The organism is Streptomyces agglomeratus, from assembly GCF_001746415.1.
In the GTDB taxonomy this organism is placed as follows: domain Bacteria; phylum Actinomycetota; class Actinomycetes; order Streptomycetales; family Streptomycetaceae; genus Streptomyces; species Streptomyces agglomeratus.
The window spans coordinates 6,779,133-6,834,158 of record NZ_MEHJ01000001.1 but is presented as its reverse complement, the minus strand read 5'-3'; the positions used below and the strand labels follow the sequence as shown (position 1 = coordinate 6,834,158).

The 55,026-nt window shown below is 71.3% G+C and carries 58 protein-coding genes and 2 pseudogenes (2 of these 60 running past the window's edge); 36 read left to right on the top strand and 24 right to left on the bottom strand.

Annotation, left to right across the window (positions count from 1 at the left end):
- A protein-coding gene (locus AS594_RS29855) for an 8-amino-7-oxononanoate synthase (RefSeq protein WP_069929916.1) crosses the window boundary here: on the bottom strand, positions 1-177 show its start. It extends 981 nt beyond the left edge of the window; 177 of the gene's 1,158 nt are visible here — the first part of the coding sequence; the start codon lies at positions 175-177; its stop codon lies beyond the left edge, outside the window.
- Positions 178-320: 143 nt separating this feature from the next.
- On the opposite strand from AS594_RS29855, the gene bioB reads away from it, so the two are divergent.
- From bioB to AS594_RS29830, 5 genes are all read left to right on the top strand, one after another.
- Positions 321-1,499, top strand: coding sequence for a biotin synthase BioB (gene bioB, locus AS594_RS29850; protein ID WP_069929915.1), 1,179 nt, complete (start codon positions 321-323; stop codon positions 1,497-1,499).
- Complete coding sequence (locus tag AS594_RS29845; RefSeq protein WP_069932103.1) at positions 1,492-2,787, top strand: adenosylmethionine--8-amino-7-oxononanoate transaminase; 1,296 nt, start codon at positions 1,492-1,494, stop codon at positions 2,785-2,787. Before bioB ends, AS594_RS29845 begins: the two co-directional genes overlap by 8 nt.
- A gap of 141 nt (positions 2,788-2,928) precedes the next feature.
- A complete protein-coding gene (bioD, locus tag AS594_RS29840; RefSeq protein WP_069935504.1) occupies positions 2,929-3,624 on the top strand; it encodes a dethiobiotin synthase in 696 nt (231 codons plus the stop codon).
- Positions 3,625-3,694: 70 nt separating this feature from the next.
- The gene (locus tag AS594_RS29835) at positions 3,695-4,057 is read left to right on the top strand and encodes a VOC family protein (protein ID WP_069929912.1); all 363 of its coding nucleotides are present in this window, start codon (positions 3,695-3,697) and stop codon (positions 4,055-4,057) included.
- 40 nt (positions 4,058-4,097) lie between these two features.
- The gene (locus AS594_RS29830) at positions 4,098-4,796 is read left to right on the top strand and encodes a class I SAM-dependent methyltransferase (RefSeq protein ID WP_069929911.1); all 699 of its coding nucleotides are present in this window, start codon (positions 4,098-4,100) and stop codon (positions 4,794-4,796) included.
- A 10-nt stretch (positions 4,797-4,806) separates the two neighbouring features.
- On the opposite strand, the gene AS594_RS29825 is transcribed toward AS594_RS29830, so the two are convergent.
- Both AS594_RS29825 and AS594_RS29820 read right to left on the bottom strand, forming a co-directional pair.
- Positions 4,807-5,178, bottom strand: a complete 372-nt coding sequence (locus AS594_RS29825; RefSeq protein ID WP_069929910.1) for a fic family toxin-antitoxin system, toxin component — start codon at positions 5,176-5,178, stop codon at positions 4,807-4,809.
- A complete protein-coding gene (locus AS594_RS29820; RefSeq protein ID WP_069929909.1) occupies positions 5,175-5,402 on the bottom strand; it encodes an antitoxin in 228 nt (75 codons plus the stop codon). Before AS594_RS29820 ends, AS594_RS29825 begins: the two co-directional genes overlap by 4 nt.
- A gap of 68 nt (positions 5,403-5,470) precedes the next feature.
- Between AS594_RS29820 and AS594_RS46365 the strand changes: the two are divergent.
- From AS594_RS46365 to AS594_RS29805, 4 genes and pseudogenes are all read left to right on the top strand, one after another.
- A pseudogene (locus tag AS594_RS46365) lies at positions 5,471-5,715 on the top strand (GNAT family N-acetyltransferase); the annotation flags it as partial.
- 288 nt (positions 5,716-6,003) lie between these two features.
- A complete protein-coding gene (locus tag AS594_RS29815; RefSeq protein ID WP_069929908.1) occupies positions 6,004-7,383 on the top strand; it encodes a hemolysin family protein in 1,380 nt (459 codons plus the stop codon).
- Positions 7,380-8,402 carry a hemolysin family protein gene (locus AS594_RS29810; RefSeq protein ID WP_069929907.1) on the top strand — a complete coding sequence of 341 codons (1,023 nt, stop codon included), beginning with the start codon at positions 7,380-7,382 and terminating at the stop codon, positions 8,400-8,402. The genes AS594_RS29815 and AS594_RS29810 overlap by 4 nt, the downstream gene beginning before the upstream one ends.
- 39 nt (positions 8,403-8,441) lie before the next feature.
- A complete protein-coding gene (locus AS594_RS29805) occupies positions 8,442-9,221 on the top strand; it encodes an SGNH/GDSL hydrolase family protein (protein WP_069929906.1) in 780 nt (259 codons plus the stop codon).
- Positions 9,222-9,567: 346 nt separating this feature from the next.
- Here AS594_RS29805 and AS594_RS29800 read toward each other — a convergent pair whose 3' ends face one another.
- On the bottom strand, positions 9,568-9,801 hold the full coding sequence (locus AS594_RS29800) for a helix-turn-helix domain-containing protein (protein WP_069930872.1): 234 nt from the start codon (positions 9,799-9,801) through the stop codon (positions 9,568-9,570).
- Positions 9,802-10,137: 336 nt separating this feature from the next.
- Here AS594_RS29800 and AS594_RS29795 point away from each other — a divergent pair, with 336 nt between their 5' ends.
- The 3 genes from AS594_RS29795 to AS594_RS29785 all read left to right on the top strand — a co-directional run bounded on the left by AS594_RS29795 (position 10,138) and on the right by AS594_RS29785 (position 12,187).
- Positions 10,138-10,356 (top strand): helix-turn-helix domain-containing protein, encoded by a 219-nt coding sequence (locus AS594_RS29795; protein ID WP_069929905.1) that lies wholly within the window; start codon positions 10,138-10,140, stop codon positions 10,354-10,356.
- Positions 10,356-10,865, top strand: a complete 510-nt coding sequence (locus AS594_RS29790) for a hypothetical protein (protein WP_069929904.1) — start codon at positions 10,356-10,358, stop codon at positions 10,863-10,865. Before AS594_RS29795 ends, AS594_RS29790 begins: the two co-directional genes overlap by 1 nt.
- Before the next feature lie 89 nt (positions 10,866-10,954).
- Positions 10,955-12,187: a helix-turn-helix domain-containing protein gene (locus AS594_RS29785; protein WP_069929903.1), complete on the top strand. Its 1,233-nt coding sequence runs from the start codon at positions 10,955-10,957 to the stop codon at positions 12,185-12,187.
- Here the strand turns inward: AS594_RS29785 and AS594_RS29780 are convergent.
- The gene (locus tag AS594_RS29780) at positions 12,184-13,269 is read right to left on the bottom strand and encodes an IS630 family transposase (protein WP_069774131.1); all 1,086 of its coding nucleotides are present in this window, start codon (positions 13,267-13,269) and stop codon (positions 12,184-12,186) included. The two genes, AS594_RS29785 and AS594_RS29780, sit on opposite strands and share 4 nt — an antisense overlap.
- Before the next feature lie 644 nt (positions 13,270-13,913).
- On the opposite strand from AS594_RS29780, the gene AS594_RS29775 reads away from it, so the two are divergent.
- Complete coding sequence (locus tag AS594_RS29775) at positions 13,914-14,387, top strand: hypothetical protein (protein ID WP_069929902.1); 474 nt, start codon at positions 13,914-13,916, stop codon at positions 14,385-14,387.
- Between the two features lie 205 nt (positions 14,388-14,592).
- On the opposite strand, the gene AS594_RS29770 is transcribed toward AS594_RS29775, so the two are convergent.
- The gene (locus AS594_RS29770; protein WP_069929901.1) at positions 14,593-14,967 is read right to left on the bottom strand and encodes a hypothetical protein; all 375 of its coding nucleotides are present in this window, start codon (positions 14,965-14,967) and stop codon (positions 14,593-14,595) included.
- A gap of 205 nt (positions 14,968-15,172) precedes the next feature.
- Between AS594_RS29770 and AS594_RS29765 the strand changes: the two genes are divergently transcribed.
- The 3 genes from AS594_RS29765 (at position 15,173) to mug (ending at position 17,589) form a co-directional block, all read left to right on the top strand.
- A complete protein-coding gene (locus tag AS594_RS29765) occupies positions 15,173-15,376 on the top strand; it encodes a hypothetical protein (RefSeq protein WP_069929900.1) in 204 nt (67 codons plus the stop codon).
- 196 nt (positions 15,377-15,572) lie between these two features.
- The gene (gene purB / locus AS594_RS29760; RefSeq protein WP_069935503.1) at positions 15,573-17,015 is read left to right on the top strand and encodes an adenylosuccinate lyase; all 1,443 of its coding nucleotides are present in this window, start codon (positions 15,573-15,575) and stop codon (positions 17,013-17,015) included.
- A gap of 10 nt (positions 17,016-17,025) precedes the next feature.
- Positions 17,026-17,589: a G/U mismatch-specific DNA glycosylase gene (gene mug, locus AS594_RS29755; RefSeq protein WP_069929898.1), complete on the top strand. Its 564-nt coding sequence runs from the start codon at positions 17,026-17,028 to the stop codon at positions 17,587-17,589.
- Positions 17,590-17,791: 202 nt separating this feature from the next.
- Here mug and AS594_RS29750 read toward each other — a convergent pair whose 3' ends face one another.
- Genes AS594_RS29750 through AS594_RS29740 form a run of 3 tightly spaced genes read right to left on the bottom strand, consistent with a single transcriptional unit; the run spans position 17,792 to position 19,973 of the window.
- Positions 17,792-18,238 carry a hypothetical protein gene (locus AS594_RS29750; RefSeq protein WP_069929897.1) on the bottom strand — a complete coding sequence of 149 codons (447 nt, stop codon included), beginning with the start codon at positions 18,236-18,238 and terminating at the stop codon, positions 17,792-17,794.
- 40 nt (positions 18,239-18,278) lie between these two features.
- Positions 18,279-19,016: an ABC transporter permease gene (locus tag AS594_RS29745; RefSeq protein WP_069935502.1), complete on the bottom strand. Its 738-nt coding sequence runs from the start codon at positions 19,014-19,016 to the stop codon at positions 18,279-18,281.
- Positions 19,017-19,019: 3 nt separating this feature from the next.
- Entirely contained in the window at positions 19,020-19,973 is a 954-nt protein-coding gene (locus AS594_RS29740; protein ID WP_069929895.1) for an ATP-binding cassette domain-containing protein, read from the bottom strand.
- Positions 19,974-20,081: 108 nt separating this feature from the next.
- On the opposite strand from AS594_RS29740, the gene AS594_RS29735 reads away from it, so the two are divergent.
- The 3 genes from AS594_RS29735 to AS594_RS29725 all read left to right on the top strand — a co-directional run bounded on the left by AS594_RS29735 (position 20,082) and on the right by AS594_RS29725 (position 23,167).
- Positions 20,082-21,254 (top strand): sensor histidine kinase, encoded by a 1,173-nt coding sequence (locus AS594_RS29735; protein ID WP_069929894.1) that lies wholly within the window; start codon positions 20,082-20,084, stop codon positions 21,252-21,254.
- 4 nt (positions 21,255-21,258) lie between these two features.
- Positions 21,259-21,909, top strand: a complete 651-nt coding sequence (locus AS594_RS29730; protein ID WP_069929893.1) for a response regulator — start codon at positions 21,259-21,261, stop codon at positions 21,907-21,909.
- Positions 21,910-22,009: 100 nt separating this feature from the next.
- Entirely contained in the window at positions 22,010-23,167 is a 1,158-nt protein-coding gene (locus AS594_RS29725; protein WP_069929892.1) for an ROK family transcriptional regulator, read from the top strand.
- Positions 23,168-23,201: 34 nt separating this feature from the next.
- On the opposite strand, the gene AS594_RS29720 is transcribed toward AS594_RS29725, so the two are convergent.
- Both AS594_RS29720 and AS594_RS29715 read right to left on the bottom strand, forming a co-directional pair.
- Positions 23,202-23,966 carry a GntR family transcriptional regulator gene (locus tag AS594_RS29720; RefSeq protein ID WP_069929891.1) on the bottom strand — a complete coding sequence of 255 codons (765 nt, stop codon included), beginning with the start codon at positions 23,964-23,966 and terminating at the stop codon, positions 23,202-23,204.
- A gap of 138 nt (positions 23,967-24,104) precedes the next feature.
- Positions 24,105-24,986, bottom strand: coding sequence for an RNA polymerase sigma-70 factor (locus tag AS594_RS29715; RefSeq protein ID WP_107364853.1), 882 nt, complete (start codon positions 24,984-24,986; stop codon positions 24,105-24,107).
- A 170-nt stretch (positions 24,987-25,156) separates the two neighbouring features.
- Between AS594_RS29715 and AS594_RS29710 the strand changes: the two genes are divergently transcribed.
- The 5 genes and pseudogenes from AS594_RS29710 to AS594_RS29695 all read left to right on the top strand — a co-directional run.
- A complete protein-coding gene (locus tag AS594_RS29710) occupies positions 25,157-25,987 on the top strand; it encodes an alpha/beta fold hydrolase (protein WP_069929890.1) in 831 nt (276 codons plus the stop codon).
- A gap of 78 nt (positions 25,988-26,065) precedes the next feature.
- Complete coding sequence (locus AS594_RS48405; protein ID WP_439794817.1) at positions 26,066-26,194, top strand: hypothetical protein; 129 nt, start codon at positions 26,066-26,068, stop codon at positions 26,192-26,194.
- A 39-nt stretch (positions 26,195-26,233) separates the two neighbouring features.
- The gene (locus AS594_RS48400) at positions 26,234-26,461 is read left to right on the top strand and encodes a hypothetical protein (protein ID WP_478078921.1); all 228 of its coding nucleotides are present in this window, start codon (positions 26,234-26,236) and stop codon (positions 26,459-26,461) included.
- A 245-nt stretch (positions 26,462-26,706) separates the two neighbouring features.
- Entirely contained in the window at positions 26,707-28,368 is a 1,662-nt protein-coding gene (locus AS594_RS29700) for an alkaline phosphatase D family protein (protein ID WP_079144334.1), read from the top strand.
- A gap of 97 nt (positions 28,369-28,465) precedes the next feature.
- Positions 28,466-29,920 (top strand): annotated as a pseudogene (locus AS594_RS29695) (GNAT family N-acetyltransferase); the annotation flags it as partial.
- On the opposite strand, the gene AS594_RS46360 reads toward AS594_RS29695, so the two are convergent.
- A complete protein-coding gene (locus AS594_RS46360; RefSeq protein WP_079144335.1) occupies positions 29,865-31,151 on the bottom strand; it encodes a PLP-dependent transferase in 1,287 nt (428 codons plus the stop codon). The pseudogene AS594_RS29695 and the gene AS594_RS46360 sit on opposite strands and share 56 nt — an antisense overlap.
- Positions 31,152-31,210: 59 nt before the next feature.
- Here AS594_RS46360 and AS594_RS29685 point away from each other — a divergent pair, with 59 nt between their 5' ends.
- From AS594_RS29685 to AS594_RS29670, 4 genes are all read left to right on the top strand, one after another.
- Positions 31,211-31,705 (top strand): Lrp/AsnC family transcriptional regulator, encoded by a 495-nt coding sequence (locus AS594_RS29685; RefSeq protein WP_069929888.1) that lies wholly within the window; start codon positions 31,211-31,213, stop codon positions 31,703-31,705.
- Positions 31,706-31,781: 76 nt separating this feature from the next.
- Positions 31,782-33,473: a DUF885 domain-containing protein gene (locus AS594_RS29680; protein ID WP_069935501.1), complete on the top strand. Its 1,692-nt coding sequence runs from the start codon at positions 31,782-31,784 to the stop codon at positions 33,471-33,473.
- A 220-nt stretch (positions 33,474-33,693) separates the two neighbouring features.
- On the top strand, positions 33,694-34,569 hold the full coding sequence (locus AS594_RS29675) for an ATP-grasp domain-containing protein (RefSeq protein WP_069935500.1): 876 nt from the start codon (positions 33,694-33,696) through the stop codon (positions 34,567-34,569).
- Positions 34,570-34,651: 82 nt separating this feature from the next.
- Positions 34,652-35,446 carry an ATP-grasp domain-containing protein gene (locus AS594_RS29670; protein WP_069935499.1) on the top strand — a complete coding sequence of 265 codons (795 nt, stop codon included), beginning with the start codon at positions 34,652-34,654 and terminating at the stop codon, positions 35,444-35,446.
- A 19-nt stretch (positions 35,447-35,465) separates the two neighbouring features.
- Here AS594_RS29670 and AS594_RS29665 read toward each other — a convergent pair whose 3' ends face one another.
- Entirely contained in the window at positions 35,466-35,972 is a 507-nt protein-coding gene (locus AS594_RS29665; protein WP_069935498.1) for a rhodanese-like domain-containing protein, read from the bottom strand.
- Between the two features lie 94 nt (positions 35,973-36,066).
- Here AS594_RS29665 and AS594_RS29660 point away from each other — a divergent pair, with 94 nt between their 5' ends.
- Positions 36,067-36,513 carry an Lrp/AsnC family transcriptional regulator gene (locus tag AS594_RS29660; protein ID WP_069929885.1) on the top strand — a complete coding sequence of 149 codons (447 nt, stop codon included), beginning with the start codon at positions 36,067-36,069 and terminating at the stop codon, positions 36,511-36,513.
- Here the strand turns inward: AS594_RS29660 and AS594_RS29655 are convergent.
- The 4 genes from AS594_RS29655 to AS594_RS29640 all read right to left on the bottom strand — a co-directional run bounded on the left by AS594_RS29655 (position 36,503) and on the right by AS594_RS29640 (position 42,416).
- Positions 36,503-39,904: an AAA family ATPase gene (locus AS594_RS29655; protein WP_069929884.1), complete on the bottom strand. Its 3,402-nt coding sequence runs from the start codon at positions 39,902-39,904 to the stop codon at positions 36,503-36,505. The genes AS594_RS29660 and AS594_RS29655 overlap by 11 nt on opposite strands.
- The gene (locus tag AS594_RS29650) at positions 39,901-41,067 is read right to left on the bottom strand and encodes an exonuclease SbcCD subunit D (RefSeq protein ID WP_069929883.1); all 1,167 of its coding nucleotides are present in this window, start codon (positions 41,065-41,067) and stop codon (positions 39,901-39,903) included. The genes AS594_RS29655 and AS594_RS29650 overlap by 4 nt, the downstream gene beginning before the upstream one ends.
- A 136-nt stretch (positions 41,068-41,203) precedes the next feature.
- Entirely contained in the window at positions 41,204-41,830 is a 627-nt protein-coding gene (locus AS594_RS29645; protein WP_069935497.1) for a YigZ family protein, read from the bottom strand.
- Between the two features lie 31 nt (positions 41,831-41,861).
- Positions 41,862-42,416, bottom strand: coding sequence for a DoxX family membrane protein (locus AS594_RS29640; RefSeq protein ID WP_079144336.1), 555 nt, complete (start codon positions 42,414-42,416; stop codon positions 41,862-41,864).
- 272 nt (positions 42,417-42,688) lie between these two features.
- Between AS594_RS29640 and AS594_RS29635 the strand changes: the two genes are divergently transcribed.
- Positions 42,689-43,096 carry a CoA-binding protein gene (locus AS594_RS29635; protein ID WP_069929881.1) on the top strand — a complete coding sequence of 136 codons (408 nt, stop codon included), beginning with the start codon at positions 42,689-42,691 and terminating at the stop codon, positions 43,094-43,096.
- Between the two features lie 56 nt (positions 43,097-43,152).
- On the opposite strand, the gene AS594_RS29630 is transcribed toward AS594_RS29635, so the two are convergent.
- Positions 43,153-43,725, bottom strand: coding sequence for a helix-turn-helix domain-containing protein (locus AS594_RS29630; protein ID WP_069935496.1), 573 nt, complete (start codon positions 43,723-43,725; stop codon positions 43,153-43,155).
- A 95-nt stretch (positions 43,726-43,820) separates the two neighbouring features.
- Here AS594_RS29630 and AS594_RS29625 point away from each other — a divergent pair, with 95 nt between their 5' ends.
- On the top strand, positions 43,821-44,687 hold the full coding sequence (locus AS594_RS29625; protein WP_069935996.1) for a DMT family transporter: 867 nt from the start codon (positions 43,821-43,823) through the stop codon (positions 44,685-44,687).
- Positions 44,688-44,694: 7 nt separating this feature from the next.
- On the opposite strand, the gene AS594_RS29620 is transcribed toward AS594_RS29625, so the two are convergent.
- Entirely contained in the window at positions 44,695-45,450 is a 756-nt protein-coding gene (locus AS594_RS29620) for an acyltransferase (RefSeq protein WP_069930868.1), read from the bottom strand.
- Between the two features lie 152 nt (positions 45,451-45,602).
- On the opposite strand from AS594_RS29620, the gene AS594_RS29615 reads away from it, so the two are divergent.
- A complete protein-coding gene (locus tag AS594_RS29615) occupies positions 45,603-46,133 on the top strand; it encodes a gamma carbonic anhydrase family protein (RefSeq protein ID WP_069930867.1) in 531 nt (176 codons plus the stop codon).
- Positions 46,134-46,149: 16 nt separating this feature from the next.
- Here AS594_RS29615 and AS594_RS29610 read toward each other — a convergent pair whose 3' ends face one another.
- Both AS594_RS29610 and AS594_RS29605 read right to left on the bottom strand, forming a co-directional pair.
- On the bottom strand, positions 46,150-46,911 hold the full coding sequence (locus tag AS594_RS29610; protein WP_079144338.1) for a DedA family protein: 762 nt from the start codon (positions 46,909-46,911) through the stop codon (positions 46,150-46,152).
- 129 nt (positions 46,912-47,040) lie between these two features.
- Entirely contained in the window at positions 47,041-47,478 is a 438-nt protein-coding gene (locus AS594_RS29605; protein ID WP_069929878.1) for a DUF4442 domain-containing protein, read from the bottom strand.
- A gap of 109 nt (positions 47,479-47,587) precedes the next feature.
- Here AS594_RS29605 and AS594_RS29600 point away from each other — a divergent pair, with 109 nt between their 5' ends.
- Positions 47,588-48,652 (top strand): DUF8017 domain-containing protein, encoded by a 1,065-nt coding sequence (locus AS594_RS29600; protein ID WP_069935495.1) that lies wholly within the window; start codon positions 47,588-47,590, stop codon positions 48,650-48,652.
- A 199-nt stretch (positions 48,653-48,851) separates the two neighbouring features.
- Positions 48,852-50,162 (top strand): MFS transporter, encoded by a 1,311-nt coding sequence (locus AS594_RS29595; protein ID WP_069935494.1) that lies wholly within the window; start codon positions 48,852-48,854, stop codon positions 50,160-50,162.
- Here the strand turns inward: AS594_RS29595 and AS594_RS29590 are convergent.
- Positions 50,124-50,969, bottom strand: coding sequence for a spermidine synthase (locus tag AS594_RS29590; RefSeq protein ID WP_069930866.1), 846 nt, complete (start codon positions 50,967-50,969; stop codon positions 50,124-50,126). The genes AS594_RS29595 and AS594_RS29590 overlap by 39 nt on opposite strands.
- 199 nt (positions 50,970-51,168) lie before the next feature.
- Positions 51,169-52,341 carry an elongation factor Tu gene (gene tuf / locus AS594_RS29585; protein ID WP_069932124.1) on the bottom strand — a complete coding sequence of 391 codons (1,173 nt, stop codon included), beginning with the start codon at positions 52,339-52,341 and terminating at the stop codon, positions 51,169-51,171.
- A 492-nt stretch (positions 52,342-52,833) separates the two neighbouring features.
- Here tuf and AS594_RS29580 point away from each other — a divergent pair, with 492 nt between their 5' ends.
- Complete coding sequence (locus tag AS594_RS29580) at positions 52,834-53,547, top strand: TVP38/TMEM64 family protein (protein WP_069929874.1); 714 nt, start codon at positions 52,834-52,836, stop codon at positions 53,545-53,547.
- Between the two features lie 193 nt (positions 53,548-53,740).
- Positions 53,741-54,616, top strand: a complete 876-nt coding sequence (locus AS594_RS29575; RefSeq protein WP_069929873.1) for an undecaprenyl-diphosphate phosphatase — start codon at positions 53,741-53,743, stop codon at positions 54,614-54,616.
- 15 nt (positions 54,617-54,631) lie between these two features.
- Here AS594_RS29575 and AS594_RS29570 read toward each other — a convergent pair whose 3' ends face one another.
- Positions 54,632-55,026, bottom strand: partial view of a pentapeptide repeat-containing protein gene (locus AS594_RS29570; protein WP_069929872.1) — the 3' end only. The gene runs 469 nt beyond the window's last position; only the last 395 of its 864 coding nucleotides appear in the window; its start codon lies off the right edge, out of view — the gene reads right to left on this strand; its stop codon occupies positions 54,632-54,634.

Genomic DNA, 55,026 nt, shown 5'->3' with positions numbered 1-55,026 from the left:
GGCGGCGGCGGACGTGACCTCCGGGTGGTGGGTGAGGCCGAGGTAGTCGTTGCTCGCGAGGTCGAGCAGGGCGGACTCGGCGGAGCGCGGGCGCAGGGTCCTGACGAGCCCGGCCTTCGCGCGTACCGCCGCCTGCTCGTCGATCCAGTCGAACGGGTCGAACGGTCCCTGGGGCATGGAAGAGTCCCTTTTGTAGGCAGCCCACAGACACTAGCCGGGCGCGCGCGAGGTCAGGGTGTGGCAATACCCACACCTCGTGAGGCCGCTCTTGTGCGGTTCCTCCTTGGCCACAGGCGGTGCCGTAGGTCAGGATCGGCACCATGGACCTGCTGAACACCCTGGTGGAGAAGGGGCTGCGGCGCGAGCTGCCGACCCGCGAAGAAGCGCTCGCCGTGCTGGCGACCTCGGACGACGAGCTGCTCGATGTGGTGGCCGCGGCCGGAAAGGTACGCCGCCAGTGGTTCGGACGGCGGGTGAAACTCAATTACCTGGTGAACCTCAAGTCGGGCCTGTGCCCCGAGGACTGTTCGTACTGCTCGCAGCGGCTCGGCTCGAAGGCCGGGATCCTCAAGTACACCTGGCTGAAGCCCGACGAGGCTTCCAAGGCTGCGGCCGCCGGGGTCGCGGGCGGCGCGAAGCGGGTGTGCCTGGTGGCGAGCGGGCGCGGTCCGACGGACAAGGACGTCGACCGCGTCTCGAAGACGATCGAGGCGATCAAGGACCAGAACGAGGACGTCGAGGTGTGCGCCTGCCTCGGGCTGCTGTCCGACGGGCAGGCGGAGCGCCTGCGGGCGGCGGGAGCCGACGCGTACAACCACAACCTGAACACCTCGGAGTCGACGTACGGGGCCATCACCACGACCCACACCTACGCCGACCGTGTGGAGACCGTCCAGCAGGCGCAGGCAGCGGGCATGTCCGCGTGCTCCGGTCTGATCGCGGGCATGGGCGAGACGGACGCCGACCTGGTGGACGTGGTCTTCGCGCTGCGCGAGCTCGACCCCGACTCCGTGCCCGTGAACTTCCTGATCCCCTTCGAGGGAACCCCGCTCGCCAAGGAGTGGAACCTGACGCCGCAGCGGGCGCTGCGGATTCTCGCGATGGTGCGGTTCGTCTGCCCGGACGTGGAGGTACGGCTCGCGGGCGGCCGCGAGGTGCACCTGCGCACCATGCAGCCGCTGGCGCTGCACCTGGTCAACTCGATCTTCCTCGGCGACTACCTGACCAGTGAGGGCCAGGCCGGCCAGGCGGACCTGGAGATGATCGCCGACGCCGGTTTCGAGGTGGAGGGGACCGACAGGACGACGCTGCCGGAGCACCGGAGCGGCGGCGGCTGCGCGTCGGCGTGCGGGGAGCCGGCGGCCGAGGCGGCAGCGGGCGCCGTGGAGGCCGGGGAGACCTCGGACGCCGCGGAGGCGCCGGGTATTCCGGGCGCCCGTACGGACCTCGTGTCGGTACGCCGGCGCGGCGCCGGTACGGACCTCGCGCCCAATGCCTGAGCCGCTCGCCCCCGCCGAGCTGCTCCGGCTGGACCAGGATCACGTATGGCATCCGTACGGTCCCATGCCGGGCCGTGCGGAGCCGCTGCTGGTGGAGTCCGCGTCCGGCGTACGGCTTCGGCTCGCTCAGCCCGCCCACGGCCAGGACGAGTTGATCGACGGCATGTCATCCTGGTGGTCGGCCGTCCACGGCTACAACCACCCCGTGCTCAACGAGGCGGTGCGCGGGCAGCTCGACCGGATGAGCCATGTCATGTTCGGCGGGCTCACTCACGAGCCCGCCGTGCGCCTGGCGGCGAAACTGGTGGAGATCACTCCCGAGCCCCTGCGGCACGTCTTCCTGACCGACTCCGGATCGGTGTCGGTCGAGGTCGCGGTCAAGATGTGCCTCCAGTACTGGCGCTCGGTGGGCCGGCCCGGCAAGCAGCGGCTGCTGACCTGGCGCGGCGGCTACCACGGGGACACCTGGCAGCCGATGTCGGTGTGCGATCCCGAGGGCGGGATGCACGAACTGTGGCAGGGCGCGCTGCCGCGCCAGGTCTTCGCGGACGCGCCGCCCGCCGAGTACGACGCGGCGTACGCCGACCGGCTGCGCGCGCTGATCGCCGGGCACGCGGACGAACTGGCCGCGGTGATCGTGGAGCCGGTGGTGCAGGGCGCGGGCGGCATGCGTTTCCACGCGCCCGAGTACCTGCGGGTGCTGCGGGAGGCGTGCGACGAGCACGGCGTCCTGCTGGTCTTCGACGAGATCGCGACCGGTTTCGGCCGTACGGGAACGCTCTTCGCCTCGGAGCACGCCTCGGTCTCGCCCGATGTGCTGTGCGTCGGCAAGGCCCTGACCGGCGGTTACCTGAGCATGGCGGCGACGCTGTGCACGTCGGAGGTGGCGGACGGCATCTCGCGGGGCGAGGTCCCGGTGCTGGCCCACGGCCCGACGTTCATGGGCAACCCCCTGGCATCGGCGGTCGCGTGCGCCTCGATCGACCTGCTGCTCGGCCAGGACTGGCAGGGCGAGGTCAAGCGCATCGAGGCGGGGCTGAAGGAAGGTCTGGCCGAGGTCGCCGGGCTGCCGGGGGTACGGGACGTACGGGTGCTGGGTGCGATCGGCGTCGTACAACTGGACCGCGAGGTCGACATGGCGGCGGCCACGGCGGCGACGGTCCGGGAGGGCGTGTGGCTGCGCCCGTTCCGCGACCTGATCTACACCATGCCGCCGTACGTCACGAACGACGCTGACCTGGCCAGGATCTGCGGGGCGGTACGAGCGGCGGCCACGGCAGGCACGTGACCGGACGAACGACGTCCCCCGGGCGCCGGACGGCCGGACGGGCTTGACGCCGGCCGTTCCGGCCGTTCCGGGCTGGGGAAGCGGGCCGCCCACGGACATGAACCACCGCCCAGACACACATCACCGCGAGGAGCGCACCGCATGGCCGTCATCGTCGTCAGCGGCACCGGAACCGAGATCGGCAAGACCGTCGTCACGGCCGCGCTTGCAGCCGTCGCCTGCGCCCAGGGCCGTACCGTCGCCGTGCTCAAACCCGCTCAGACCGGCGTCGACGCGGGAGAGCCGGGCGACGCCGACGAGGTCGTGCGGCTGGCGGGTGAGGGAGTCGCGGCGGTCGAACTCGCACGGTTCCCCGAGCCGCTGGCGCCCGCGACCGCCGCCCGGCGCGCCGGTATGCCCCCCGTACGGCCGGACGACATCGCCGCGGCGGCGTCGAAGCTCGACGCCGAGTACGACCTGGTACTCGTGGAGGGCGCCGGCGGCCTCCTCGTCCGCCTCGACGACGACGGCGCCACCCTCGCCGACGTCGCCCGGCTCCTGGACGCGCCCGTCCTCGTCGTCACTCCGGCCGCCCTCGGCACCCTGAACTGGACGGCGCTGACCGCCGAGGCGCTGCGCGCCCGCGACATCGAGATGCTCGGAGTCGTCGTCGGCAGCTGGCCCGCCGCCCCCGGCCTCGCCGAACGCTGCAATCTCACCGACCTGCCGGTGGCGGCCGCGGGAGCCCCGCTGCTGGGCGCCGTTCCGGAGGGCGCGGGAGCCCTGCCGCCCACCGAGTTCCGGACCCGCGCCGCGACGTGGCTCGCGCCGCTGCTGGGCGGGAGCTGGCGCCCGTAGGGCCGGTCTCGCATGCGCCGTGTACGTACCGCATGCGTGTAAGCGCCTTGGCGCCCGTAAGGTCGTCGCCATGCGAGCACGTATCGACGAGATCGTTTTCGACTGCGCGGAGCCTGCCGTACTGGTCCGCTTCTGGGCCGCCCTGCTCGGCGGCGATCCGGTCGACCGGAGCCCGGACTGGTCGTACGTCGACCCGCCGGACTGGACCCGGGTCGCCTTCCAGCGCGTACCCGAGGGGAAGGCGGTCAAGAACCGGCTGCATCTGGACCTGGACGCGGGCGACATCGAGGCAGCGAGCGCCGAGGCGGAGCGTCTGGGCGCGACCAGAACCGGCGGCATCGTCACCGACGTGGCCGGCTCCTTCCAGGTGCTGCTGGACCCGGAAGGCAACGAGTTCTGCTTCGTGCGCGGAGTGAGCCGCCCGGCGGGGTAAGTATCCCGGTGTCCGACCGCCCCACGGAGGAGGTACCGCGATGCCCGAGCGCCGCAGCAAGGTTCCCCGGGACGCCGTGCACCACCCGCTCTTCGCGCGCTTCTACGCCCGGCTCAGCGTGGCTGCCGACCTCAGAGGCGGGGTGGCCGCACACCGGGACGAACTGCTGGCCGGCCTCTCCGGCCGGATCATCGAGATCGGCGCGGGCAACGGGCTGAACTTCGCGCACTACCCGGCGGCGGTCTCGGAGGTCGTGGCGATCGAACCGGAGCGCAGCCTGCGCCAGTTGGCGGTGAAGGCGGCTCTCGACGCCGGCGTCCCGGTGGACGTGGTGCCGGGCGCGGCCGAAGCGCTGCCGGTGAAGAGCGAGGCGTTCGACGCGGCGGTGGTGTCGCTGGTGCTGTGCAGCGTACGGGACGTACCGCGCGCCCTCTCCGAGATCAGGCGCGTACTGCGGCCCGGCGGGGAGCTCCGCTTCTTCGAGCACGGCAGGGGCGAGGGCCGGGCCATGGTGACGGTTCAGCGGGCGCTGGACCGTACCGTGTGGCCGGTGCTCTTCGGCGGCTGCCACACCGCCCGCGACCCGCTCGCGGCCATCGCCGCGGCCGGTTTCGACATCGGCACCCATCGGCGGCTGTCCGTACCGGAGAAGGGGCCCAGGCTGCCGTCGTCGCCGTGCGTGCTGGGGGTGGCGAACCGGCCACCGGAAGCGCCCGACGCCCCGGCGGCCGGCAGCTAGGCCAGGTGGCTCAACGGCTCCACTGCCGCAGTTCCTCCGCGATCACGTGGACGTCCGCCTTGCTCTCCTTGATGAGCCTGGCCAGGTCCCGCACCTGTTCGGGGGAGGTCACGACCTTCAGCCCGCAGGCGACGAGGTAGCCGTACGCGACGGCCGAGGCGAACATCGCGTTCGACCGCTCCAGGGCCGGCACGTGCAGCAGGAGCTGGAGAAGGGCGGCCGCGCGGGCCGCCGGATCGCGGTAGACGGGGATGCCGAATATCTCCGCCTCGTGCCGGGCGACGGCGGCGACGAGCGCGCCCCAGTCGACGACCTGGGGGTCGCCCGGGGTCTTGTGTTCGGCGATCATGAGGAGCCAGGCGAGGTCGATCCTGAGAGTCAACGCTTGCCTTCGCGCTCCGCGCCGAACTCCTCAGCGAAGACCGATTCGTACTGCTTCATGAAGTCGGACGCGGCCTCGACGAACGTACGCCCCACCTCACCGGCGTCCTGTCGGACCAGCTCCTCGATGTAGCGGTTCACGCTCATCCCGCGCTGGAGGGCGCGTTGGCGCGCGGCCTCGGCGGTGGTCTCGTCCACGCGTACGTTCAGCTGAGTCTTCGCCACACCATCAAGCTAGCGCGGCAACGCTAGCAGCGGCAAGGGGTGCGGGGTCCGTCGCCGACGACGGCGGCGGCGCGGAGCTCGTCGGTACGGTCGTCGCTGGCTTCGACGCCTGGCGCTGTCACCTGTACCGGCCGGCCGTACATCCCGTACGGCGGCGGCGCGGCATCGGCTCCGCCCTGCCGGCGGCGGCCGAGGAGCGGTTCGTCGAGCTGGGCGGGCGACGGACGACGCGATGGTCCTGCGGGAGAACGAGCGCGCGCACCACGCCTGGCGCGCCGCCGGGTACGCCCCTGGACCGCGGTGGCGGCGGTGGGCCATCCGCTCGCCGGCTGAACCGGCCGAGTCGGGTGACCCGGCCGAGTCGGCCCACTCGACACCCGCCGGACACCCACCGGACCGCCCCATTGGACCGCCCCACTGGACCGCCCGACTCGACCGCCCGACTCGACCCGCTTTCTGTCGCAATTTGCTCGTCCTTTACCATGGGCGGATCATTCATCCCCTTTGAAAGGTGTGAGCGTCCGCCCATGGGCGAGCCTCCCAGTAGTCGACATCGCGCAGCCGTCCCCGTCCTGCCCGATCATGGGACGGAGGTGAACCGATGACCGAAGTGCTTCTGCTCGCCGTGGCCGTGCTGCTCTCGCTCGCCTGCGGAGCCTTTGTCGCGGCGGAGTTCTCGCTGACCACGATCGAGCGCGGAGACCTCGAGCGCGCCGTGGAGCGGAACGAGCGGGGCGCCGCCAGCGCCCTCAAGGCCGTACGCAGCCTTACGTTCCAGCTCTCCGGTGCCCAGCTCGGCATCACCGTCACCAACCTCCTCGTCGGTATGCTCGCCGAGCCTTCCATCGGCAAGCTGATCCAGGGCCCGCTCCGGGGTCTCGGGCTGTCCCCCGCGACCGCCTCGTCGGTGGCTCTGGTCATCGGTACGGCGCTGTCCACCGTTGTCCTGATGGTCGTCGGCGAGCTGGTGCCGAAGAACTGGGCGATCTCCTCGCCGCTGGCCGTGGCCAAGGTCGTGGCCGCCCCGCAGCGGATCTTCAGCCTCGTGTTCCGGCCGCTCATCAGCCACCTCAACGGCTCGGCGAACCGGATCGTACGGCGCTTCGGTCTGGAACCGGCCGAGGAGCTGGCGTCCGCCCGCAGTCCCCAGGAGCTCGTCGCCCTGGCGCGGCACTCCGCGAGGGAGGGTGCGCTGGAGGCCGACACCGCCGAGCTGTTCGTACGGACCCTCAATCTGGCCGAGCTGAGCGCCGAGAACGTGATGACGCCGCGCGTTCAGGTCACCGCGCTCGATGTGCAGGCCACCGCCGAGGACGTCGCGAACGCGACGCGCGCGACCGGCCTGTCCCGCTTCCCCGTCTACCGGGGCAGCCTCGACTCGGTCGTCGGCATCGCGCACATCAAGGACGTACTGACCGTGCCCGCCGAGCGCAGGCCGTCCTACCCGGTCTCCTCCCTGCTGCGCGAGCCCCTGCTCGTGCCGGAGTCGCTGACCGTGGACCGCCTCCTCGACCGGCTGTCGGGCAAACAGACCATGGCTGTCGTCATCGACGAGTACGGCGGCACGGCGGGCGTCGTGACGCTGGAGGACATCGTCGAGGAGGTCGTCGGCGAGGTGCGGGACGAACACGATCCGCACGAGACGCCGGATCTCGCCCCGGCGGGCGAGGACGCCGACGGGCGGGTGCTGTGGTCGGCGGACGGCGCGGCCAGGACGGACCAGCTGGAGCGGGTCGGACTGCGGGTGCACGAAGGGCCGTACGAGACGCTCGCAGGACTGGTCGCACACGAGCTGGGACGCATTCCGGCCGTGGGTGACCGGATCGAACTGGCCGGGTGGCAGCTGGACGTGGTGGACGCGGCCGGACGGCGCGCGGCACGCGTGATGCTGCACGCGCCGCTGCCCGGCGAGTCCGCGGGTTCCGGCACCACCGACTCCGCCGACTCGTTCGGCCCCGGCGACAAGGAGGCCGGGCGATGACCGCGGTCCAACTGCTCATCGGCCTGCTCACGCTGGTCGTCAACGCCTTCTTCGTCGGCGCGGAATTCGCACTGATCTCCGTACGCCGCAGTCAGATCGAACCGGACGCGGAAGAGGGGAACCGGCGGGCGCGCAGCGTCCTGTGGGGACTCGAACACGTGTCGGCGCTGCTGGCGGCGGCCCAGCTGGGCATCACCCTGTGCACGCTAGTGCTCGGTGTGGTCGCCGAACCCGCCATCGCGCATCTGCTGGAGCCGGTCTTCCACGCCGTCGGCGTGCCGGACGGGCTGACCCACCCGATCTCGTTCGTCATCGCGCTCACCGTGGCGACCTATCTGCACATGCTGTTCGGCGAGATGGTGCCGAAGAACATCGCGCTGGCCGAGCCGGTCAGGACCGCGCTGCTGCTCGGACCGCCACTGGTGGCGCTGGCCCGGGCGCTGCGGCCGGTGATCTTCGCGATCAACGCCTTCGCGAACGCGCTGCTCAAGCTGTTGCGGGTGGAGACCAGGAACGAGGTGTCCGCCACCTTCACTGACGACGAACTGGCGCGGCTCGTCACGGACGCGGGCCACGCCGGCCTTCTCGACGACCGCGCGGCCGAGCGGCTGCACGACGCCCTGGAGCTGGGCCGGCGCCCGGTGCAGGACGTGGTGATGCCGGTGGAGCGCGTGGTGTTCGCCCAGATCGGGACGACGCCGGAGGACCTGGAGCGGCTCTCGGCCGAGTCTGGGTTCTCCCGGTTCCCGGTACTGGAGGGTCTGCGGATCCTGGGATACCTGCACGTCAAGGACGCTTTGGACGCCGCGCCGCGCAACGTGCCGTTCCCGGTCTCCGCTCTGCGGCCGATCGCCCGGGTGCGGGCGGCCACTCCGCTCGACGACGTACTGACGGCGATGCGGCGCAGCCGGACACATCTGGCGGCCGTACTGGGCGACGACGGGAATCCCGCCGGCCTGGTCACGATGGAGGACGTGCTGCGTGAGCTGGTGGGGCGGCCGGACCAGCGGCAGTCCTGACTTCTGGTCCTTCCTGGGCCGGGATACGATCGCTCCGCCATGGAACTCAATGCCACCTACACCAGTCTCGTCGCGGTCGGCGACTCCTTCACCGAAGGCATGTCGGACGCGCTGCCCGACGGCTCGTACCGGGGCTGGGCGGACCTGCTCGCCGCCCGGCTCGCGGCGCGCACGCCCGGTTTCCAGTACGCGAATCTCGCCGTGCGGGGCAAGCTGATCGGTCAGATCGTCGCCGAGCAGGTCGAGGTCGCGGCCGCCATGCGGGCGGATGTCGTGACGCTGGTGGGTGGCCTCAACGACACGCTCCGGCCGAAGGTCGACATGGGCCGGGTGTGCGGACTGCTCGAAGAGGCGGCCGGGAAGCTCGCTCCTTCCTGCAAGCAACTGGTTCTGATGCGCAGTCCCGGCCGCAACGGTCCGGTGATGGAGCGCTTCCGGCCGCGCATGGAGCAGCTGTTCCACTTCATCGACGCCCTGGCCGCACGCCACGGCGCTCTGGTGGTCGACCTGTACGGGGCGCCCGCGCTCGCCGATCCCCGGATGTGGCATGTAGACCGGCTGCACCTGACGGCGGAGGGGCATCGGCGGGTGGCCGAGGCGGTGTGGCAGGCGCTGGGCCACGCGGCCGAGGACGACTGGCGCGCGCCGCTGGAGCCCGGTGTACTGCCGGGGTGGGCGGCGCGGCGCGGGAGTGATCTGCGGTTCGCGCGCGAGCACCTCGTTCCGTGGGTAGGGCGACGGGTCACGGGGCGGTCCTCGGGCGACGGACGGCCGGCCAAGCGCCCCGACCTGCTGCCGTACGACATCCCCCTGCCGTAGCGCTTCGGCCGCGGTGTCGCTCGGCGTCGCGCTTCACGTCACGGCGCGGATCGCCGCTGGGACGGTCGCGGTCGCGATGATCGTCCGCTCCTCGTAGATCGTCCGCTCCTCGTAGCAAGCCACAAAGGGGACCGCGGCGCTGGCCTGCAGAAACCGACAGTAGAATCTGATCACTGTTCTGCGCCCAGAGTTCCCCTCGCAGGTCAGAGGCTATTTAGCAGACCTCAGCAGAGATCATTTCTCACAATCTCTCACGTAGCGGCCTCTGGATCGCCGCCGTGGAACACGTCCCACACCGCCGCCGCGGCCCGCATATCCTCCGGCGTGACGTAAACGTACCCCTTCCTCATGCCGCAGCGCGGGCTGGGTGGTCCCGGCCGGCGTCCGTGACGGCCACGCCGTACAGCATCGCCTGCTCGTCCTCACCGAGCTCGAGCGCCTCGGCTATCCGCTTGGCGAGAGTCAGGGACAGCGAGCGGTCCCCCGCCTCGAGATGCGTCACGTACCCGCCGGACAGCCCCGCCTTGCGGGCAGCTTCCCGCAGCCCCAAGCCGGCCCGCTCCCGTGCTTGTCGCGGCATGGGGCCGAGCTCTGCCGGCGGAGTATGCCTATGCCTGATCTCCACCTGCGCCGCCTCGATTCAAAGGATCAGATCGGTTGATACCTTTGAATCGTAGGCGCACTGGAATACGATTGCAGTGACGACGAACCGAACGCAGCCGTAGCCATGGTTCCAGCGGGCGTGATGCCCGCAGGCGAGATGCCTCTGGGAACGCAGGACGACGGCAGGCAGGCGAACGAGCGGCCCAGTAGGCGCCGCGAGGCCATCGCGTGATGCGAATGCCAGCGAGAGGAGCGGGCCCATCCGAGCCCGCGGATTCGCCCCCGCATCCGCCGCCCACGCCCTGGGGTTCTTGTGGCTCGTACCTTTTCCGGCCCGCGTCTGCGCGATCAGCGGCGCCTCGCCCTGACCGCCGACCAGCTGGCCGCCCACATCGGCCGCTCCGTCTGGGCGATCTGGTCCTACGAACGCGACCAAGCGCAGCCACCCATAGACGTTGCCGACGGCCTCGCCGACGCCCTCGGTCTGCCCCTCGAGCGTCTCCTCGCCGACGACCGCAAGGCGGCTGCCTGATGTCGTTCCTCATCGCGTCCGGCCATGTCGAAGTCGAAGCGAAGACCGACAAGGCCCTCTCCGGCATCACCGCCCTCGTCGGCGCGATGGGAACACTCGGCGCGGTGGCTGCGGGCGGAGCTGCCGCCGCCGGTGCTGGCCTTGCCGCGTTCGGTCTCGCCGCGGGCAAGCAGGTCGCGAACCTTGCCAAGGCGTCCCAGGCGCACAGTAAGTACCAGGAAGCGGTGGACAAGTCCGGGAAGCAGTCCGCCGAGGCAGTGAAGGCGGAGCTCGCCTACCAGCAGACGCTGTCGAAGATGCCGAAGGCCACCCGCGAAGCGACAGCGGCGTTCTCGGCTCTCAACGACTCCTACACAGCCTGGTCGGACTCCCTGGCTGGCGACACGATGCCGGTCTTCACCAAGGGCCAACCCGAACTTCTTCGAGCAGCTGCCCTTGATCCGGGCGATAGCTGCTGCAGACGACGTCTGAGCTCATCGTCAGCAAACACGACGACGCCCCCGCTCTAGCCTTCTGGCTGGACGGGGGCGCCTTCGTCATTTCCCCGCTGGAGTTGGGGAGTAGCGTTCTGAGTGTCTAGGTCAGAACGGAGTTCAGTATGCCGCAATCCACCGACACACCGACCGATTCCCCAGACACCTTCGGCCAGCGCGTCAGGCGCGCACGGGAGCGCTCAGGGCTCACGCGTGCAGTGACTGGCGGTCTCGTAGGCCGCTCCCCTGAGTGGGTGAAAGCCATCGAGACCGGCCGCCTGCATACCCCACGGCTACCCCTACTGCTCCGGCTCGCCGAAGTTCTCGGCGTGGACGTGGGCGAGCTGACCGGCGACGAGCGGATCTCCGCCGCCACGTACAGCAAGGCCGTACACAAGGCGCTGCCCGCGGTGAAAGCCTCGCTCATTGCCTACCAGTTCCGCCCTCGGGACGAGGAACCGGAGAGCGCCGATGCACTGCTCGCCCGCGTCCGCCAGGCGTGGCAGCTGTGGCACGGCGATGGTGACCACCGTTCCCGCATCGCCACGATCGCCCCCACCCTGCTTGCTGATCTCCAGCACGCAGCCCGGACTCTCGACGGCACCGATCGGCGCCGCGCCCTCGTCGGCCTCGCGGAGACGTACCACCTGATCCAGCTGTACCTCTCCTTCCAGCCGGCGCCCGAGCTGGTGATGCTCACCGGCGACCGGGCCATGACCGCAGCGCAGGACGCCGACAGCCCGCAGGCCATTGCAGGCGCCGCCTGGTACATGAACCACGTCTTCCGCGACGCCGGCGAAGCACACGAAGCCCGCGTCGACCTGGCGATGAAAGCCGCTGACTTGCTCCACGCGGTCGACGACAACCCCGAGGATCTGGCGCGCTGGGGTCTGCTGCACCTCGCCGCGGCGCTGTCGTTCGCGAAACGGGGACGGGAGGGAGACGCGTGGCGGTACTGGGACAAGGCGAACGACGCCGCCCGCCGCCTTGGGGAGGGCTACTGCCACCCGTGGCTCATCTTCGGACCGGGCATGGTCGACGCCTACCGGCTGACGATGCACAACGACCTGGTGCAATCCGGTGGCGCCATCGACGTGGCCACCACGATCGACCTCGCCCCGATGCCGTCCGCCACGCGCCGCAGCTTCCACCAGCTCGAGGCAGCGCGGGCGTACAGCATGAGCGGCGAACACCTCGCGGTCGTACACCTGCTGAAGAAGGCTCACAAGGAGTCACCTGAGACGGTCAGGTACAACCTTTTCGCCCGGTCAGCCCTGCCCGACTTGGTGGAGACGGGGCCCGCGATGATCCGCGACGACGCGCGATGGCTGGCCCAAGAGCTGGGCATCTCCGCCTAGTGAACTGGTTTGGAGATCCTGTCGCAGTAGCGGCAGATGCGGTCGAGGATTTGGTCGGCGGTCTTGGTCCACTTGAAGGGCCTGGCCTCGTCGTTCCAGACCTTGATCCAGCTCTCAAGTCCGGCCTTGAGGTCGTCGAGGGAACAGAACACTCCGCGTGCGAGGCAGCGCCGTTCCAGCTCGGCGAACCACCGCTCGACCTGGTTGATCCATGACGAGTACGTAGGCGTGAAGTGCAGGTGGAAGCGGGGATGCGCCAGCAGCCACTTGTGCACCACAGGCGCTTTGTGGGCGGAAAGGTTGTCGCAGATCACGTGGACCGCCAGACCGGGATCGGTCTGGCGGTCGATCTCGTCGAGGAAGTCACGGAAGTCCACGGCCCGGTGCTGCGCGGACAGCTTCGTGATCACCTTGCCCGTCGCCGTGTTCAACGCTGCGAACAGATCGACGGTCCCGTGCCGGACGTAGTCAAAACTCCGCCGTTCGGGCACCCCGGGCAGCATCGGCAACACCGGTGCGGTCCGTTCCAGAGCTTGGATCTGCGGTTTCTCGTCCACCGCGAACACAGCCGCGTTGGCAGGCGGGGCGAGGTAGAGACCGACGACGTCACGGATCTTGTCGATCAGGAACGGGTCCGGAGAGATCTTGAAGGTCTCCGTCCGCCACGGCTGCAGGCCGAAGGCGTGCCAGATCCGCAGCACGCTCGCCGGCGAGATCCCCACCACCTTGGCCAGCTCCCGCTTCGACCAGTGCGTCCCGCCCGCGGGCACCTCCTCAAGAGTGCGGACCACCACCTCTTCCACCTGGGCATCGGTGATGGTCCGTGGCACCCCGGGCCGCGGCTCGTCGGCCAGCCCGTCGAGGCGGTCCAGCAGGAACCGCGTCCTCCATCTGGCCGCCGTCTTGCGCTCGATGCCCAGCCGCGCGGCCACTCTCGTGTTGTTCCATCCCCGCGCGCACGCCAGCACGATCTGCGCACGCTGAGCCAGACCCTGCGCGGTCGAACGCCGCCTGGCCCAGTCCTCCAACGTCGACCGCTCGGTATCCGACAGCACGACCGGCGGCAGCCTGGTGTCACCCATCCATTCAGCAGAGCCGCACAAAGCCAGCCACGTCAGGCGAACCCCAAGATCTGAAACAGAACACGACTCACGAGGCGAGCCCCGACCTCAAACATGATCCGGAAGAAACGGCATAGCCGCAGGTCCAGCCTGTACCTCTCGTAGGGGGTACAACCTCTACCCCTGATTGATGGGGTAGAGGTTGTACCCCCTAGCCGTATGCCCCGCTCCTACCGTCATCCTCATGACGACAGGGACCCGGCCCTTGAGGGCCGACAGGCCAGCGGGAATGTGCTGGGCACCCAAGCCTCACACCCCGACTCGATGCTGCACCAAGACCCCGGGCCACGACGGCGATCACTTTCACGAATACTCCGGCGTCTCGTGGCCCCAGCGTCCGAGCGAGCAGCGATGAGTGTCCAGACCGCACCGCGCACCGCCGCCTACACCACGCCCGAGTGCCGCGCCGACGCATGCGAGCTGTGCCCCGGCCCCTGGCGAGATCCGGGTACCGGGCGTCGGCCTGCCCGTCGAAACACTCCTATGCGGCTGCGCCTGCCACAGGCGGAGCCCTCGCTAACCCCCGTCTCGACCGCGCACCCCTGGAAGGACAGCGGCCGAGACGGGTTCACGCACCTCCACCCATCCGAATGGAGGCACCACCCATGACTACCACCATCCTTGACGCCCGAGCCTTAGTCGGCGACACCTTCGAGAGCGTCCGCCGGACCATCCTCGACGGCAACCCCGACATGTCCTCGGACATGGCCGGCCGCATCGCCACCGAGGCCATCAAGTTCGTCGTCGCCTGCGCGCAGCATCCGGCGGTGGGCATGGCCCCGTCGCGGATCGTGGACGAGGGCTGGCACGCCCTGCTCCTGCACTCCGCCGCCTACGCCAAGCTCTGCGCCAAGTTCGGCGGGATGGTGCACCACTACCCCGGCTGGGACCCCACGCACTACGACCCGCCGATCCTCGACCGCACCCGCCAGATGATCGAGAAGGCCGGGTTCGTCGTGGACGAGGAGCTGTGGCGCCCGCCGACAGACGACCTGCTCGTCTCGGTCGCGGCGAAGTGCCAGCACGCCCCCGAGTGCACGATCCGGCCCATGCCCACCCCTCAGCCGCCCGTAGCCTGAGCGGTAGGAGGTGGCCCATGGCCGAGTGGATTGACCCCAGGTACGCGGAAATGGTCGCGGCGTGGAAGCGCGCGCAGCAGCCGGAATCGCGTGACCCCGAGCCCAAGCCAGTGAGGGGATTCATCATCCCCGCACCGAAGGCTTGACGCTCACAAGCCCCGGTCGCCCGCTTCCCCCGAGGCGGACGACCGGGGCTTTCCTCTGCCTACACCTGGTGCGCCCTGGCCCAGTCGACGAGCGTGGACCAGGCGGCCGGCTGAAGCTCGATACGGGGCCGGTTCGACGCCACCCGGGACACCAGCCAGGCGCCGTAGCGGCCGGCGGGCAGGCGGTCCAGCACCTTCTTGGCGCCTCGCTTGCCGCGGTCCCCGGCGCGGGCCAGGTCGACGGCCTTGGCGTAGCGCTGGGCGGCGGCCTCGATGTCCTCGATGGCGGGCATCTCGTCGGCGTCGTACAGGCCGGTGGGCTCCGGGGCGGTGGTGACGGGTGCCTCGAGCATGAGGGAGACGGGGGCGACGACCGACCGGACCGCGTTGGCGACAGCGGTGAGGGTGCGGCGGGAAATGAGAGACTTCAGCACAGCGGGCTCCTGGTGATGTCAGGTGATCCGTTAGGCCCTCGGTCGGTGTTAGCGCACCGCCGGGGGCCGTTTCGTTAGCGCCTTGCTTGCCAACACCTCGACAGTGGGGAACATCGTGTTCCCTCGTCAATGTCTTCAACCTAGGCAGTTAGGTCCTCAGTAGGTAACATCAGGTTCCATTACTGCGAATGGAACACTAAGTGACATGGATAAGCGATCACTGGAACACCTCGCGGGCCGCTTCAGGGAGGCGGAGACCCGGACCAGGCTTCTCAGGCTCGAGCTAGCCGCCGCGATCCGGCAGGCGGACGCGGACGGAGTCCTGCAGAAGCACATCTGTGAGGCGACCGGGTACACACGCCAGCAGGTCCGGCGCATCGTGCAGGCGGAAGACGAGGCCGCCGAGTAGGCCCGCACCGCTGGCCGAGACGCGAAGAAGCCCGCCCTGGTGGCGGGCTTCAGCTGTATGCGGCCAGGGGCCGCTACGTCTCACACATGTCTCACAGGCTGCCCGCGACCCGCCGTCCACCAAGCCGCTGACCTGGGCTGTCTGGACTGTGCGGACTGGGAAAGACGGCACCGGACGGCGGGTAAACTCTGGTCACGTGACTGCTGCTCCTGCGAAGCCTCGCATCCCCAATGTCCTGGCCGGCCGCTACGCCTCCGCGCAACTCGCCGTCCTGTGGTCCCCCGAGCAGAAGGTGAAGCTGGAGCGCCAGCTGTGGCTCGCGGTGCTCCGCGCTCAGAGGGACCTCGGCATCGAGGTGCCCGACGAGGCCATCTCCGACTACGAGCGCGTGCTCGACCAGGTCGACCTGGCATCGATCGCCGAGCGCGAGAAGGTGACGCGCCATGACGTGAAGGCCCGGATCGAGGAGTTCAACGCGCTCGCGGGGCACGAGCAGGTCCACAAGGGCATGACGTCCCGCGACCTCACCGAGAACGTCGAGCAGCTCCAGATCCGGCTCTCGCTGGAACTGATGCGCGACCGTACGGTCGCCGTGCTGGCCCGGCTGGGCAAGCTCTCCGGTGAGTACGCGGAGCTCGTCATGGCGGGCCGCTCTCACAACGTCGCGGCCCAGGCGACGACGCTGGGCAAGCGCTTCGCCACAGCGGCCGACGAACTACTGGCGGCCTACGGGCGTCTTGAGGAGCTGCTGGGCCGCTACCCGCTGCGCGGGATCAAGGGCCCGGTCGGCACGGCCCAGGACATGCTGGACCTGCTGGGCGGCGACGCCGGGAAGCTGGCGGACCTGGAGCAGCGGATCGCGGGTCACCTCGGTTTCTCGCAGGCGTTCACCTCGGTGGGCCAGGTGTACCCGCGCTCGCTCGACTACGAGGTCGTCACCGCGCTCGTGCAGCTCGCGGGCGCTCCCTCCTCGGTCGCCAAGACGATCCGGCTGATGGCCGGGCACGAGCTGGTGACGGAGGGCTTCAAGCCCGGCCAGGTCGGCTCGTCCGCGATGCCGCACAAGATGAACACCCGCTCCTGCGAGCGTGTGAACGGTCTCATGGTGATCCTGCGCGGTTACGCCTCGATGACCGGCGAGCTGGCCGGCGACCAGTGGAACGAGGGCGACGTGTCCTGCTCGGTGGTGCGCCGTGTCGCGCTGCCCGACGCGTTCTTCGCCTTCGACGGGCTTCTGGAGACCTTCCTCACGGTGCTCGACGAGTTCGGCGCCTTCCCGGCGGTCGTGGCCCGCGAGCTGGACCGCTACCTCCCCTTCCTCGCCACGACCAAGGTGCTCATGGCTTCGGTACGGGCCGGGGTCGGCCGGGAGGTCGCGCACGAGGCCATCAAGGAGAACGCCGTCGCCTCGGCGCTGGCCATGCGGGAGCAGGGCGCCGAGCGCAACGAGCTGCTCGACAAGCTCGCTGCCGACGACCGGATTCCGCTGGACCGGGCACAGCTCGACGAGCTGATGGCCGACAAGCTGTCCTTCACCGGTGCGGCGGCGCAGCAGGTCGGCGTCGTGATCTCCCGCATCGAGGAGATCGCCAAGCAGCACCCCGACGCCGCCGGGTACACCCCCGGGTCGATCCTCTGAGCCGCACGGCATGACACCCGAAGAGCTCCTGGCCGCCCGCGACCGCCTCGTCCCCGACGTGGTGGCGGGCGGCCTGCGGGTACTCTTCTGCGGCATCAACCCCGGGCTGATGTCGGCTGCCACGGGTCACCACTTCGCCCGCCCCGGCAACCGCTTCTGGCCGGTGCTGCACCTCTCGGGATTCACCCCCCGGCAGCTGAAGCCGGCGGAGCAGGACGAACTCCTTTCCTACGGCCTGGGCATCACCAATGTGGTGGCCAGGGCGAGCGCGCGGGCGGACGAGATAAGTGACGAGGAGTTCCGCGAGGGCGGACGGCTCCTGACGGCGAAGGTCGAACTGCTCCGGCCGCAGTGGCTGGCCGTGGTCGGCATCACTGCCTACCGCACGGCCTTCGGCGAGAAAAAGGCAGCTGTCGGGCCGCAGGAACGGACAATCGGTGAGACCCGTGTATGGGTCCTGCCGAACCCGAGCGGTCTCAACGCCCACTGGACCGCGCAGACCATGGCCGAGGAGTACGCCCGGCTGAGGGCCGTGTCGGAGACCGGCGGCCCGGCCCCCGAAGCCGGCGGCTGACCGGAAGCGACGCCGAGAGCCTGTCCTGGACGCCCCTGTCAGAATGCGCGTGGTGGTCAGCAGGCCGGGTCACCCCGCGCAACCGCAGCCTCCGTCGGTCGCAGACGCCGCCTGCGTCGCAGTCGCAGTCGCAGTCGCAGTCGCAGTCGCAGTCGCAGTCGCAGTCGCAGTCGCAGTCGCAGTCGCAGTCAAGGATCAGCGGCTAGGGCGGGTCGACCTCGGTGACAACCGCCATCAGCTCGTACGACGGCACTTCCGCTTCCCCCAGCGCCGGCGCCAGCCCCACGACGATCCATCTGCCGTCGGCCCGCCAGACGTGCAAGCTGTCGAATCTCGCGCTCAACTCCTGCCAGGGCTCCGGTATCTCCTCTCCCGCGATGCTCCGTTCCAGCAGGCTCCAGAGGCTGAAGAACTGGGGCTCACCCCACTTCACGCCGAGTACGGCCAGCAGCGCTTCGTGCTCGGCCACGCACTGCTCCCGCGTCTCCGCAACCTGAGCGGCATCGTCGTCCCCGAACTGACCGGCCACGATCAGCTCTGCGGTGTGATAGCCGGGTCCGCTGAAACCGGTGTCCGACCTGCCGCGCTGCGCCGGGAACTCCTGTGCGCGCAGCAGGTCTATGAGGGCGAGATACCGTGCGGTGCTCATGTCGTCAGTAAACCTCCCGGCACTGACAACTGGCCGTCTGTCAGGCGTCGCGACGCCGTAGCGCCCACCATCCGGCCAGCACCGCTGCCCCGGCCCACGCCGCGGTGACGGCGAGTCCCGTCCATGCCCCGAGGTCGCCCTGCGGGTTCACGTGCAGCACCTGCTGTCCCGCACGGTCCGGCAAGTACTGGGCGACGCCACCCGCTATGTCCCCGACCACGAACGAGGCAATCAAAATGAAGGGGATGAGAAGGCTCAGGACGGCGACGCCGCTGCGCAGCAGCGCGGTGAGACCTGCGGCGAGGAGCGCCATGAGTGCGAGATATATGCCGCTGCCGAGGCAGGCACGCAGCGCGCCGGGATCGCCGAGTCCGATGGCGTACTCCCCCATGAACGCCTGACCGGTCAGGAAGGAGGCGAAGCTGGTCGCGAACCCGACGGCAAGCGCGAGGGCTCCTGTGACCGCCAACTTCGCCGCGTAGAAGAGTCCTCTGCGCGGCACCGCCGACAGGGAAACCCTCAGCGCGCCGTTGAGGTACTCGGAGGACAACGCCGTGGCTCCGAAGCTGATGGCGGCCAGCTGGCCGAAGTTCAGGGCGTAGAAGGCGCCGAACACCGGGTCATATCCGTCGTTGTCGGCCTCGGCCCGTCCCACCGTGGCACAGGCAAGCACCGTGATGGCGAGGGTGACGGCGAATACCGCCGTCAGTGAACCCGCGGATGCCCGCACTGACTTGATCTTGATCCACTCCGAGTGGAGGACTGCGATGGGCGACATGATTCAGACCTCCCGGCCGGTTGTCGTGGGAAAGGCCGAGTGTGCGGGTGCGACGGAAGCGAATTCTGTCGCGTCGGCCGTGAGGTCGAGATACGCCTGCTCCAGCGTGGCTTGTTCATCCGAGAGTTCGAGCACCACGATCCCTTCGCGAGCAGCGATCACCCCGACCTCCCCGGCCTTCACACCGTCGACGGCCCAGTAACCGTCTTCGCATCGCACCGGGGTGTACCCCCGGCGGGTCAGTGCGTCGCACAGCCGGCGCGACTCGGTGGTGCGCACCCGGGCCCGGGGGCTGCTGCGGGCGCCGAGGAACTCCTGCACGGACGTGTCCGCGAGCAGTCGGCCCCTGCCGAGGACGACAAGGTGGTCGGCGAAGGACGCGGTCTCGTTCATCAGGTGACTGGAGACGAGGACGGTGCGGCCCTCGCGGGCGAGACGCTTGAGCAATTCCCGGATCCAGACGATCCCTTCGGGGTCCAGACCGTTCGACGGCTCGTCCAGCATCACCACCTTGGGATCGCCGAGCAGTGCGGCGGCGATGCCGAGCCGCTGCCTCATTCCGAGCGAAAACGTCTTGATCCGCTTGCCCGACACCTCAGCGACGCCGGCCTCCTCCAGCACTTCGTCGACGCGGCGCACGGGTATGCGGTTGCTGGCTGCCAGGGCCAGCAGATGGTTTCGGGCGGTGCGTGAACCGTGGGCCGCTTGGGCGTCGAGGAGTGCCCCCACCTGGCGCAGCGGGTCGTCGAGGCGTGCGTAGGCGCGGCCGGCGATGGTGGCCGTGCCCGAGGTGGGCCGGTCGAGCCCGAGAACGAGCCGCATGGTGCTGGACTTGCCGGCCCCGTTGGGTCCCAGGAAGCCGGTCACCCGGCCCGGCCGAACCTGGAAGGTGAGCCGGTCCACGGCCCGCCTGGCGCCGTACTCCTTGGTCAGTTCCTGGACGTCGATGGTGTTCATGGGTCCAGCCTGGCTGTCGCCGAGTGCCGTCGGCCTCCCCCGTCCGTGGGGATCATCTCCCCCGTGCGGGGGAGCCGTTGTCCCTGGGACCGCTGGCACGATGGCCGCATGATCCTTTATTTCCGCCGGCTGGCCCACGGGGTTACCTACACACGGTGGCTGCATCTGTGCATCCCCGTGCTGATCTTCAGCGTGTGGATGTTCATCTCCATCGACACGTGGTACGTCCCGGCGCTCGTGATGCTGCCGGTGGGTCTCATCCCCGCGGTGCGTCTTGAGGAGGGGCTACAGGCCCAGCTGCTGCTGACGCCCGGGGAACGGGGCCGGCCCGATGCCCGGATCGCGGCCGCGGCATCCGCCACCTGGGCGCAGCGCCGAAGGGTGGTGCTCTGGATCCAGGCACGGCTGACGCTTTCGGCCGTCGCCACGCTCATCAGCGTATGGCTGCCGGTCATGGCTTTTGATCTGCTCACGCTGTCGTCCCGCGCCACTGGGGGAAACGTCGGGCTGCTGACGAACCTCGAACCGCACTGGTGGTACGCGTTGCTCGCGCCGCTGCCGATCGTGGTCATGCTCGCCTGCATGCCGGCCCTCGGAGACGTGGTGACCGCACTTGCCCGGAGGCTGCTGGGCCCGTCACCCAAGGAACGGTTACTGGCCCTGGAGGAACGCACCGAGCAGCTGCTGGAGCGTAATCGCATCGCGCGCGAACTGCACGACTCCATCGGGCATGCTCTGACCGTGGCCGTCGTCCAGGCGGCGGCCGCACGAACGGCGAACGACCCCGACTTCACCGAACGGGCGCTGACAGCGATCGAGGAAACCGGGCGTGAGGCGCTGGACGACTTGGAGAGGGTGCTGCGCGTGCTGCGGGAACAGCGGACGCCCTCCACTCAGCGGCCGACCCTGGCCGAGGCAAGCCGCCTGTTCGACTCGGCCCGCGCGTCGGGGGTGAAACTCGACATCGGTGCGACTGGGCCCCTGACAAAGGTGCCCGGGCCGGTCTCGCGCGAGGGCTACCGCATCCTTCAGGAGTCGCTCACCAACGTGCTGCGCCACTCCGGTGCCGTCCCGGTCCGGGTCTGGATGTCCGTCGCGGACGACTGGCTGGAGCTCGAGGTGTCCAATCCGTTGTCCACATCGGCAAGTTCTCCCGGCGACGGCAGTGGCCTGCGCGGGATCAGGGAGCGGGCGGCGCTGCTCGGCGGCAAGGCCAAGACCGGTCCGTACAACGGCGAGTGGGTGGTGCGCGCGAGCCTGCCGCTGGACCGAATACGCTGATCGGATGCCGGTTACCGTGCTTCTGGTCGACGACGAGCCTCTCGTGCGCGCGGGTCTGCGCGCCGTTCTGGAGGCGCAGCCCGATATCGAGGTGGTGGGAGAAGCCGCCGACGGCGCCGCGGTCCTGCCCCTCGTTCGGCGGTTGCGGCCGGATGTCGTCGCCATGGACGTGCGGATGCCCCTGATGGACGGCATCGAGGCGACGCGGCTGGTGTTGCGCACCGTGGACTCGCCACCGAAGATCCTGGTGGTCACGACCTTCGAGAACGACGAGTACGTGTACGAGGCGCTGCGGGCCGGGGCCGACGGGTTTCTGATCAAGCGGGCCCGGCCGTCGGAGATCGTGAACGCGGTGCGGCTGATCGCCGAGGGCGAGTCGCTGCTGTTTCCCGCGGCGGTCCGGGCGCTGGCCGCCGAGTACGGGAGCAACAAGGCGCGTGCGGATCTCGACCGGGCCGCGCTCACCGAACGGGAGGAGGCAGTGCTCCGGCTGATGGCCCGTGGCCTGTCCAACGCGGAGATCGCCGAGCGGCTGATCGTGGGCACGGAGACGGTGAAGTCGCACGTCAGCGCGGTGCTGGCCAAGCTGGGCGCTCGGGACCGCACCCAGGCGGTCATCGCCGCGTACGAGTCCGGATTCGTCTCCCCCGGCTGAGCGGTGCGCGGCGCATCCGTGGGGCCGGGCGCGGCTCGCAGTGGTACGAACCAGCGGGTACGATCCGGCAGAACAAGCGCGCGAGCTGGGAGGACACACCGTGGGGCGGTTGACCGGTGGGGACCCCTCACTGTTGCGGCGGATCAACTCCGCGGTGGTGCTGCACGCGCTGCGGGGCGCGGGCTCGCTCACGTTCACCGATCTGACCCGGGTCACCGGGCTATCGCGGCCTACGGTCGAGGGCGTCGTCGAAGGGCTGATGGAGACCGGTCTGGTCGTCGAGGCCCCGCCCGAGGAGGGTGAGACGCGGCGGCAGGGGCGGCCGGCGCGGAGGTTCCGGTTCCGCGCCGAGGCGGGGCATCTGCTGGGCGTCGAGATCGGTCCGCACCGCATCGCGGCCCTGCTGTCCGGTCTGGACGGCCGGGTCATCGGCGCCGGTTCCCGCACGGTGTCCGAGACGGCCTCGGCGGACGAGCGGCTGGAGCGGGTGCGGGCCATGGTCGCGGACGTACTGCGACGCGCCGGCGTCCCTCGCAGTTCACTGCGCGCCGTCGGGGTCGGGACGCCCGGCATCGTGGAGGCCGACGGAACCGTACGGCTGGGCACGGCCCTTCCCGACTGGACCGGTCTGGCGCTCGGTGAACGGCTCCGCCGGTCGTTCCGTTGCCCGGTGCTGGTGGAGAACGACGCCAACGCGGCGGCGGTCGCCGAGCACTGGATGGGCGCGGCCGTCGACTCCGACGACATCGTTTTCGTACTGGCCGGGCTGAGCCCGGGCGCCGGCTCACTGATCGGCGGGCGGCTGCACCGGGGTTTCGGCGGCGCGGCCGGTGAGATCGGAGCGCTGCACCTGCTCGGCCGTGAGGTCACACCGGAAAAGCTGCTGTCGACGACCGACGAGCCGGTGCTCCCGCTTGACGAGCAGGCTGTGGCCACCGTCTTCCGGCGCGCACGGCAGGGCGACCGCGCCGCTCAGGAGGCCGTCGAGCGGTTCATCCAGCGGCTGGTGCACGATGTGGCCGCGCTGGTCCTGGCCCTGGACCCGGAGCTGGTCGTCATCGGCGGATGGGCGGCCGGTATCGACGGCGTCCTGGAGCCGCTGCGCGGCGAGTTGGCGCGTTACTGCCTGCGTCCGCCGCAGGTGGCGCTGTCGCTGCTCGGTGAGGCGGCGGTGGCGACGGGCGCTCTGCGGCTGGCCCTCGACCATGTCGAGGAGCAGCTGTTCGCCGTCGAGGGAACGGTGACGGCCCGCCGCTGAGTGCGACGGGCCGTACCGTACGACGCGAGGGTGCTCAGGAGGCCCTGCGCTCCTGGGTGTGATGGCTGATCTCCAGGTCGCCCGAGTCACCGAAGGTGAGCCTGCATGTGTCCGCCCGGTAGGTGGCCACGGAGACGGCGGCGGTCCCGCCGTGGGCGAAGTAGCGCGTGGTGACGACGAGGACGGGAGCGCCCGGCAGCCGGTCGAGTTCCTTCGCGTCGTCCGCGCGTGCCGAACCGAGTTCGACGGCGCGGTCCTGACCCTCCATGGCGAGGCGCTGAAGTTCCCGCAGCACGCCGCGGGCGCGGGCCGCACCGGAGGGCGAATCGATGGCCGCGAGGTCCAGTACGGAGGCGGCCGGGACGTACAGCAGCTCGGCGGCGACCGGCTGGCCGTGCGTGACACGGATCCGGCGCACCACGTGCACCTCGTTGTCACAGTCACCGTCGAGCATGCGGGCCACTGCGACGGGCGGGACGGCACTCGTGCAGTCGACGGGCTGCCAGGAGTCGCCGGCCGCGCCCGGCCAGCCGTGCTGCGAAGTCCCTACGTCGACGCCGACACGCGGCGGGGCGACGGTGGTGCCCACGCCGCGACGGCGCTGCAACCGGCCTTCGAGCTCAAGCTGTTCGAGCGCCTGGCGGAGCGTGGCGCGCGCGACGCCGAAGCGGGCGGCGAGTTCACGCTCGTTGGGCAGGATCTCACCGACCGCGAAATCGGAGTCGAGTGCCTCGCTGAGCACGGTCTTGAGGTGCCAGTACTTCGGCTCCGGCACCGTATCGAGCTGCGTGGTCCCCACCCTGATCCTCCGCAATCGGCCTGGTCCCCGGACGGGTTTCCCCGCCCTTGTTTATTAAAGGTTCCTGCACTAACTCTGCGACCATAAGTCCGGGCCCTGCCTTGGTCAAGACCAATCAACGCAGGGTGGGCGCCGCCCTTACGGGACGATTGCGGAAAGTTTGTCTGGATTTCGCATGATATAGACGCACTGGATGAGACCGTCCGCGACGTCCACCTGGAAGACCGCGTCCGGCTTCCCACCGGAGAGGACCAGCAGGGCGGGCCCGCCGTTGAGTTCCACGAACCGGAACTCACTCGCGGGAATGCCCTGCTTGGCGGCCCCGAAGAGGAAACGGCCCACCTTGTCGGCGCTCTCGATGACGCGCAGGGGCGCCTTGGCCTTGCCTCCGCTGTCGCCGACCAGCCTGACGTCCGGTGCGAGCAACCGGAGCAGCGCGTCGAGGTCTCCGCCCGACGCGGCGGCGAGGAACCGTTCGGTCAGGACCCTCCGTTCGGCGGGGTCCACGTCGAAGCGCGGCCTCCGTTCCGCGACATGCCGCCGGGCGCGTCCCGCGAGCTGCCGTACGGCTGATTCCGAGCGTTCCAGCGTGGCTGCGATTTCGCCGTACGGGAAGCCGAACGCCTCCCGCAGGACGAACACGGCGCGTTCCAGCGGCGAGAGCGACTCCAGAACGACGAGAACGGCGAGCGATACGGAGTCGGCCAGTACCGCGCGTTCCGCGGTGTCTTCGACGGTCGTACCGAAGTCCGTCTCAATCGGCTCAGGGAGCCACGGTCCGACGTACGCCTCACGCCGCGCCTGTACGTGCCGCAGCCGGTCGATGGCGAGCCTGGTGGTGACCCTCACCAGATAGGACCGCGGCTCCCGTACGTCGTCGCGTACCTGCGCGGACCAGCGCAGCCATGCCTCCTGTACGACGTCCTCCGCGTCGGCGACCCTGCCGAGCATCCGGTAGGCCACACCCGTCAGAACGGGGCGGTGCTCTTCGAAGACGTCTGTCATGGTGTCGGCAGTCACGTGTCCATACCAGCCGACCGTTTCCGCGGTGTCCAGGCGGCTGGGGTGCGGCACGGACCACACGGCGGCGGCACGGCCGAATCTGTCCGTCCCCTTGAACTCCAAGCTACTCGGCGGTAATTGTTGCTGACGCGTTGTCTAGCGCCGCCCCCACCCCTTGGAGCAGCAGCATGCCCGCAGAGGTCTCCTTCAGCATCGCGTCCCCCACCGGCACGCACACGCTCTCCGTCACTTACGAACGGGCGGGTGCCGGGGAGCCGCTCCTGCTCCTCCACGGCATAGGGCACCACTGGCAGGCCTGGCAGCCGGTGATTTCCGCGCTGGCCTCCGAACGCGACGTGATCGCCGTGGACCTGCCCGGTTTCGGCGGGTCGACCGCACTGCCCCACGGCCTCTCCTACGACTTGTCGACGGTCGTTCCCGTGCTTGGTTCGCTGTGCGAGGCGCTGGGCGTCGAGCGTCCCCATGTGGCGGGGAACTCCCTTGGCGGTCTGCTCGCCCTGAAACTGGGCCAGGAGCGGCTCGTACGGTCCGTCACGGCGCTCTCCCCCGCCGGCTTCTGGACGGAGAGCGAACGCCGCTACGCCTTCAGCGCGCTGCGCGGGATGCGGTTCGGCGCGCAGACGCTCCCGCTGCCGCTCATAGAGCGCATGGCCCGCACAGCCGCTGGCCGGGCCGCGCTCACCAGCACCATCTATGCGCGGCCGGGGTGGCGTTCACCCGACGCCGTCGTCGCGGAGACGCTGGCGCTTCGCGAGTCGGCCGGCTTCGCCGAGACCCTGTCGGCCGGCCGTACCGTCCTGTTCACCGACGACGTTCCCGGCATTCCCGTGACGGTCGCCTGGGGCAGCCGTGACCGGCTGCTGCTGCGCCGCCAGGGTGTCAGGGCGAAGCGCGTGATCCCCGGAGCCCGGCTGGTCGAGCTGCCCGGCTGCGGCCACGTGCCGATGAACGACGATCCCGCGCTCGTGGCCCGGGTCATTCTCGACACCAGCAGCTGACACCCTGACACCCCGCGCGGACGCCCGCCGAACACCCCGGGGCCCAGACCGACTCCCGCGGCGGCGAGCGCGCTTCCCGTGAACGGCCTGGGCGTCCACCACCGGAGCCTTCTGGGGAACGTGCCGCACCACGCGCTGTACCCCGGTCCGCGCGGGCTGCGCGAGCTGCGCACAGCCCTCGCCGGGCTGCTCACGCGGCGCCGCTGAGTGGTCGCCGACCCCGGGCGGCTCCCGGTGTGTTCCGGTGTGGCGCAGGCGATGACACTGCTCGGCTTCCTCCTGCGCGGGCGCGAACAGGCGCGCGTGGGCGTCGAGGAGCCGGGCAACCCCGCCGTCGATCCGGCACTGCTCGCGGCGTTCGTCAGAAGCGGCGGTTACGACCGCCAGCTGCGCCGCTGCCGGCGCGCCTGTCGCGAGCGGCGCGACACGCTCACCGCCGCGCTCGGGCCGAGCACTTCCCCGGCGCCGAGGTGAGGGGCATCGTGGCGGGCCTGCCCGCCATCGTCAGGCTCCCCCGAACGGCAGGACCCGAGAGCGCGTTTGTGGGTGCCGGGCGACCGTAGCGGAGCAGCCCTGGCGCACGCGGCCTCAGCGGAACGCACCGGAGCGGTTCCCGGGAACGGGGGCCAGTTGTTCACTTGTGGTTCGTGTGGTTGCCGTGGCCGGCCGTTAGGCATGGCGTCGCACACCCGGAACACACCGTCACTGGAGGCGCGCCCATGCCGTACAGCGGACCCGAGAACCAGCCCCGGAACCAGCCGCAGAACCCGTCCCCGGCGCAGGGCCTGCCCCGCGCCCGGCCGCCCGGCCGGCGTGCCCTCCTGCGCGGCACCCTGGCCGCCTCGGCCGCGCTCGCCCTGCCCGCCGGCGCGGGCCGGGCGGCCGCCGCGCCCGCCCAGGTGTTCTCCGGCCGCCCGCGCGCCACCTGGGGCGTACAGACCGGTGACGTCACCTCCTCGTCGGGGCTGGTGTGGGTACGGTCCGACCGTCCGGCCCGGATGATCGTGGAAACGGCGGCGACCGAGTCCTTCCGCCACGCGCGCAGATGGCACGGTCCGCTGCTCGGCCCCGGCACGGACTTCACGGGTACGACGTTGCTGCGCGGACTGCCCTCCGGCGAACAGGTTCACTACCGTGTGACGCTCGCCGATCCCGACGATCCCAGGCGCAGCGGTGAGCCGTTCCGGGGAACGTTCCGTACGGCCTCGGCCAAGCGACGTGCCGGTGTGCGCTTCCTGTGGTCCGGCGACATCGCCGGACAGGGGTGGGGCATCAATCCGGACATCGGCGGCTACCGGGTGTACGAGGAGATGCGCCGCCTCGACCCGGACTTCTTCCTGTGCAGCGGCGACACGGTGTACGCGGACGGTGTCATCCAGCCGAGCGTGACGCTGCCGGACGGGCGGGTGTGGCGGAACATCACCACCCCGGAGAAGTCGAAGGTCGCCGAGACCCTGGACGAGTTCCGCGGGAACTTCCGGTACAACCTGCTTGACGAGCACGTCCGCCGTTTCAACGCGCAGGTTCCCTCGATCGTGCAGTGGGACGACCACGAGGTGCGGAACAACTGGTACCCGGGACAGATCCTGGACGACGCCCGGTACACGGAGAAGAACGTCGACGTACTGGCGGCCCGGTCGATGCGGGCGTTCGGCGAGTACTTTCCCGTTTCGACGCTGCACGCGCGCGTGGAGCCCCGGAAGGACGACGACCGCCGTATCTACCGGGTGGTCAGGCAGGGCCCGCTGCTCGATGTCTTCGTCCTCGACATGCGGACGTACCGCAACGCCAACTCGCCCGGCCGGCAGCCGGACGACGCGACGGGGATCCTCGGAGCGGAGCAGCTCGCCTGGCTCAAGCGGGAGCTGTCGCGCTCCCGTGCGGTGTGGAAGGTGATCGCCTCCGACATGCCGCTGGGCATCGTCGTCCCGGACGGGGCGGCCAACTTCGAGGCCGTCGCACAGGGCGATTCCGGAGCGCCGCTGGGACGCGAGCTCCAGATCGCGGAACTCCTGCGCCACATCAAGCACGCTCGCGTCACGGGCACGGTGTGGCTCACCGCCGATGTGCATTACACCTCCGCGCAGCACTACGACCCGTCCCGTGCGGCGTTCAAGGACTTCGCGCCCTTCTGGGAGTTCGTGTCCGGACCACTGGCCGCGGGCGGTTTCCCGGCGGGCCGGCTCGACGCCACCTTCGGCCCCGACCAGGTCTTCGTTAAGGCACCGTCCCGTGCCAACGTGTCGCCGATGGAGTCACCGCAGTACTTCGGCGAGGTCGAAATCGACGGCGGGAGCGGCGAGCTGACGGTACGTCTGCGCGCGGAGGGAGGCGTGGTGCTGTTCAGCAAGGTGCTGCAACCGGGCCGGGTGGGCCTGTGAAGTGATTGAAAACGACCCTAAGCCCCCAGAAGCACACTTAACCCGTCAGTCACAAAGCGTTCGTGATCGCGCAACACCACTCGGCCACAGTGGTGCCATGACCGATATGACTGACGTGACTGACGTGACAAAGGGGACTGAAGTGGCCAGGACGACGTCCGCGAAGAGGTTCCGCCGCTCGCACCACTGGCGGCGGGACCTCGTCGAACTCGCCGCCCTGTTCACGGCGGTGGCCGTCGCCGACGCCGTGGCGAACCTGATCGTGCACGGACCGGACGGCCCGTACCTGCTGGTGATCTCGGCCGTGGCGCTCGCCGCCACGGCCGGGTTCCACACCTGGTGGGCACGGCGCCACAGCCATGCGCCGCCGCCGACCGCCGGTGATCCGGGCGCGGATCCGGGCGCCGGTGCGCAGAGCGCCGGCGCGAAGGACTCCGACGCCGGCGCGGGCGCAGGAACGCCTGACGCCGAAACAGCGCTGTGGCGGATGCGGACCACCGTCAAGGACGAGCCCGGCAGTCTCGCGCTGCTGTGCACCGCCCTGGCCCGCCACCAGGTGGACATCCTGACGCTCCAGACCCACCCGCTCGCCGAAGGCACCGTAGACGAGTTGCTGCTGCGCGCCCCCGCCGCTCTCCATGCCTCCCACCTCACCCGCGAGACGGCCGCGGCCGGGGGCAGCGACACATGGCTTGAGCGGGCCGACACCCACGACCTGGTGGACGCCCCCACACGGGTGCTCGGCCTCGCCACCCGCACCGCGCTCGACGCCGCCGAGCTGCCGCTGGCCCTGCGCCAGCTCCTCGGACGCTGCACCATCCACTCGCTGCCCGCGACCACCCTCACCGGCCGCCCCACCGGCGAGAGCGCACCGGTCGAGGGCGTGCTCGACGGAACGGTCATGAAGCTGCGCGACCCGTCCGGCGGCGTGATCATCATCGAGCGCCACTACCTGCCGTTCACTCCCACGGAGTTCGCGCGCGCCCGCGCCCTGGTCGAGCTCGACGCCCGCCTCGGCCCGCGCATCCCGCGCAGCGAGGACATTCTGACGCTCCCCGAGGGCAACGAGATCACCGTACGCAGGGCCGGCCTCGACGACCTCGAAGCCGCCCGCGCCATGCACGACCGCTGCGGCGAGCGCACCCTGAGCCTGCGCTACCACGGCCCGGTGGGCGACGCCGACCGTTACCTCAGCCACCTGCTCAGCCCGCGCTTCGGCCGCACCCTCGCCGTCCAGACGGCGTCCGGCCGCCTCGTCGCCCTCGGTCATCTCCTGTGGGACGGCGACGAGACAGAGGTGGCGCTGCTCGTCGAGGACGCGTGGCAGCGTCGCGGTATCGGCTCCGAGCTGCTGGAACGCCTGGTGGCGCTCGCCGTCGAGGCGGGCTGCGACAGCGTCTACGCCGTCACCCAGTCGTCCAACACCGGCATGGTCGCGGCGATGCGCGGCCTCGGCCTGCCCCTCGACTACCAGATCGAGGAGGGCACGCTGGTAGTCACCGCGCGGCTGGCTGCGACTGCGTCCGAGTCCGGGCCGGCGCAGGTACGACCGCGTCCCGCACATACAGGGGGACAGGCACAGGCACAGTCGTGGACGCAACAGGCACCGGCACGGGCCGGCCGGCCCCGGCAGCACTGAGGGCCTCGCACAGGTCCCGCCACAGATCCTCCACGTCCTCCAGGCCGGCCGACATCCGCAGCAGCCGGTCACTGACCCCCGAGGACCGCCGGTCTCCCTCGGCCACGATGCGGTGGCTGATGGAGGCCGGATGCTGGATGAGCGAATCCACGCTGCCGAGGCTGACGGCCGGGGTGATCAGCCGTACGCCCGCGATGACCGCGTGCGGATCGCCATACACCTCGAAGGCGACCATCGCGCCGCCCAGCTTCGGATAGTGCACGCGCGCCACGCGCGGATCGGCGGCCAGCCGCCGCGCCAGCTCGGCCGCGGTCGCCGAGGCCGCCCGCATCCGTACGGGCAGCGTCGAGAGCCCGCGCAGCAGCAGGTATCCGGCGAGCGGATGCAGTACGCCGCCGGTCGCGAACCGCACCTGGCGCAGCTGCCGCGCGAAGTCCTCGTCGCACGCCACCACCCCGCCGAGGACGTCGCCGTGTCCGCCGAGGTACTTCGTCGCGCTGTGCAGGACGATCCGCGCGCCCTGTTCCAGGGGGCGCTGGAGGACGGGCGTCGCGAAGGTGTTGTCGACGAGCAGCGGAACCGGCCCGCAGGACCGCGCGACCGCCCGGATGTCGACCTCGGCGAGCGTCGGGTTGGCGGGCGTCTCCACCATCACGAGGCCGGTGTCGGGACGTATCGCGTCCGCGATGCCGTCCGGCTCCACGAAGGTCACCTCGGTGCCGAGCAGTCCGGCGTTCAGGAGGTGGTCGCTGCATCCGTACAGCGGCCGTACGGCGACGACGTGGCGCAGGCCCTCACTCGCCCGGGCGAGGAGTACGGCGCTGAGCGCGGCCATGCCGCTGGCGAAGGCGACGGCGCTCTCGGCGCCCTCCAGCCGCGCGAGTCCGTCCTCGAAGCGGGCGGTGGTCGGGTTGTCCAGCCGGGCGTACACGGGAGGGCCGTCCGGCCGCGCGCCGGTGGCGGCGAACTCGTCGATCCTGGCCGCCTCCCCCCGGCTGTCGGACGACGGATAGGTGGTCGACAGGTCGAGCGGAACGGCGTGCAGGCCCAGCGCGGCGAGGTCTTCGCGGCCGGCGTGCACGGCTTCGGTGGCCAGGGCCCGGGGTATGGGCGCGGCGTCGACGGTCGGGGTGTCGGTGTTCATGACATGACTCTGAACAATTACCGGGAAGTAGTGTCAGCACTCCGTGTTACGTTCGGGCCATGGCCGAATCTGTCGTACTGGACCCGGTCGATCTGCACATACTGCGCCTCTTGCAGAACGACGCCCGGACCACCTATCGCGATCTTGCCGCCGAGGTAGGAGTTGCGCCTTCCACATGCCTGGACCGAGTCGCGCGCCTGCGCCGCTCAGGGGTGATTCTCGGCCATCAGCTGCGCCTCGACCCCGCCAAGCTCGGCCGCGGTCTCGAAGCCCTGCTGCTGGTCCAGGTCCGGCCGCACCGGCGCGAACTCATCGGCCCGTTCGTGGACCGCGTCAGGGCCCTGCCCGAGACCCGCGCGCTCTTCCACCTGACCGGCCCGGACGACTACCTCGTCCACGTGGCGGTGACGGACACGGCCGACCTGCAACGACTGGTGCTGGACGAGTTCACGTCGCGGCGCGAAGTCGCCCGCGTTGAGACCCGGTTGATATTCCAGGAATGGGACTGCGGACCGCTGCTGCCACCCGCCGCCGAGCCTGCCGCGGGACGCTGACGCGCACCGCCGATGCCAGGCCACTCACGGTCCGACGGTGATGACGAGGAGCCCTTCACCGTACGAGGATGTCCGCATGTCAGCCACTGCGAGCAGCCGGCTCGCCCTCCCCCGTCAGGTCGCCGACACGTACGTCGACGCACTCATCGCCCTCGACCCGATCACCGGTACGTACCTGGGAGCCCGGGAGACCTCCGGCGGCCTGCCGGACTTCTCCCCCGAGGGCCGGGAGGCGTTCGCCGAGCTGGCCCGCACGACGCTCGCCGAACTGGACGAGGCGGAAGGCCGTCCCGGCGCGGACAGCGACGCCGAACGGCGCTGCGGGCGGCTGCTGCGCGAGCGGCTGACCGCCGGACTCGCCGTGCACGAGGCCGGCGAGAGCCTCCGGACGGTCAGCAACATCCGCTCCCCCGCGCACAGCGTCCGCGGCGTCTTCACCGTGATGCCCACCGAGACCGACGAGGACTGGGCGGCCGTGGCGGAACGGCTGCGCGCGGTGCCGGACGCCCTGGAGGGGTACCGCGCGTCGCTCGCGCTCGGTCTGGAGCGTGGGCTGCCGGCCGGTCCGCGCGCCACCGGGACGTTCACCGGCCAGCTGACCGAGTGGGCGGGCGACGGGAGCGGGTGGTTCGACGCGTACGCGGCGGCCGGACCCGCGTCGCTGCGCGCCGAACTCGACAAGGCGGCCGGGGCCGCCACCGCGGCGGTCGCCGCCCTGCGCGACTGGATGCGTGACGTGTACGGCCCGGCCGTGAAGGACGCTCCCGACACCGTGGGGCGCGAGCGGTACGCGCGCTGGTCGCGCTTCTACAACGGCACCGACCTCGACCTCGACGAGGCGTACGCGTACGGCTGGTCCGAATACCACCGCCTGCTGGGCGAGATGAGGACCGAGGCCGAGCGGATCCTGCCGGGCGCCGCCACCCCGTGGGAGGCGCTGGCCTGGCTCGACGAGCACGGTACGCACATCGACGGCGTCGAGGAGACCAGAGCCTGGCTCCAGAGCCTGATGGACGAGGCGATCGAGGCGCTGGACGGCACGCACTTCGAACTCGCCGAGCGGGTACGGAAGGTGGAGTCCCGCATCGCGCCCCCGGGCGGCGCGGCCGCGCCGTACTACACCACTCCGTCGCAGGACTTCTCGCGCCCGGGGATCACCTGGCTGCCCACCATGGGCGAGACCCGGTTCCCGGTGTACGACCTGACGTCGACCTGGTACCACGAGGGCGTGCCGGGTCACCACTTGCAGATCGCGCAGTGGGTGCACGTCGCGGACCGGCTGTCCCGCTACCAGGCGTCGGTCGGGATGGTCAGCGCCAACACCGAGGGGTGGGCGCTGTACGCGGAGCGGCTGATGGACGAGCTGGGCTTCCTGGGCGACGCGGAGCGCAGGATCGGTTACCTGGACGCGCAGATGATGCGTTCCACCCGGATCATCGTGGACATCGGCATGCACCTGGAGCTGGAGATTCCGGCGGACTCCCCCTTCCACCCGGGCGAGCGCTGGACGCCCGAGCTGGCGCAGGAGTTCTTCGGGGCGCACAGCGGCCGTCCGGCGGACTTCGTGGAGAGCGAACTGACCCGCTATCTGTCCATGCCCGGTCAGGCGATCGGCTACAAGCTGGGCGAACGGGCGTGGCTGCTGGGCCGCGAGAACGCGCGCAGGGCGCACGGTGACGCGTTCGACGCGAAGGCATGGCACATGGCGGCGCTGTCGCAGGGCTCGCTGGGCCTCGACGATCTGGTGGACGAGTTGTCGAAGCTCTGACCGGGCCGCTCGCGCGGGTACGCATGGGGCGGCCGGGCTCGGGCGGTACGGGCCCCGGCCGGGCCGCCGGCCGGGGCGGCCGCCGCTCCCGTGCCCCGCGCACCTACGGCGTCCGCGGTCCGCAGCCCGGTCCGCCGCCCTCGGTCCGCAGTCCGGTCCGCCGTCCGCAGCCGCAGTCCGCAGTCCGCAGTCCGCAGTCAGTTCGACAGAAAGTCCGTTCATGAGTACCGGCTATCTCTTCTGCTCCGACCCGCTCGCCGCCGGACGCCCCGACCCGTTCTTCGCCGCAGAGGTGGCGTGCGCGCGCCGCTCCGGCGGGGAGACCGCGCTCCTCGACCACGACGCGCTGCTCGCCGGGGACACGGAAGCCGCGCTCGCACGCGTGCCGCGCGACTCGGGCCCGTACTGGTACCGGGGCTGGATGGTCCCGGTGTCGCGGTACGAGGAGCTGGACCAGGGCCTCCGTGCCCGTGGCTGCGGCCTGCTCACCCCGGCCCCGGACTTCGGCCGCGCGCACGAACTCCCCGGGTGGTACGACGTCTTCGCGGACCTCACGCCGCGCAGTGTCTGGCGCCCGCTGCCGCCCGGAACGCCCCCGTCCGGGCCCGCGCTCGCCGCGCTCACCGCACCTCTGCATCCCGGTCCCGCCGTCGTCAAGGACTTCGTGAAGTCGCGCAAGCACGAGTGGGACGAGGCATGCTTCGTCCCCTCGCTCGCCCACACGGACAAGCTCTCCGCCGTCGTACGACGCTTCTTCGAGCTTCAGGACGACTCACTCGCGGGAGGGCTCGTGGTGCGGGAGTACGAGCCGTTCGTACCCGGCGGCGAGGCGCGCGTGTGGTGGGTCGACGGCGAGCCCGTACTCACGACGGCTCATCCCGACTCCCCCGCCGAACTCCCCGCGCCCTGTCTCACGGCGGTACGCCCCGCCGTGCGCGCACTCGGCTGCCGCTGGGTCACCACCGACCTCGCGCTGCGCGAGGACGGCGTGTGGCGGGTGGTGGAGGTCGGAGACGGCCAGGTCAGCGGCCTGCCCGCCGGCTCGGACCCGTCGCCGCTGTTCGACGCGCTCACCCTCGCGGGCAGCGGCCGCTGAACCCTCTCGCCGCCTCACCGGGCCGGGACGCCCGCCTACAATCGCTACGCCCGCGTGCGGGGGATGAGGCACCCTCTCCCCCATGCCTACACCCGTACGCACGCTCGCCCTGTCCCCGCGCGCCACCGCGACCGGCCGCGCGCTCGCGGCCGCCGCACGCCGCCGCGGGCTGGGGTGCGCGTCGCTGCGCGAGTGGCGCGCCCCCGAGCGGCCGCACACCATCGGCTCGCTGTACGCCGGTCCGCTCTTCGCCGACGCGGTCGCCGACGGCCTCGGACTCGGGCTGCTGGAACCGCCCATGGACTGGTTGGCGGCACTTCCGTACGAACTGACCGGCCGGCACATCGAGTGCACGACGGTCGCTCGGGCCCGCACCCTGCGCCGCCCCGCCTTCGTGAAGCCGCCGAACGACAAGGGCTTCCCGGCGCGCGTCTACCCGGACGGCAGCGGGCTGCCGGGCCCCGACGCGGTGGACGACGACACTCCGGTGCTGGTCAGCGACATCGTCTCGTTCACGGCCGAGTACCGGCTCTTCGTGCTGGACGGCGAGATCGTGACCGGCAGCCGCTACGCGGTGCGCGGCGAGCTCGACGTCGTACGCCTGGAGCGGGACCCGCTCCAGGAGGAGGTGCTGGGCTTCGCGTCGCAGCTCTTCGCGCCCGGTGCGCCGCCGTTGCCGAGTGCGGTGGTCGTGGACGTCGGTACGGTCGACGGCCGCTGGGCGGTCGTCGAAGCCAACCACGGGTGGGCCAGCGGGCAGTACGCGTGCGACAGCGACGCCGTGCTCGACGTGGTGCTGCGGGCGGCGTGCCCGGCGGCCGAAGTGCGCCCGCGTGACACGCGGTTCCTGCGGCAGGTGACCCGCGCCGTGCGGTGAGCGGAAGGGAACCCGGCTGTCAGCAGCCGCAGTTGTCCGAACCGACCGGCGCGGTGAGCGGGTCGGCGTCGCGCCGCTCCCGTCCCTCCCAGGTCTCGACCTCGAAGCCCTCGCGGATCCAGTACTCGATGCCGCCGAGCATCTCCTTGACCTGGTAGCCGAGTTCCGCGAGCGCGAGGGCCGCTCGGGTTCCGCCGTTGCAGCCGGGCCCCCAGCAGTAGGTGACGACCGGCACGGCCTTGTCGAGGAGCCGCTCCGCCTGGGAGGGGATCAGTGCCGTCGGGAGGTGCACCGCGCCGGGAACGTGGCCCTGGTCCCAGGACTCGGTGGAGCGCGAGTCGATCACGACGAAGCCGGGGTCGTCGCCGGAGGCGAGGACGGAGGCCACGTCGGACACGTCGGCGTGGAAGGCGAGGCTGGCGGCGAAGTACGCGGCGGCCGCGGCGGGGGCGGCCGGCGGGACGCGCAGGACGGGGTTGGCGCTGGTGGCGGGCGTCTGGGCGGTGGCTGTCTGCGTCGTGGTCATGGGTAAAAATCTACGACGAGTGATCATCCGGCTGAAGTGGGATTCCCCGGCTCTTCTCTTGATCTGCCGGTGGAATCCCTGTTGTCTCTCGTACATGACCGGATATTCACCGGACGCCACCGACTGGCGCATCCTGGAAGCTCTGCAACGCGAGGGCCGGGCCACGTTCGCCGAGCTGGCCCGCACCGTGTCGATGTCCGCGAGCGCGGTGACGGAGCGGGTGCGGCGGCTCGAAGAGGCCGGGGTGATCTCGGGCTACACGGCCGTCGTCGAGCAGGAGCAGCTGGGGATGCCCATCCTGGCGTTCGTACGGCTGCGCTATCCGCACGGCAACTACAAGCCGTTCCACGACCTGCTCGAAGTGACGACCGAGGTACTCGAAGCGCATCACGTGACGGGCGACGACTGCTTCGTCATGAAGGTCGCGGCCCGTTCCATGAAGCACCTTGAAGAGGTCTCGGGACGGTTCGGCACGCTCGGCTCGGTCACCACGAGCGTCGTCTACTCCTCGCCGCTGCCGAGGCGCGCGCTCAGCCGCTGACCCCGGCCGTGCGGTGGCGCACCACCGATCCGTGCCGGTCCTTGACGACCTCCAGCTGGGTGGTGACGCGGCGCCGCAGATCGGCCACGTGGCTGACGATGCCGACGCTGCGGTCGCGTTCGCGCAGGGAGTCCAGTACGTCGAGGACCTCGTCCAGGGTCTGGTCGTCGAGGCTGCCGAAGCCCTCGTCGATGAAGAGCGTGTCGAGCCGTACGCCGCCCGCCTCGTCGGTCACCACGTCGGCGAGGCCCAGGGCGAGGGCGAGCGAGGCGAAGAACGTCTCGCCGCCGGACAGGGTCGCCGTGTCGCGCTCGATGCCCGTCCAGGCGTCGACGACGTGCAGGCCGAGTCCCGACCGGCCGCGCCCGCCGGATCTGGCGTCGGAGTGGACGAGGGTGTACCGGCCGGAGGACATGCGCTGGAGGCGCGCGCTGGCGGCAGCCGCGACCTGCTCCAGCCGGGCCGCCAGTACGTACGACTCCAGCCGCATCTTGCGTTCGTTGTCGGCGGAGGTGCCGGCGGTGAGGGAGGCGAGGCGCGCCACCCGCTCGTACTCCTCGCGCAGCGGGCCGAGGCGGCGCGTCTCCTCGGCCGCCTGCCGCGAGAGCTCCGCGAGCGCCGCGCGGCGTTCGCGGGCGGCGTCGAGGGCGGAGGCGGCGTCGAGCAGGGCGCGCTCCGCGGCGTCGAACTCCCGCCGGGCCCGCTCGGGGCGGGCCTCGGGCCGGCCGGCGGCCGCGGCCGTCTCCGGTTCGGACAGCCGGTCCTCGACGACGGCCTGTTCGTGCTGCCACTCGTCGATGCGGCGCTGGAGGTCGCGCTGTTCCGCGTCTCCGAGCAGGGCCTGCGCCGCCGCGCCCGGCGCGTCGAACCCGGCTTTGAACGCGGCGTCGGCAAGCCGGCCGTCGGCCTCCTTGAGGCGCTGGGCGGTTGCTTCGACCGCGCGCACGGCCTCGGCGGCCTCGCCCAGCGTCCGGACGCGGCGCTCCAGCAGCGCGGCGTGCCCGGCGACGCTGCCGGCGTCGCCACGGGCGGTCACCAGTTCCGCTTCGAGGGCGGCCTGTTCCCGGTCGAGTGCTTCCCGCTGCGAGGTACGGGCGGCCACCCGGCGCTCGGCCTGCTGCTGCGCGTCGACGCGTCGCGCGTACTCGCGCTCGGCCCGGTCCAGCTCCTCACGGGCGGCATGCAGACCGGCGGCCGTGGCGTGCGCAGCGGCGTGTTCACGGCGCAGCTCTTCGACGAGGGCTGCCAGTTCGGCGACGCCGACCTCGTGCAGCACCCCGGCCGCTCGTCCGGAGCCTCCGCCGCCGGCGGCCCCGCCGGAACGCGCCGCCCCGGTGGGGCCTTCGTTCTGGGCCGGGATCGCCGCCCCCGCCCGGTGGGGCCCGCGGTCGTCGTCTCCGGGCCCGTCCGGCGCGCCGGGCGGGCTCACTTCGCTGCTTACCGCGCTGTTCACTTCGCTCAACGCGACGCCGGAGGCAGTCCCGCGGGGAATGTCCGGGCCGTCGGCCTCCGCGTGTGCCCCGCCGGGCACCCGGGTGCCGGAAGCGGCGGGCCGCGGGAGCACCGCGTCCGCCTCGGCGTCGCCGTGGGCGGCGGCGGTGCCCCGCACCGCGCGGCCGGCGTGCGCCTCCGCTGCGGACGGCTCGGCGGCGGTGCCCGCCTCGGCGCGCGCCGCCGCGTGCTCCTCCCGTACCGCTGCGAGTGCGCGCTCCGCCGCGCCGCGTGCCACCTCCGCGCTCGTATGGGCCTCGTACGCCGCTTCCTCGGCGGTACGGTCCACCTGGTCCGCCGCCGCCCGCGCGGGCTTCGGGTGCTCGGTGGCGCCGCAGACCGCGCACTCCGCGCCGTCGCGCAGGCCCGCCGCCAGCTCGGCCGCGATGCCCCGCAGCCTGCGTTCCTTGAGGTCCAGCCACCTCTCGTGCGCCGCCGCGGCCTCCTCACGGGCCGCCCGCAGCCGGTCGCCGGCGGCCGTGACCTGCTCGGCGAGTACGTCGCGCCGGCGCGCGGCGTCGAGCCTGCGGCGGGCCGGTTCGAGCCGGCCGGCGAGGTGCTCCGCGCGGGTGACCGCTTCCTGCGCGGCTTCGATGCGCTCCCGGCAGCGGCGGCGGGTCGCCTCCCAGCCGCCCAGCCAGTGCGCGGCGTCCCGCAGCAGCTCGTCGTCCGCGCGGGCCTGCCGCTCCAGCGCCGTCCGCTCGCGGGTGATCTCCTCGCTGCGCCGCTCCGCCCCGCGGGCGGCTTCCAGGCCGCCCAGGTCCTGGCGGAGCCGGCGTTCCAGCGCGGCCAGCTGCTCCGCTCCGGCGTCGGCGAGGTCCGGGGGCAGCCCTGCCCGCGCACGCTCCCTCGCCGTACCGGCCGCACGGTGTTCCCGCTCGGCGTCTTCCCGCAGCGACAGGGCGGGGGCGACGCGCTCGGCCCTGCGGGCACGGTCGTGCCGCTCGCGCAGCCGCTCGTACTCGGGACGCCGCGCCTCCAGTACGTCGGCGCGCCGCCGGGCGTCCGCGTGACGCTGCTGGAGAGCGGCCAGTTCACGCTCGGCCTCCAGTGAGCGCCGGGCCGCCGCCTGCCGGGTTCCGGCCGCTTCCACCGCCGACTCGGCGATGTCCAGGCGTTCGCCGGCGCCACTGCGGGCGATCGCCGCCCAGTCCCGTACCGCTGCGGCGAGGCCGGGATCGCCCGGCTGCGCGTCCGGCAGCGGCCAGGCCCGCGCGTCCGCGCTGTCACCCGCCGCCTGCGCCATCCGCTGAGCGACGGCGAGCAGCCGCTCGTCGCCGGCGCGCACCCGCTGCTCCGCCGAGCGGCGCAGCTCGGCGAGCCGGTCCTCGACGGCGGCGAAGCGGCGCGTGTCGAAGAGCCGTCCGAGCAGTTTTCCGCGCGCCTCGGCGTCGGCCCGCAGGAAGCGTGCGAAGTCGCCCTGCGGCAGCAGGACCACCTGGCAGAACTGCTCCCGGCTCATGCCCACGAGCTGAGTGATCTCCTCGCCGATCTCCTGGTGGGAGCGACTGAGAGCCTTCCATCCGGTGCCGGGTACGTGCTCGCGCAGCCAGCTCTGCGCCTTCTCCGTCGTATAACCGTCGCCCCTCTTCTTGGGGCGCGGCTGTGCGGGCCGCCGGGTGATCTCCAGCCGCCGTCCGCCCACCGTGAGTTCGAGGCGTACCTCGGTCGGCAGGTCGTGCGGAGCGTGATCGCTGCGCAGCGAGGCACCTGGGCTCTGCCGGGCGCCGGGCACGGCGCCGTACAGGGCGTAGCAGACGGCGTCCAGGACGGACGTCTTGCCCGCGCCGGTCGGCCCGTGCAGCAGGAAGATCCCGGCGGCGCTGAGCGCGTCGAAGTCCACTTCCTGGGTGGCGCCGAAGGGTCCGAAGGCCGTGATGTCCAGCGAGTGCAGCCTCACCGGGCGACCTCGCGCGTCGTGTCGTCGACGCGTACGTCGTCGAAGGCGCCGCTGAGCACCGTGCGTTCCCGCTCGTCCGGTCCGCTGCCGCCGCGCACGTGCGCCACGAAGTCCTCCGCGATCTGCTGGTCGTCGCGTCCCTTGAGCCGCTGGGCGTACGACGCGAGGGGGTCCTCGGGGGCACGCTCGGGGTCGAAGACGAGGCTGATGGTGTGCGGGAAGCGCGCGCAGAGCCGCGCCATGGGCTCCGCGGGGCGTACGGGATCGGTGAGCGTCGCCTCGATCCAGGCGGGCTCGTGACGTTCCAGGGAGGCGTCTTCGAGGAGCTCCTCCAGGCGGCCCCGGACGCGGGCCACCTTCCTCGGCACGGGGCAGTCGAGCCGCTCCGCGCCGATCTCCCCGCCCGGCCCCAGGTCGATCAGCCACATGGTCTTGCGGTGGTCGGCCTCGGAGAAGGAGTACGCCAGCGGGGAGCCCGAGTACCGCACCCGCGGGGTGATGGTCTGGGAGCCGTGCAGGTGCCCCAGGGCCACATAGTCGACGCCGTCGAAGACTCCGGCGGGTACGGAGGCCACGCCGCCGATGGTGATGTCGCGCTCGCTGTCACTCGGTTCCCCGCCCGCCACGAAGGCGTGCGCGAGAACGACCGACCGGGTGTTCCCGGGACGCGCGGCGAGGTCCGCCCGTACGCGCTCCATCGCCGCACCGAGGACCGCCTCGTGCCCCGCGCGGGCCACCTTGAACTCGTCGCGCACGAGGGCGGGCTCCAGGTACGGCAGCCCGTAGAAAGCCACGTCGCCGTGCGCGTCGTGAAGTACGACGGGTGTCGCACAACCGGCGGGGTCGGTGCGCAGGTGGATCCCGGCCCGGTCGATGAGCCCGGCGCCGACGCCGAGCCTGCGGGCCGAGTCGTGGTTGCCGGAGATCATGACGGTCGGCACACCGGCGGCGGCGAGCTGGTGCAGGGCCCGGTCGAAGAGCTCGACGGCGGCGAGCGGCGGAACCGCCCTGTCGTACACATCACCCGCCACGAGCACGGCTTCGACGTCCCGCTCGCGCACCGTCGCCACCAGGTGGTCGAAGAACGCGGCCTGGGCATCGAGCAGGTTCACCCGGTGGAAGGACCGCCCCAGATGCCAGTCCGACGTGTGCAGAATCCTCAAGAGACGGCTCCGACCCGCATTTTCACTTCCTCGCCCCCCGAGCACGCACCGAATCCCGCGACCTGACGGCCGGCACCGACCACGTTAGCGTCGCTGCGCACCTCGCCCACCACGGACCTCGGTATTGGGTCCCGCCTCAGGCGTCGCCGTACGCCTCTCCGCCGAGTTCGAACCCCGCCGTACCCGCAGTGGCGTCGGCGAGCCACGCGCGGAAGGGCTCGACGTCCGCCTCCGGCAGGCCCACCTCGATCGCGACGGCCTCGGCGTAGCGGACGTCGCGCACGGCGCGGCCGGTGGCCCGCAGATCGTTCTCCAGCTTTCCGGCGCGCTGGTGGTCGACGGTGACGGTGGCGAGCCGGAAGCGCTGCCGGGTGATCGTGCCGACGGCGTCCAGCGCCTCACCGACCACTCCCCCGTACGCCCTGATCAGCCCGCCCGCGCCGAGCTTCACGCCGCCGTAGTAGCGGGTGACGACGGCGACGGTGTACCGGACCTCGCGGCGCGTCAGCATCTGGAGCATCGGTACGCCTGCCGTGCCGCCCGGCTCACCGTCGTCGCTCGCCTTCTGCACGGAGGCGTCCGCGCCGATGACGTACGCGAAGCAGTTGTGCGACGCCGTCGGGTGTTCCCTGCGGACGCGCGCGACGAAGTCCTGCGCCTCCTGCTCGGTCGCTGCGGGCGCGAGCGCGCACAGGAAGCGTGATCTGTTGATCTCGGCTTCGTGCACGCCCGCGCGGGCGACGGTCCGGTACTGCTCCTGCATTCGGCCCACCCTATGCGCAGGCCGGGGGTGCCTACTTCCGGAGCAGCAGGACCACGCCCGCGACCACCAGGCCGACGGCCACGGCGGCGACGCCGTACGCGAGCCGGTGGCCGCGCAGTCCGGGCAGGAGGCGGTCGACGGCGTACCGGCCGGGACCGGTCAGCGTCAGCGCGGCGGCGGCCGCTGTGAGAAGCAGCTCGTACTCCACGCCCTGGGGGGCGAAGAAGCCGCCGCCCCACTTCACCGCGAGTACGTTCACCATGGTGCCGACGACGGCCGCGCCGGCCAGCGGCGTGAGCAGACCGAGGGCGAGCCCGAGACCGCCGAGGGTCTCGGTGAGACCGGCGACGACGGCCATCGCCTCGCCGGCCGGATAACCGCTGGCGGTGAAGAACTGCCCGGTTCCGTCGAGCCCGCCTCCGCCGAACCAGCCGAAGAGCTTCTGCGCGCCGTGGACGGCCATGGTCAGGCCGAGCGCGAGCCGCAGTACGAGAAGGCCCGCGTCGTACCCGTGGAGGGAGGGGGTGCGGCCGGAAGCGGTGCTGCTGATGACGGGTACGCCGAGGGTGCTGGTGGGGGGAGTCATGTGAGGGGCTCTCTCCTGTTGCCTGTTGGGGACCGGCTTGGAACGGTTACTTGAAACTTCAAGTCAACGGTCGTGACGATACACATCAGTACAACGTTGAACAACAACCCTCCCTGGAACAGCCGGTAACGCGTCCCGGGAACAGCTCGTACGACTTCCGGGGAACAGCTCGCACGCGCACCCGGGAACAGCTCGCCCCCCTTCCCGGGAATGTCCGTATCGCGCCGCCCGTTGATCGCGAGCAGTGACCTTTCAACCCCAGGAGGCAGCGCGTGTACGGCGACCCGGCAACGATCCGCAAGATCCTCACGCAGTCCGGCGACACCTGGGCGGTGGTGGGCCTGTCCAGCAACCGCTCCCGTGCGGCGTACGGCGTCGCCGAGGTGCTCCAGCGCTACGGCAAGCGCGTCGTGCCGGTGCACCCCAAGGCCGAGACGGTCCACGGCGAGCAGGGATACGCGTCGCTGGCCGACATCCCGTTCCCGGTCGACGTCGTGGACGTGTTCGTCAACAGCGCCCTCGCGGGCGGCGTCGCGGACGAGGCGACGGCGATCGGCGCGAAGGCGGTCTGGTTCCAGCTCGGCGTGATCGACGAAGCGGCGTACGAGCGCACCCGCGCGGCGGGCCTAGACATGGTCATGGACCGCTGCCCGGCGATCGAGATCCCCCGGCTCGGCTGAGCGGGCCGCCGGACTCACCCGCCGGCGCCCTCGATCCCGCCCGCGTCCCGGCTGTCTCAGCGTGCGGGCGGGATGGAGACGGCCATCGTCATCCCGACCGCCTCGGAGCCCTCGTTGCGGTACCCGTGCTCCACACTCGCCTCGAATGTCACGGAGGCGCCCGCGGGCACGATGTGGCGCTTCCCCTCGACCACGAGCGTCAGTTCGCCCGCCGTGACGTGCAGCAGTTCGACCGTCCCCTCGGGGTGCGGGTCGGACATGCTGCTGTCGCCGGGCATCAGCCGCCAGCTCCACAGTTCGAGCGGACCGCGCGCCTCGGTGCCCACGAGCAGGGTGGTGTGGCTGCCGGCGTCCGTGGACCACATGCGGGCCGCCTGCTCCGGCGGTACGACCCGGACCTGGTGGCCCTGTTCGTAGTCGAGGAGCGTCGTGATGCTCACCCCGAGGGCGTCGGCGAGCTTCACCGTCGTACCGACACTCGGATTCGTACGCGCCTGCTCGATTTGAATGATCATGCCCCGGCTGACGCCCGCGCGGGCGGCCAGCGCGTCCAGGGTGAAGCCGCGTTCGCCCCGCCAGCGCTTGAGATTCCGGGCGAGCGACTGCGTGAGCTGGTCGAGGTCCGACACATTCCGTCCAATATTTTGGATGACATAGTTCAATGCAATGCACTACGGTCTGGTGTACCGAACCGTTCATCACACTGTACTGCGAGGCCCCCGCCATGACCGCACTCTTCGCCCTGGCCACAAGCCTCCTGTGGGGGCTGGCCGACTTCGGCGGCGGGCTGATGACACGACGTGCGCCCGCACTGACCGTCGTGGTCGTGTCCCAGGCCGTCGCCGTGGTCGTTCTGGGCGCCGTCGTCGTGGCGACCGGCGGCTGGAGCGAGGCCGGGTCCCAGCTGTGGTTCGCCGTCGCGGCCGGCGCGGTCGGGCCCGTCGCGATGCTCTGCTTCTACAAAGCGCTCGCGCTCGGCCCCATGGGCGTCGTCTCACCGCTCGGTTCGGTAGGCGTCGCGGTACCCGTCACCGTCGGGCTGGTCCTCGGCGAGCGTCCCGGGCTGCTCCAGTTCGCGGGCATCGCGGTGGCGGTCGCGGGGGTGGTGCTGGCGAGCGGTCCTCAGCTGCGGGGGGCGCCGGTGCAGCGGCAGGCGATCGTACTGACCCTGGTCGCGGCCGTCGGTTTCGGCGCGGTGCTGGCCCTGATCGCCGAGGCGTCCACCACCCTCACCGGGTTGTTCCTCGCACTGTTCGTCCAGCGCGTGACCAACGTGGCGGTCGGCGGGGCGGCGCTGTACGTGTCCGTGAAGCGCGGCGCGAAGGCGCTTCCCGAGAACGGCGGGATGCGCGTGATCCTCTCCTCCCTGCCCGCTCTGGCGTTCGTCGGTCTCGCGGACGTCGCGGCGAACGGCACGTACTCCATCGCCGCGCAGACCGGCCCCGTCACCGTCGCCGCCGTACTGGCGAACCTCTACCCGGTGGTGACCGTGCTGTGCGCCCTCGTCCTGCTCAAGGAACGCCTGCGCGCGGTGCAGGCGGCCGGGGCGGGGCTGGCGGTGGTGGGCACGGTCCTGCTCGCCGCCGGATAGCGGCGTCTCACTCGGCGGCCTCCGCCTCCAGCTCGGCCAGCGCCAGCAGTTGCTCAGGAGTGACCCCTTCGGGGATCGGTACGGGCGCGGGCGTCCGCAGCGGCGGCTGCCAGCCCGTCTCCGCGTCCCAGCGGCGTACGACGCGGGCCGGCGCCCCGGCGACCACCGCGTGGTCGGGCACCTCGCCCCGTACGACAGCACCCGCCGCGACGACGACGTTGCGCCCGATGCGCGCGCCCGGCAGTATCACGGCGCCCGTGCCGATCCAGCAGCCCGGGCCTATCTCCACGGGGTCCGTGCGCGGCCACTGCTTGCCGACGGGAACGTCCGGATCGTCGTAACTGTGGTTCGTGGACGTGACGTACACGTACGGGCCGAAGTAACAGTCGTCCGCGATGGTCACCGTCGTGTCGGCGATGACGTGACTGCCCCGGCCGAGGACCACACCGTTGCCGAGCCGCAGAATCGGGTCGGGGCCGAGGTCGAGGCCGGGCATCATGCCCGCGGTCAGCGTGACCTGCTCACCGATGATGCAGTGGTCGCCCAGGTGGATCCACTCCTCGCCGAACACGGTGCCCTGCGGGAAGGCGAGCTTCGTACCGGCGCCGATCGAACCGAAGCGCAGCCGTCCCGGGCGCTCGGCGGTGACCGCCCCGGCCTGCTGGAGCCGGCGCCAGCCGCCGTGCACGGCGCTGGTCACCAGGCGACGGCGCCAGGCGGCCAGGGCGGACAACGATGAGAACGTGTTTCTGTTCTTCGGCACCCGCACACGGTAGTCGGCGGGACGCACACGGCCCGGAGGGGTCCGCTGTGATGTTCGCCCCACCCGGCATGCCGACGGCGAAGGCCGTCGCTTACGGTTCCCCTGGCGCGACCGACCGGCACACAAGCCACAGAAGCACCGAGGAGCACGGGATGGCAGAGCAGGCTTTGATCACCGGGGTGGGCGGCAAGGAGCCGAGGATCGCCCCGTCGGCCTTCGCCGCGCCGACGTCCGTCGTTCTCGGGGACGTCCTCCTCGGTGCGGGCGCCAGCGTCTGGTACCACACCGTGCTGCGCGCCGACTGCGGTCCGATCGTCCTCGGCGCCGACAGCAACATCCAGGACAACTGCACGGTGCACGTGGACCCGGGCTTCCCCGTCACGATCGGCGACCGCGTCTCGGTGGGCCACAACGCCGTCCTCCACGGCTGCACCGTGGAGGACGACGTACTGGTCGGCATGGGGGCCACGGTGCTCAACGGCGCGCACATCGGCGCGGGTTCGCTGATCGCGGCGCAGGCGCTCGTGCCCCAGGGCATGCGAGTGCCCCCGGGCTCGCTGGTCGCGGGCGTACCCGCCAAGGTGAGGCGGGAACTGACGGACGAGGAGCGCGAGGGCATCAAGCTGAACGCCGCGATGTACCTGGAGCTGGCCAAGGGCCACCGCGAGGCACACGCGGACTAGCCGGGGCGGGAGGCCGTCATTCGGTGGTCGCCGAGACCTTCTCCGACGCGGCGCCCGTGTCCGACGCGGCGGCCTTCGCCGACCGGTCCGCGGTCCCGGACTGCGCCTGCGTCAGCCCGTCGGGCCGCACCTGCGCCTCCGCCTCCGCTTCCTCGGAACGCGCCTCCGCCTCGGCGGCGGCCTTCTTCGCGCGGTTCTTCAGCACGAGCATCGAGGTGAGACCGAACAGTACGGCGACCACCAGGCCCAGCCACGAGAAGCGCTTGAGCCACGCCTCGGCGACCACGCCCACCGAGTAGATGACGGCCGTGGTGCCGCCCGCCCAGAGGATGCCGCCGAAAACGTTGGCGATGAGGAACTTCCAGTACGGCATGCGCAGTACGCCCGCCAGCGGTCCCGCGAAGATCCGCAGCAGCGCCACGAAGCGGCCGAAGAAGACCGCCCACATGCCCCACTTCTCGAACGACCGCTCCGCCATCGCGATATTGGACTCGCTGAAGTGCTTGGGGAACTTCCGGCCCAGTTTCGTGAGCAGTGGCCTGCCGCCCCTGCGCCCGATCGCGTAGCCGATCGAGTCACCGATGATGGCGCCCGCCGTGGCGCACGCGCCGAGCACGTACGGGTTGATGTCGCCGTGCTGGGAGGCTAGCAGGGCCGAACTGACGAGAACGATCTCGCCCGGCAGCGGAATGCCCAGACTCTCCAGCCCGATAACGATCCCCACCAGGAGGTAAATGCTGACCGCGGGGATGGTCTCGAGCCACTCCGTGATGTGCAACGCCGGTTCCTGTCGTCGTGGAAGGTGCGGCTGACCGCCGTGCGCCCCCGTGGCGCACGGCGGGCAGCCTACCCGGACCTCGTCACCCGGTGACGGCGTCGGGGAGGTCGCACCTGTCACACGCCCCCGTCAGCTGTTGGGGCGCAGGGTCCATACGACCGTCATCTCGCCCGTCACGGCGCCGTCCTCGCGCCGGATGGAGATCTCGACGGGGAACTCGGGGCGCTGCCCGGCGTCGAGCTCCGCGACGACGTCCGCCACCGGGCGGCCGAGGGTCGCGGTGGCGGTGACCACGCCCATGGCGAGCTTCTTGTACCCGATCTCGGCCTTGACGGCGAGCGGCACGGCCCGCGACAGCTGGTCACCGAAGGCAGCGATGACGATAGCGCCGCTCGCCGACTCGGCGAGGGTGAACATGGCGCCGGCGTGCGGGCCGCCCACGTGGTTGTGGTAGTCGGCCTGGTCCGGCAGGCGGACCACGGCGCGCTCCGCAGTGGTCTCCAGGAATTCGAGGTTGAGGGTACGGGCCATGGGAACCGTGGCGACGAGCATCTCGCCGACGGACATCTGATCTGCGCTCATGCGGTGCGATGTTACCCACGAGTAGGCAAGCTTGGCCATCCCTTCACGGGGCGGACGTCAACAGCGCGCCGGGGCACCTCTATCGTTACTGGCCATGTGGCCAGGACAGCAGCCGCCCGGGGGCGAGCAGAACCCGCAGGACGCGAACCAGAACCCGTACCAGCAGCCCGGCTACCAGCAGCAGCCGCACCCGCAGCCGGGGGGCCGGCAGCCCGGTCACTCCCAGCCCGGTCACCAGCAGCACGGCTACCAGCCGGCCGGCCATCCGCACGCCGGACATCCTCAGCCGAACCCTTACCAGCAGCCGAACCCCTACCAGCAGCCGGTCACGCCGCCGCCGTACGCGCCCGCGATGCCGCCGGGCGGTCCGCGGCCACCGGACGGCGGCCGGAAGAGGACCACCGTCGTGGCCGTCGTCGCGGCGACCGCCGTGGCCGCTGCGGCCGTGGTCGTCGGCGTGGTGATCCTGGGCAAGGACGACGAGGGCGGGACCACCGGGGCCGACGGCAGGGCGCCGGCCGAGTCGTCGCCCACCGTCACTTCCGAGGCGCCTGCCAGTCCCCCGCCCACCGCCGAGAATCCGCGCGGCGGTTCGGTCGAGGAGGCCAAACCGACGATCCCCGGCTGGCAGGTCGTGACCAACCCGAAGTACGGCACTCGCTTCGACGTTCCGCCGGAGTGGGACGTGAAGTCGCCCGGGCTGACCATCAGCTACTCGGACGACAAGGACAAGCCGCTCATCTCGATGTCGGCTCCGGCGTACTTCAAGAGCGGATGGTGCGGCAAGAACACGCTGCTCGGCTCGGCGGGGTCACGCGGCGCGAACGGGGCGGGCAAGGCGGGTCCGGAGGCCGAGAACGTGGCCGCCGGGTGGGTATTCGCGGCGTACGACCAGAAGGAGACCGGCACCTTCAAGGTCTCCAAGGCCACGCCGTTCACCACCACGTCCGGGCTCAAGGGCAGCGTCTCCGTCGCCACGGTCACCGGCGTCGAGAAGAAGACCAAGTGCGACACCGACGGCAAGTCGATCGCCTTCGCCTTCAAGAACGCCAAGGGTGACTTCGCCGTCTGGAGCCTGTTCACCTCGAAGGGTGTCAAGGACGAGCTGCCGGAGGCGACCATCAAGCGGATCCTCGGCACCGTCCGGCTGGGCGGCTGACCCCGGCGTACGCGGCCGACCCGGACGTGCGCGGCCGACCCGGGCGTACGCGGCCGACCCGGACGTGCGCGGCCGACCCGGACGTGCGCGGGCTGAATCAGACGTGCGCGCCGGAATCCGGCGTACTCGGCTGAATCAAGCGCGTATCTGTCGCTCAATCGGTTTGGCAAGGGCGGGGGACGGCAGCGATAGTCCCGAGGTGACCTCTCCCGCCGCCGTTCCCCGCCGGTCCCGCCGCCCCGAGTGGGCCGGCCGCAACTACGTCCTGCTGACCGCCTCCGCGATCGTGACGAGCCTGGGCACCCACGGTGCTCTGATCGCGGCGGCGTTCGCGGTCCTGGAGTCGGGCGGCGACGGTGGCGACGTGGGCCTGGTGGCGGCCGCCCGTACGCTGCCACTCGTCCTCTTCCTGCTCATAGGCGGCGCGATCGCCGACCGGCTGCCGCGCCACCGTGTGATGGTCGCCGCCAACGCCCTCAACTGCGTCTCGCAGGCGGCGTTCGCCTTCCTCGTCCTGACGGGCGACCCCCAGCTGTGGCAGATGATGCTCCTCACCGCCCTGTGCGGCGCGGGACAGGCGTTCTTCAACCCGGCGGCCGAGGGCATGCTGCTGTCGAGCGTCAGCGGCGAACAGGCCAACCGCGCCTTCGCTCTCTTCCGCATGGCCATGCACGGCGCGGCCATCGGCGGCGCCGCGCTGGGCGGTGCGCTGATCGCCGCGGTCGGCCCCGGCTGGGTCCTCGCCGTCGACGCCGCCGCGTTCGCCTTCGCCGGAGCGCTGCGCGCCTTCCTCGACGTGAGCCACATCCGGCCGCGCGAGCCCGGCGGCGGCATGCTGTCCGACCTGCGCGAAGGCTGGCGGGAGGTCGTCGGACGGCCCTGGCTGTGGAGCATCGTCGCGCAGTTCTCGGTCGTCGTCGCGGTCGTCGGAGCCGCCGAGGCGGTGTACGGACCGCTGGTCGCGGAGGACGAACTGGGCGGCGCGGCGCCCTGGGGCCTCGCTCTGGCCGCCTTCGGCGTCGGCACGCTCGGCGGCGCGCTGATGATGATGCGCTGGAAGCCCCGCCGCCTGCTGCTCGCCGGAACGCTGTGCGTCTTCCCGCTCGCTCTGCCGTCGGCGGCGCTCGCCGTGCCGCTGCCGGTGGCCGGCCTCGCCGCGGTGATGTTCGTGAGCGGAGTCGCGATCGAGGTGTTCGGCGTCTCCTGGATGACGGCGCTGCACCAGGAGATCCCGGAGGAGAAGTTCTCGCGGGTGTCGGCGTACGACTGGTTCGGGTCGGTCGCGATGCTGCCCCTGGCGACGGCGGTGGCAGGACCCGTCGAGGGCGTCGTGGGGCGCGGCACGGCGCTCTGGGGGTGCGCGGCGCTGGTGGTTCTCGTGACGGCCGCGGTGCTGTTCGTCCCCGACGTACGGAATCTGACGCGCCGTACGCGTGAAGTGGCGAAGGCGGACGCGGCGGCGCTGGCCGTGTCAGCCGATGCCGAAGGCGCCACCGGGCGGCTCGGGTGACTCCACCGCGTCTGTGTCGCGTACGGCCTTCGCGCCCCTGGTGAAGCGCGCCAGCGAAGGCCCGCTCTCCACGCGCGCGGGGAACACGTCGGAGGCGGTCCTGCGGGCGAGGGCCGCCGTGTCGACGGGAGCGTGGGAGGCGATCAGCACCGCGTTGCCGAAGCGGCGGCCGCGCAGCACCCCCGGCTCGGCGATCAGCGCGATCTCTTCGAAGACGGCTGCGAAGGTGGCCACTTGGGAGCGCAGGAAGGCGAACGGCGCACCGTCGGCGAGGTTGGCGGCGTAGGTGCCGCCGGGGCGCAGGACGCGCTCCGCCAGGCGCGCGTACTCGACGGACGTGAGGTGCGCGGGCACCCGGGAGCCGCCGAAGACGTCCGCGACGATGACGTCGGCGGACGCCTCGGGGGCGTTTTCGAGCCACTCGCGGGCGTCGGCGCCGTGCACCCGTACACCGGAACCGTCCGGCAGCGGCAGATGCTCCGCCACCAGCGCCAGCAGTCCCCGGTCGGCCTCCACCACGTCCTGGCGCGAGCCCGGCCGGGTGGCGGCCGTGTAGCGGGGCAGCGACAGGCCGCCGCCGCCGAGATGCAGTACGTCGAGGGGTGCGCCCTCGACGGCCGCGCAGTCGACGACGTGGGCGAGCCGGCGGGCGTACTCGAACTCCAGGTGGGAGGGAACGTCGAGGTCGACGTACGACTGGGGCGCGCCGTCGACCGTCAGCAGCCAGGCCCTCGGCCGGTCCACGTCGGGCATCAGCTTGGCGGTGCCCCAGTCCACGTCACGGATCACGGGTATCGGCTCGTCCACCTCACCATTGTGCGCCGCCCGGACACCCGCTCCGGACCGCGGCATGCGCCTCCCGGACACGCGTTCCGGACCGCGGCACCGCCCTGGACCGGGCTCCCGCCCGCGCTCCCAGACGCCGGACGGGCCGCAAGCGCACGCTCGTGAGCGGCGGATTCGAACCCGTCCGGCGTTCGAGGACACACGGAGAAGCGAAGCCCCCTCAGGCGAGCAGGCCCGTCACCGTCCCCGCGCCGACCGTGCGCCCGCCCTCGCGGATCGCGAAACCGAGGCCCGGCTCGAGCGGCACCTCACGACCCAGCTCGACGGTCACGGTGACCGTGTCGCCGGGCCGCGCGACAGCCGTCGCGCCGAGGTCGATATCGCCGACCACGTCCGCGGTGCGGATGTAGAACTGCGGCCGGTAGCCACTGCTGACGGGCGTCGTACGGCCGCCCTCCCGCGCCGAGAGGACGTACACCTGCGCCGTGAAGCGCCGGGTGGGCGTGACGCTCCCGGGCGCGGCCACCACGTGACCGCGGCGCACCGCGTCGCGCGGGAGACCACGCAGCAGCAGCGCCACGTTGTCCCCGGCCTCGGCGGACTCCATCGGCTTGCCGAACGTCTCCAGACCGGTGACGACCGTCTCGGTGTCCGCGCCGAGCACCTCGACCCGGTCGCCGATCCGCACCGTGCCGCGCTCGACGGCGCCGGTGACGACGGTGCCGCGTCCGGTGATGGTCAGTACGTTCTCCACCGGCATCAGGAACGGCGCGTCCGTGTAGCGTTCGGGGATCGGTACGTACGTGTCCACCGCGTCCAGCAGCGCCTCGATCGCCGCCGTCCAGCGCGAGTCGCCCTCCAGCGCCCTGAGCCCGGACACGCGCACGACCGGCACCGCGTCGCCGCCGTAGCCGTGCGCGGACAGCAGGTCGCGCACCTCCAGCTCGACCAGGTCGGTCAGCTCCTCATCGCCCGCGTCGGCCTTGTTGAGGGCGACGACGATGTGGTCGACCCCGACCTGGCGGGCGAGCAGGACGTGCTCCGCGGTCTGCGGCATGATGCCGTCGAGAGCGGACACGACGAGGATCGCACCGTCGAGCTGCGCGGCTCCGGTGACCATGTTTTTGACGTAGTCGGCGTGGCCGGGCATGTCGACGTGCGCGTAGTGGCGGGTGTCGGTCTCGTACTCGACGTGAGCGATGTTGATGGTGATGCCGCGCTGCGCCTCCTCGGGCGCGCGGTCGATGCGGTCGAACGGCACGAACGTGCCGGTCCCGCGCTCGCTGAGGACCTTGGTGATGGCGGCGGTCAGGGTGGTCTTGCCGTGGTCGACGTGACCCATGGTGCCGATGTTGAGGTGCGGCTTGGTGCGCACGTATGCCGTCTTGGGCATGGTGATCTTCCTCGGAAGGTCGAAGCTGAAAGGGGACCCCTGGGCCGTGCCGACCCTCCCCCTGTGGGGTCCGCCGGACGATCCGGGAAGGGTCAGCTTCGGGCGCCGCCGAAGGGCGCTGCGGCAGCGGCGACCGCTGCTGCGGGTGTGGCTGCGGCTGCGGCTGTCACTGCGGTTGCGAGCGCCGCTGCGACTGCCGTCGCGTCTGCCGTTGCGTCTGCCGTTGCGTCGAGGGTGAGGACGGCAGCCTTCGGCGCGGCCGCGACTGCGGTCCGTGCTGCGGGGAAGGCGTGCCTGAACATGGGCTGATCCTCGCCCACGGGCCCCGGCACGTCGAACGATTTATCCGTCACCGGCCGGCCGCGCGGGACCGTGCGTGCGGTGGGCGTCACGGGTGCGTGCGGTGGGCGTACGTGCGTGTGCGGTGTGCCTTACGGGCGCCCGCGGTGCGCGTTACGGCGATCACATCCGCTTGTCGGTTAGTCTCCCCGGATGCTCGACACCGCCGCCCCGCCCGCCGGGCTCACTGTCCGCCGCACGCGAAAGCTGCTCTCCCCTCGCTCCCGGCTGTCGTTCCTCGTGGTGATGCTCGCGGCGGCGCTCACGACAGTGCTGGTCTTCGAGCCGCAGCGGCTCCTGAGTGCCGGCTGGCCACCGCAGTTGAGCGGCGCGGGCGCCGTCGTGCTCTTCGGGGCGGCGTACGGGCTGTGCACGGCGGCGTTCGTACCGCGTCCGATCCTCAACCTGGCCGCCGGCGCGCTCTTCGGCTCCCAGGCCGGGCTCGCCGCCGCGGTCGCCGGAACGGTCGTCGGCGCCGGGATCGCCTTCGGTCTGGGCCGCTTGCTCGGGCAGGACGCGCTGCGACCGCTGCTGCGCGGGCGGGCGCTGCTCGCGGCGGACGGCCAGCTGAGCCGGCACGGGTTCCGTACGATGCTCGCCATCCGGCTGTTCCCCGGTGTGCCGTTCGCGGCGGCCAACTACTGCGCGGCCATTTCCCGCATGGGGTGGCTCCCGTTCCTGCTGGCCACCGGGATCGGTTCGATCCCGAACACGGCGGCGTACGTCATCGCGGGCAGCAGTGCGTCGTCCCCCACCTCGCCCGCCTTCCTGATCGCGATGGGCTTCATCGCCCTGTCGGGGCTCGCCGCCGCGGTGGTCGCCTGGCGCAAGCGCCACCGCCTGCGCGGCGGGCAGCCGGGTGTCTGAAGCGCTCCCGGTCCCGCACGCCCCGGCGCCCGGCCGGACGGCCGCGGGCCCCCTCCCCGCCTGATCGGGTACGCAGTCGGGGGCTTCCCGCAGCGCCGACATCTTCGGGCGATACGCTGCCCACCAACTGACCTTGACTGCACCTGCACGCTGCACACCGCTGCGCAAATACATCCGGGACGGCATTAGCCCCATGAGTTGGTTCGAATCATTCATCCTCGGACTCGTCCAGGGGCTCACCGAGTTTCTGCCGATCTCGTCGAGCGCCCACCTGCGACTGACAGCCGCCTTCGCCGGCTGGCACGACCCCGGTGCGGCCTTCACCGCGATCACTCAGATCGGTACCGAGGCAGCCGTCCTCATCTACTTCCGCAAGGACATCGCCCGGATCGTCTCCGCGTGGTGCAAGTCCCTCGTCGACCGGTCCATGCGCGGTGACCACGACGCCCAGATGGGCTGGCTCGTCATCGTCGGCTCCATCCCCATCGGCGTGCTCGGCGTCACCCTCAAGGACCACATCGAGGGGCCCTTCCGCGACCTGCGGCTGATCGCCACCACCCTGATCGTCATGGGCATCGTCCTCGGCATCGCCGACCGCCTCGCGGCCCGCGACGAGGCCGGCGGCAAGCACCGCGCGATCAGGGAGCGCAAGACGCTCAAGGAGCTGGGCGTCCGGGACGGCCTGATCTTCGGCGTCTGCCAGGCCATGGCCCTGATCCCGGGCGTCTCCCGCTCCGGCGCGACGATCAGCGGCGGACTGCTGATGGGCTACACCCGCGAGGCGGCGGCACGCTACTCGTTCCTGCTGGCCATCCCCGCGGTGCTGGCGTCCGGTGCCTTCGAGCTGAAGGACGCGAGCGAGGGCGGCCATGTGTCCTGGGGCCCGACGATCTTCGCGACGATCATCGCCTTCGTGGTCGGGTACGCGGTGATCGCGTGGTTCATGAAGTTCATCACGACCAAGAGCTTCATGCCGTTCGTGATCTACCGGATCCTGCTCGGCATCCTGCTGTTCGTCCTGGTCGGCACCGACACGCTGAGCCCCCACGCGGGCGAGTCGGCGGGCTGATCCGGGCGGCTCTCGTCACCAGTGCGCAGGGCGCGTCAGTGCGGGCGGAAGCCTGGTGCCGGCGTCGCCCTTCGCCGCGTTCAGCTGCGACTGGGTGAGGAAGAAGGCGCCGGTGAGGTCGGCGCCCGAGAGGTCGGCATCGCGGAGGTCGGCGCCTATGAGGTCGGCCACCCTCAGGTCGGCGCCCCGGAGGTCGGCGCCGATCAGGTACGCCCCCCTGAGGTTGGCGCCGTGCAGGTCGGCGCCCCTGAGGTTCGCGCCGATGAGGTCGGCGCCCCTGCGGTCCTTCTTCCTGCCGCTCTTCCTGCCCCTGGCGTCCTTCGTGGCGCCGGCCCGCACCAGTTCGCTCGTACGCAGAAGAAGCGCGTTGACCTCCTGCCGGTGCTCGGCCACGTCCAGGGCGAGCAGTT

Excerpts from the sequence above, each read along its gene's own strand:
- bioB (WP_069929915.1), top strand. The coding sequence starts at position 321 with ATGGACCTGCTGAACACCCTGGTGGAGAAGGGGCTGCGGCGCGAGCTG.
- AS594_RS29845 (WP_069932103.1), top strand. The coding sequence starts at position 1,492 with ATGCCTGAGCCGCTCGCCCCCGCCGAGCTGCTCCGGCTGGACCAGGAT.
- bioD (WP_069935504.1), top strand. The coding sequence starts at position 2,929 with ATGGCCGTCATCGTCGTCAGCGGCACCGGAACCGAGATCGGCAAGACC.
- AS594_RS29835 (WP_069929912.1), top strand. The coding sequence starts at position 3,695 with ATGCGAGCACGTATCGACGAGATCGTTTTCGACTGCGCGGAGCCTGCC.
- AS594_RS29830 (WP_069929911.1), top strand. The coding sequence starts at position 4,098 with ATGCCCGAGCGCCGCAGCAAGGTTCCCCGGGACGCCGTGCACCACCCG.
- AS594_RS29815 (WP_069929908.1), top strand. The coding sequence starts at position 6,004 with ATGACCGAAGTGCTTCTGCTCGCCGTGGCCGTGCTGCTCTCGCTCGCC.
- AS594_RS29810 (WP_069929907.1), top strand. The coding sequence starts at position 7,380 with ATGACCGCGGTCCAACTGCTCATCGGCCTGCTCACGCTGGTCGTCAAC.
- AS594_RS29805 (WP_069929906.1), top strand. The coding sequence starts at position 8,442 with ATGGAACTCAATGCCACCTACACCAGTCTCGTCGCGGTCGGCGACTCC.
- AS594_RS29800 (WP_069930872.1), bottom strand. The coding sequence starts at position 9,801 with ATGCCGCGACAAGCACGGGAGCGGGCCGGCTTGGGGCTGCGGGAAGCT.
- AS594_RS29790 (WP_069929904.1), top strand. The coding sequence starts at position 10,356 with ATGTCGTTCCTCATCGCGTCCGGCCATGTCGAAGTCGAAGCGAAGACC.
- AS594_RS29785 (WP_069929903.1), top strand. The coding sequence starts at position 10,955 with ATGCCGCAATCCACCGACACACCGACCGATTCCCCAGACACCTTCGGC.
- AS594_RS29780 (WP_069774131.1), bottom strand. The coding sequence starts at position 13,269 with ATGGGTGACACCAGGCTGCCGCCGGTCGTGCTGTCGGATACCGAGCGG.
- AS594_RS29775 (WP_069929902.1), top strand. The coding sequence starts at position 13,914 with ATGACTACCACCATCCTTGACGCCCGAGCCTTAGTCGGCGACACCTTC.
- AS594_RS29765 (WP_069929900.1), top strand. The coding sequence starts at position 15,173 with ATGGATAAGCGATCACTGGAACACCTCGCGGGCCGCTTCAGGGAGGCG.
- mug (WP_069929898.1), top strand. The coding sequence starts at position 17,026 with ATGACACCCGAAGAGCTCCTGGCCGCCCGCGACCGCCTCGTCCCCGAC.
- AS594_RS29750 (WP_069929897.1), bottom strand. The coding sequence starts at position 18,238 with ATGAGCACCGCACGGTATCTCGCCCTCATAGACCTGCTGCGCGCACAG.
- AS594_RS29745 (WP_069935502.1), bottom strand. The coding sequence starts at position 19,016 with ATGTCGCCCATCGCAGTCCTCCACTCGGAGTGGATCAAGATCAAGTCA.
- AS594_RS29740 (WP_069929895.1), bottom strand. The coding sequence starts at position 19,973 with ATGAACACCATCGACGTCCAGGAACTGACCAAGGAGTACGGCGCCAGG.
- AS594_RS29735 (WP_069929894.1), top strand. The coding sequence starts at position 20,082 with ATGATCCTTTATTTCCGCCGGCTGGCCCACGGGGTTACCTACACACGG.
- AS594_RS29730 (WP_069929893.1), top strand. The coding sequence starts at position 21,259 with ATGCCGGTTACCGTGCTTCTGGTCGACGACGAGCCTCTCGTGCGCGCG.
- AS594_RS29710 (WP_069929890.1), top strand. The coding sequence starts at position 25,157 with ATGCCCGCAGAGGTCTCCTTCAGCATCGCGTCCCCCACCGGCACGCAC.
- AS594_RS29700 (WP_079144334.1), top strand. The coding sequence starts at position 26,707 with ATGCCGTACAGCGGACCCGAGAACCAGCCCCGGAACCAGCCGCAGAAC.
- AS594_RS46360 (WP_079144335.1), bottom strand. The coding sequence starts at position 31,151 with ATGAACACCGACACCCCGACCGTCGACGCCGCGCCCATACCCCGGGCC.
- AS594_RS29685 (WP_069929888.1), top strand. The coding sequence starts at position 31,211 with ATGGCCGAATCTGTCGTACTGGACCCGGTCGATCTGCACATACTGCGC.
- AS594_RS29680 (WP_069935501.1), top strand. The coding sequence starts at position 31,782 with ATGTCAGCCACTGCGAGCAGCCGGCTCGCCCTCCCCCGTCAGGTCGCC.
- AS594_RS29675 (WP_069935500.1), top strand. The coding sequence starts at position 33,694 with ATGAGTACCGGCTATCTCTTCTGCTCCGACCCGCTCGCCGCCGGACGC.
- AS594_RS29670 (WP_069935499.1), top strand. The coding sequence starts at position 34,652 with ATGCCTACACCCGTACGCACGCTCGCCCTGTCCCCGCGCGCCACCGCG.
- AS594_RS29665 (WP_069935498.1), bottom strand. The coding sequence starts at position 35,972 with ATGACCACGACGCAGACAGCCACCGCCCAGACGCCCGCCACCAGCGCC.
- AS594_RS29660 (WP_069929885.1), top strand. The coding sequence starts at position 36,067 with ATGACCGGATATTCACCGGACGCCACCGACTGGCGCATCCTGGAAGCT.
- AS594_RS29645 (WP_069935497.1), bottom strand. The coding sequence starts at position 41,830 with ATGCAGGAGCAGTACCGGACCGTCGCCCGCGCGGGCGTGCACGAAGCC.
- AS594_RS29640 (WP_079144336.1), bottom strand. The coding sequence starts at position 42,416 with ATGACTCCCCCCACCAGCACCCTCGGCGTACCCGTCATCAGCAGCACC.
- AS594_RS29625 (WP_069935996.1), top strand. The coding sequence starts at position 43,821 with ATGACCGCACTCTTCGCCCTGGCCACAAGCCTCCTGTGGGGGCTGGCC.
- AS594_RS29615 (WP_069930867.1), top strand. The coding sequence starts at position 45,603 with ATGGCAGAGCAGGCTTTGATCACCGGGGTGGGCGGCAAGGAGCCGAGG.
- AS594_RS29605 (WP_069929878.1), bottom strand. The coding sequence starts at position 47,478 with ATGTCCGTCGGCGAGATGCTCGTCGCCACGGTTCCCATGGCCCGTACC.
- AS594_RS29600 (WP_069935495.1), top strand. The coding sequence starts at position 47,588 with ATGTGGCCAGGACAGCAGCCGCCCGGGGGCGAGCAGAACCCGCAGGAC.
- tuf (WP_069932124.1), bottom strand. The coding sequence starts at position 52,341 with ATGCCCAAGACGGCATACGTGCGCACCAAGCCGCACCTCAACATCGGC.
- AS594_RS29580 (WP_069929874.1), top strand. The coding sequence starts at position 52,834 with ATGCTCGACACCGCCGCCCCGCCCGCCGGGCTCACTGTCCGCCGCACG.
- AS594_RS29575 (WP_069929873.1), top strand. The coding sequence starts at position 53,741 with ATGAGTTGGTTCGAATCATTCATCCTCGGACTCGTCCAGGGGCTCACC.